The following is a 57,671-nucleotide window of genomic DNA, read 5'->3' on the forward strand; positions in this document are numbered from 1 at the left end:
TTGAAAGAAAAACAATTTTGGAATCGTATCTTAGAATTTGCGCAAGAAAGACTAACTCGATCCATGTATGATTTCTATGCTATTCAAGCTGAACTCATCAAGGTAGAAGAAAATGTTGCTACTATATTTTTACCACGATCTGAAATGGAAATGGTCTGGGAAAAACAACTAAAAGATATCATTGTAGTAGCTGGTTTTGAGATTTATGATGCTGAAATAACTCCCCACTATATTTTCACAAAACCTCAAGATACGACTATCTCACAAGTTGAAGAAGCTACAAATTCAACTTTATATGACTATAGTCCAAAGTTATCATCTATTCCTTATTCGGATACTGGATTAAAAGAGAAGTATACCTTTGATAATTTTATCCAAGGGGATGGAAATGTTTGGGCTGTATCAGCTGCTTTAGCTGTCTCTGAAGATTTGGCTCTGACCTATAACCCTCTTTTTATCTATGGAGGACCGGGACTTGGTAAGACTCACTTATTAAACGCTATTGGAAATGAAATTCTAAAAAATATTCCGAATGCGCGTGTCAAATATATCCCTGCTGAAAGCTTTATTAATGACTTTCTGGATCACCTAAGGCTTGGGGAAATGGAAAAGTTTAAAAAGACCTATCGTAGTCTTGATCTTTTGTTAATCGATGATATCCAGTCACTCAGCGGAAAAAAAGTCGCAACTCAGGAAGAATTTTTCAATACCTTTAACGCCCTTCATGACAAGCAAAAACAGATTGTCCTAACGAGTGATCGAAGTCCAAAACATCTAGAAGGGCTCGAGGAGAGGCTTGTCACGCGCTTTAGTTGGGGATTGACACAAACTATCACCCCCCCTGACTTTGAAACACGTATTGCTATTTTACAAAGTAAAACAGAACATTTAGGCTACAATTTTCAAAGTGATACTCTAGAATATCTAGCTGGGCAATTTGATTCAAATGTTCGAGATCTTGAGGGAGCCATCAACGACATCACTTTAATTGCCAGAGTAAAAAAAATCAAGGATATCACTATTGATATTGCTGCAGAAGCTATTAGAGCTCGCAAACAAGATGTTAGCCAAATGCTCGTCATCCCAATTGACAAAATCCAAAATGAAGTTGGTAACTTTTATGGTGTTAGTGTCAAAGAAATGAAGGGAAGCAGACGCCTTCAAAATATTGTTTTGGCCCGTCAAGTAGCCATGTATTTATCTAGAGAACTAACTGATAATAGTCTTCCAAAAATTGGGAAGGAATTTGGTGGAAAAGATCATACAACAGTCATTCATGCCCATGCAAAAATTAAATCTTTGATTGATGAAGACGATAATTTACGTTTAGAAATTGAATCAATCAAAAAGAAAATAAAATAACTTGTGGATAACTTTCGCTTTTTTATCTTTTTTATCCACATTTTTTAAACAAGCCCAAAAACTTGATATGACTTACTTCAAGTCTGTTTTCCACAGATTTCACAGACTCTATTATTACTATTATCTTTCTAATACTAAAAATAAATAAAGGAGAATCCATGATTCATTTTTCAATTAATAAAAATTTATTTCTACAAGCATTGAATACAACTAAGAGAGCTATTAGTTCTAAAAATGCCATTCCTATCTTATCAACCGTAAAAATTGACGTGACTAATGAAGGTGTTACTTTAATTGGTTCAAATGGTCAAATTTCAATTGAAAATTTTATTTCTCAAAAAAATGAAGATGCTGGTTTGTTAATTACTTCTTTAGGTTCGATCCTTCTTGAAGCCTCTTTCTTCATCAATGTGGTATCTAGTCTACCTGATGTGACTCTTGATTTTAAAGAAATTGAACAAAATCAAATTGTTTTAACAAGTGGCAAATCAGAAATTACTCTAAAAGGAAAAGATAGCGAGCAATATCCACGAATCCAAGAAATTTCAGCAAGCACTCCTTTGGTTCTTGAAACAAAATTACTCAAGAAAATTATCAATGAAACAGCTTTTGCTGCAAGTACACAAGAAAGTCGTCCAATTTTGACAGGTGTTCATTTTGTCTTGAGCAACCACAAAGAATTAAAAACAGTTGCAACAGACTCTCATCGTTTAAGTCAGAAAAAATTGACTCTTGAAAAAAATAGTGATGATTTTGATGTTGTAATTCCGAGTCGTTCTCTACGCGAATTTTCAGCGGTATTTACAGATGATATTGAAACTGTAGAGATTTTCTTTGCTAACAATCAAATCCTCTTTAGAAGCGAAAATATTAGCTTCTATACTCGTTTGTTAGAAGGTAACTATCCTGATACAGATCGTTTGATTCCAACAGACTTTAACACTACAATTACTTTTGATGTGGTAAACTTACGTCAGTCAATGGAACGCGCTCGCCTTTTATCAAGTGCGACTCAAAATGGTACTGTGAAGCTTGAAATTAAAGGTGGAGTTGTTAGAGCCCATGTTCACTCTCCAGAAGTTGGTAAAGTAAACGAGGAAATCGATACTGATCAGGTGACTGGTGATGATTTGACTATTAGTTTCAACCCAACTTACTTGATTGATTCCCTTAAAGCTTTAAATAGCGAAAAGGTGACCATTAGCTTTATCTCAGCTGTTCGTCCATTTACTCTTGTACCAGCAGATACTGACGAGGACTTCATGCAGCTCATTACACCAGTCCGTACAAATTAAGTGAAAGAGGTTGAGCCTAGCTCGCCTCTTTTATGATATAATCGAAAAAGAAAAGGAGAGTAGTATGTATCAAGTTGGAAATTTTGTTGAAATGAAAAAACCACACGCTTGTATCATCAAGTCGACTGGTAAAAAGGCTAATCGTTGGGAAATTACACGTGTAGGAGCAGATATCAAAATCAAATGTAGTAATTGTGACCATGTTGTCATGATGGGGCGCTATGATTTTGATCGAAAAATGAATAAAATTATTGACTAAGAAGCCTTAGTTAGAGGGTTAGCAAGTTTTCCCTTTTTGTGTTATAATATTAGGGATTGAAATGAAAACGGAGAATGAAAAAATATGGCTTTAACAGCAGGTATCGTTGGTTTGCCAAATGTTGGTAAATCAACACTATTTAATGCAATTACAAAAGCAGGAGCAGAGGCAGCAAACTACCCATTTGCGACTATTGATCCAAACGTTGGAATGGTGGAAGTTCCAGATGAACGCCTACAAAAATTGACTGAAATGATTACTCCTAAAAAGACAGTGCCAACAACATTTGAATTTACAGATATTGCAGGGATTGTAAAAGGAGCTTCAAAAGGAGAAGGGCTAGGAAATAAATTCTTGGCCAATATTCGTGAAGTAGACGCGATTGTTCATGTAGTTCGTGCTTTTGATGATGAAAATGTGATGCGCGAGCAAGGACGTGAAGATGCCTTTGTGGATCCACTTGCAGATATTGATACCATTAATCTAGAGTTGATTCTTGCTGACTTAGAATCAGTTAATAAGCGCTATGCGCGTGTAGAAAAGATGGCACGTACGCAAAAAGATAAAGAATCAGTAGCAGAATTCAATGTTCTTCAAAAGATTAAACCAGTTCTTGAAGATGGGAAATCAGCTCGTACAATCGAATTTACAGATGAAGAACAAAAGGTTGTCAAAGGTCTCTTCCTTTTGACAACTAAACCAGTTCTTTATGTAGCGAATGTAGATGAGGATGTAGTTTCAGATCCAGATTCTATCGACTATGTCAAACAAATTCGTGAATTTGCAGCGACAGAAAATGCTGAAGTAGTCGTTATTTCTGCGCGTGCTGAGGAAGAAATTTCTGAGTTAGACGATGAAGACAAGCAAGAATTTCTTGAAGCACTTGGATTGACAGAATCAGGTGTTGACAAGTTGACTCGTGCAGCTTACCACTTACTTGGACTTGGAACTTACTTCACAGCTGGTGAAAAAGAAGTTCGCGCTTGGACCTTCAAACGTGGTATGAAGGCTCCTCAAGCAGCTGGTATTATTCACTCAGACTTTGAAAAAGGCTTTATCCGTGCAGTGACCATGTCATATGAGGATCTAGTAAAATACGGATCTGAAAAGGCAGTAAAAGAAGCTGGACGTTTGCGTGAAGAAGGAAAAGAATATATCGTCCAAGACGGCGATATCATGGAATTCCGCTTTAATGTCTAAAAAATTTAATGAATAGTGTCAATTAGGTTGGAAAAAAATTCCAGCCCTTTTGGCTTTTGAAAGGAAAAATAAATGACCAAATTACTTGTAGGCTTGGGAAATCCAGGTGATAAATATTTTGAAACAAAACATAATGTTGGTTTTATGTTGATTGACCAACTAGCGAAGAAACAGAATGTCACTTTTACACACGATAAGATATTTCAAGCTGATCTAGCATCTTTTTTTCTTAATGGAGAAAAAATTTATCTTGTTAAACCAACGACCTTTATGAATGAAAGTGGAAAAGCGATTCATGCTTTATTGACTTACTATGGTTTGGATATTGAAGATTTACTCATCATTTACGACGATCTTGACATGGAAGTTGGGAAAATTCGTTTAAGAGCAAAAGGATCAGCAGGTGGTCATAATGGTATCAAGTCTATTATTCAACATATTGGAACCCAGGTCTTTAATCGTGTTAAGATTGGAATTGGAAGACCCCAAAACGGCATGTCAGTTGTTAATCATGTTTTAAGTAAGTTTGACAAGGATGATTATATCGGTATTTTACAGTCTATTGACAAGGTTGACGAATCTGTAAATTATTATTTACAAGAGAAAAATTTTGAGAAAACAATGCAGAGGTATAACGGATAAATGGTGACCTTATTAGATTTATTCTCAGAAAATGATCAGATTAAAAAATGGCATCAAAGTTTAACAAATAAGAAAAGACAACTAATACTAGGTTTATCAATGTCTACTAAGGCTCTTGCAATTGCAAGCAGTTTAGAAAAAGAAGATAAGATTGTTTTATTGACATCAACTTATGGAGAAGCGGAAGGGCTTATTAGTGATCTTATTTCTATCTTGGGTGAGGAATTTGTCTATCCATTTTTAGTAGATGATTCCCCTATGGTCGAGTTTTTAATGTCTTCACAAGAAAAAATTATCTCACGGGTTGAAGCATTGCGTTTTTTGAGTGATCCGTCTAAGAAAGGGATCTTAGTTTGTAATATTGCAGCAAGTCGGTTGATTTTACCCTCTTCAACTGTATTTAAAGAAAGTATTATAAAAATTGCAGTTGGTGAAGAATATGATCAACATGTGCTTATCCATCAGCTAAAGGAAATTGGTTATCGAAAGGTTACACAAGTACAAACTCAAGGAGAATTTAGTCTTCGAGGAGATATTTTAGATATTTTTGAAATATCTCAGTTAGAACCTTACCGAATCGAGTTTTTTGGTGATGAAGTTGATGGCATTCGTACTTTTGAAGTCGAGACACAATTATCGAAAGAAAATCAGTCAGAACTCATTATCTTTCCAGCTAGCGATATTCTTATAAGAGAAGAAGATTATCAACGAGGTAAGTTGACTTTAGAAAAACAAATTTTGAAGACTCTATCACCGATTCTGAAATCCTATCTAGAAGAAATTCTTTCAAGTTTTCACCAAAAACAAAGTCATGCAGATTCTCGGAAGTTTTTATCCTTGTGCTATGAAAAGACATGGACTGTCTTTGATTATATTGAAAAAGACATACCAATATTCTTTGATGATTATCAAAAATTGATGAATCAGTATGAAGTCTTTGAAAGAGAATTAGCGCAATACTTTACAGAAGAGTTACAGAATAGTAAATCATTTTCTGATATGAAGTATTTTGCAGACACTGAGAAAATCTATAAAAAACAAAGCCCAGTGACCTTTTTTTCTAATCTGCAAAAGGGTTTAGGAAATCTCAAGTTTGACAAAATTTATCAATTTAATCAATACCCTATGCAAGAATTTTTCAATCAATTTTCTTTTCTTAAAGAAGAAATTGAGCGATACAAAAAAATGGACTACACCATTGTTTTGCAGTCTAGCAATTCAATGGGAAGTAAAACATTGGAGGATGTTTTAGAGGAATACCAGATCAAATTGGATTCTAGAAATAAGTCAAGTATCTGTAAAGAATCTGTAAACTTAATCGAGGGGAATCTCAGACATGGTTTTCATTTTGTAGATGAAAAGATTTTATTGATAACTGAACATGAGATTTTTCAAAAGAAATTGAAACGTCGTTTTCGAAGACAACATGTTTCAAACGCAGAGAGATTAAAAGATTACAATGAACTTGAAAAAGGAGATTACGTTGTTCACCATATTCATGGGATTGGCCAATATCTAGGAATTGAAACCATTGAAATCAAGGGAATTCATCGCGATTATGTCAGTGTCCAGTATCAAAATGGGGATCAAATTTCCATCCCAGTAGAACAGATTCATCTGCTGTCCAAATATGTTTCAAGTGATGGGAAAGCACCTAAACTAAATAAATTAAATGATGGTCATTTCAAAAAAGCAAAGCAAAAAGTTAAGAACCAGGTAGAGGATATAGCTGACGATTTAATTAAACTTTATTCTGAACGCAGCCAGTTGAAGGGTTTTGCTTTCTCAGCTGATGATGAGGATCAACACGCTTTTGATGATGCCTTTCCTTATGTTGAAACGGATGATCAACTTCGTAGTGTTGAGGAAATCAAGAGAGATATGCAGGCTTCTCAACCAATGGATCGACTTTTAGTTGGGGATGTTGGTTTTGGAAAGACTGAAGTTGCTATGCGTGCAGCCTTTAAGGCAGTCAATGATCACAAACAAGTTGTCGTTCTAGTTCCGACGACGGTTTTAGCGCAACAGCACTATACGAATTTTAAGGAACGATTCCAAAATTTTGCAGTTAATATTGATGTGTTGAGTCGCTTTAGAAGTAAAAAAGAGCAGACTGAAACACTTGAAAAATTGAAAAACGGTCAAGTTGATATTTTGATTGGAACACATCGTGTTTTGTCAAAAGATGTTGTGTTTGCTGATTTGGGCTTGATGATTATTGATGAGGAACAGCGATTTGGTGTCAAGCATAAGGAAACTTTGAAAGAATTGAAGAAACAAGTGGATGTTCTAACTTTGACAGCTACGCCAATCCCTCGTACCCTCCATATGTCTATGTTGGGAATCAGAGATTTGTCTGTTATTGAAACTCCGCCGACTAATCGCTATCCTGTTCAGACCTATGTTTTGGAAAAAAATGATAGTGTCATTCGTGATGCTGTTTTGCGTGAAATGGAGCGTGGAGGTCAAGTTTACTATCTTTACAATAAAGTTGACACGATTGACCAGAAGGTCTCAGAATTACAGGAGTTAATTCCAGAGGCTTCGATTGGGTATGTTCACGGACAAATGAGTGAAATCCAGTTGGAAAATACTCTATTAGACTTTATTGAGGGACAATACGATATTTTAGTGACGACTACTATTATTGAGACAGGGGTGGACATTCCAAATGCCAATACCTTGTTTATTGAAAATGCGGACCATATGGGCCTGTCAACCTTGTATCAGTTAAGAGGAAGAGTTGGACGTAGTAATCGTATTGCTTATGCTTATCTCATGTATCGTCCAGAAAAATCAATTAGTGAAGTCTCTGAAAAGAGATTAGAAGCAATCAAAGGATTTACAGAATTGGGCTCAGGATTTAAGATTGCGATGCGAGATCTTTCGATTCGTGGAGCAGGAAATCTCCTAGGAAAATCTCAGTCTGGTTTCATTGATTCTGTTGGTTTTGAACTGTATTCGCAGTTATTGGAGGAAGCTATTGCTAAACGAAACGGTAATGCTAACACAAGAACCAAAGGGAATGCTGAGTTGATTTTGCAAATTGATGCCTATCTTCCTGATACTTATATTTCTGATCAACGACATAAGATTGAAATTTACAAGAAAATTCGTCAAATTGACAACCGTGTCAATTATGAAGAGTTACAAGAAGAGTTGATGGACCGCTTTGGAGAATACCCAGATGTAGTAGCCTATCTTTTAGAGATTGGTTTGATCAAGTCATATTTGGACAAGGTCTTTGTTCAACGTGTGGAAAGAAAAGAAAATAAGATTACAGTTCAATTTGAAAAATTCACCCAACGACTGTTTTTAGCTCAAGATTATTTTAAAGCTTTATCCGCAACTAACTTAAAAGCAGCCATAGCTGATAATGAAGGAGCAATGGAGCTTGTATTTGATGTCCGAAATAAGAAAGATTATGAAATTTTAGAAGGTCTGATAATTTTTGGAGAAAGTTTATTAGAGATAAAAGAGTCGAAGGAAGAAAATGCCATTTGATATTTTTCTTCTATAAAATAGATAAAAATGGTACAATAATAAGTTGAGGTAATAAAGATGAGATTAGACAAATATTTAAAAGTATCACGAATTATCAAGCGTCGTACAGTAGCAAAGGAAGTAGCAGATAAAGGCAGAATCAAGGTGAATGGGATCTTGGCCAAAAGTTCAACGGATTTGAAAGTTAATGACCAAGTTGAAATTCGCTTTGGCAATAAGTTGCTACTTGTAAAAGTACTAGAGATGAAAGATAGTACAAAAAAAGAAGATGCAGCAGGCATGTATGAAATTATCAGTGAAACACGGGTAGAAGAAAATGTCTAAGAATATTGTACAATTAAACAATTCTTTTATCCAAAATGAATACCAACGTCGTCGCTACCTGATGAAAGAACGACAAAAACGGAATCGTTTTATGGGGTGGGTATTGATTTTGATTATGCTGTTATTTATTTTGCCAACTTTTAATTTAGCGCAGAGCTATCAGCAATTACTCCAAAGACGTCAGCAATTAGCAGACTTGCAAACTCAGTATCAAACTTTGAGTGATGAAAAGGATAAGGAGACAGCATTTGCTACCAAGTTGAAAGACGAGGATTATGCTGCCAAATATACACGAGCGAAGTACTATTATTCTAAGAATCGGGAAGCTGTTTATACGATTCCTGACTTGCTTCAAAGGTGATAAAATGGAAAATTTATTAGATGTAATAGAGCAATTTTTGAGTTTATCAGATGAAAAACTGGAAGAGCTAGCTGATAAAAATCAATTATTGCGTTTACAAGAAGAAAAGGAAAGGAAGAATGCGTAAATTCTTAATTATTTTGTTGCTACCAAGTTTTTTGACCATTTCAAAAGTTGTTAGCACAGAAAAAGAAGTAGTATATACTTCGAAAGAAATTTATTACCTTTCACAATCTGACTTTGGTATTTATTTTAGAGAAAAGCTAACTTCTCCTATGGTTTATGGAGAAGTTCCTGTCTATGCGAATGAAGATTTAGTTGTTGAATCTGGAAAATTAAGTCCAAAAATAAGTTTCCAAATAACCGAGTGGCGTTTAAATAAACAAGGGATTCCGGTATTTAAGTTATCCAACCATCAATTTATAGCTGCAGACAAACGATTTTTATATGATCAGTCAGAGGTAACTCCAATAATAAAAAAAGTATGGTTAGAATCTGATTTTAAACTGTACAATAGTCCTTATGATTTAAAAGAAGTTAAATCATCCTTATCAGCTTATTCGCAGGTATCAATCGACAATACCATGTTTGTAGAAGGAAGAGAATTTCTACATATTGATCAGGTTGGATGGGTAGATAAGGAATCAACTTCTGAAGAAGATAATCGGATGAGTAAAGTCCAAGAAATGTTATCAGAAAAATATCAGAAAGATTCTTTCTCTATTTATGTTAAGCAACTGACTACTGGAAAAGAAGCTGGTATCAATCAAGATGAAAAGATGTATGCAGCTAGTGTTTTGAAACTACCTTATCTCTATTATGCGCAAGAAAAAATAAATGAGGGTCTTTATCAGTTAGATACGACTGTAAAATACGTATCTGTAGTCAATGATTTTCCAGGTTCTTATAAACCAGAGGGAAGTGGCAGTCTTCCTAAAAAAGAGGATAATAAAGAATATTCTCTAAAAGATTTAATTACGAAAGTATCAAAAGAATCGGATAATGTAGCTCATAACATATTAGGATATTACCTTTCAAACCAATCAGATGCAACATTTAAGTCCAAGATGTCTGCCATTATGGGAGATGATTGGGATTCAAAAGAAAAATTAATTTCTTCTAAAATGGCTGGGAAGGTCATGGAAGCTATTTATAATCAAAATGGATTTGTGCTAGAGTCTTTGACTAAAACAGATTTTGATAATCAGCGAATTACCAAAGGTGTTTCTGTGAAGGTAGCTCATAAAATTGGAGATGCGGACGAATTTAAGCATGATACGGGTGTTGTCTATGCAGATTCTCCATTCATTCTTTCTATTTTCACTAAGGATTCCGATTATGATACGATTTCTCAGATAGCCAAGGATGTTTATGAGGTTCTAAAATGAGGGAACAAGATTTTTTAAATCATTTTCTCAGGAAGGGATATTTCAAAAAGCATGCTAAAGTGGTGCTAGCTCTTTCTGGTGGATTAGATTCTATGTTTCTATTTAAGGTATTGTCTACTTATAAAAAAGAGTTAGAAATTGAATTGATTTTAGCTCATGTGAATCATAAGCAGAGAGTAGAATCAGATTGGGAAGAAAAGGAATTAAGGAAGTTAGCTGTTGAAGCTGGACTTCCTATTTATGTCAGCAATTTTTCAGGAGAATTTTCAGAAGTGCGTGCTCGAAATTTTCGTTATGATTTTTTTCAAGAGGTCATGAAAAAGACAGGTGCGACAGCCTTAGTCACTGCCCACCATGCGGATGACCAGGTGGAAACGATTTTGATGCGTTTGATTCGAGGCACTCGTTTGCGCTATCTATCAGGAATTAAGGAGAAGCAAGTAGTCGGAGAGATAGAAATCATTCGTCCCTTCTTGCATTTCCATAAAAAAGACTTTCCACCAATTTTTCACTTTGAAGATACATCAAATAAGGAAAATTATTATTTTCGCAATCGTATTCGAAACTCTTATTTACCAGAATTAGAAAAAGAAAATCCTCGATTTAGAGATGCAATCTTAAGCATCGGCAATGAAATTTTAGATTATGACTTAGCCATAGATGAATTATCTAACAATATTGATGTGGAAGATTTACAGCAGTTATTTTCTTATTCTGAGTCTACACAAAGAGTTTTACTCCAAACTTATCTGAATCGTTTTCCAGATTTGAATCTCACAAAAGCTCAGTTTGATGAAGTTCGGCAGATTTTAAAATCTAAAAGCCAGTATCGTCATCCGCTTAAAAATGGCTATGAATTAATAAAAGAGTACCAACAGTTTCAGATTTGTAAAATCAGTCCGCAGGCTGATGAAAAGGAAGATGAACTTATGTTACACTATCAAAATCAGGTATCTTATAAAGGATATTTATTTTCCTTTGGACTTCCATTAGAAGGTGAATCAATTCAGCGAATACCTGTTTCACGCGAAACATCCATACACATTCGTCATCGAAAACAAGGAGATGTTTTGATTCAAAATGGGCATAGAAAAAAACTCAGACGTCTATTTATTGATTTGAAAATCCCTATGGAAAAGAGAAAATCTGCTCTGATTATTGAGCAATTTGGTGAAATTGTTTCAATTTTGGGAATTGCGACCAGTAATTTGAGTAAAAACACGAAAAATGATATAATGAACACTGTACTTTATATAGAAAAAATAGATAGGTAAAAAAATGTTAGAAAACGATATTAAAAAAATCCTCGTTTCACACGATGAAATTACAGAAGCTGCTAAAAAATTAGGTGCTCAATTAACCAAAGACTATGCAGGAAAAAATCCAATTTTAGTCGGGATTTTAAAAGGATCTATTCCTTTTATGGCTGAATTAGTCAAACATATCGACACACATATTGAAATGGACTTTATGATGGTTTCTAGCTACCATGGTGGAACAGCAAGTAGCGGTGTGATCAATATTAAACAAGATGTGACTCAAGATATCAAAGGAAGAGATGTTTTATTTGTAGAAGATATCATCGATACAGGTCAAACTTTGAAGAATTTACGAGATATGTTTATTGAAAGAGAAGCTTCTTCTGTTAAAATTGCTACCTTGTTGGATAAACCAGAGGGACGTGTTGTAGAAATTGAGGCAGACTATACCTGCTTTACTATTCCAAATGAGTTTGTAGTAGGTTATGGTTTAGATTACAAAGAAAATTATCGTAACCTTCCTTATGTTGGAGTATTGAAAGAAGAAGTGTATTCAAATTAGAAGGAACAATTTTTAATGAAAAAACAAAATAATGGTTTAATTAAAAATCCTTTTCTATGGTTATTACTTATTTTTCTGCTAGTTACAGGTTACCAGTATTTTAGCACAGGTAGTGTTGCAGGGAAAAGTGAGCAAATTAATTATACAGAATTGGTAAAAGAAATTACCGATGACAATGTAAAAGAATTAACTTACCAACCAAATGGTAGTGTTATCGAAGTTTCGGGTGTTTATAAAAATCCTAAAACAAGTAAAGAAGAAACAGGTATCCAGTTCTTTTCTCCTTCTGCTACAACAGTAGAGAAATTTTCAAGTATTATTCTTCCTTCAGATACTACCGTATCAGAATTGCAAAAACTTGCTTCTGACCATAAAGCGGAAGTAACTGTTAAGCATGAAAGTTCAAGTGGTATGTGGATTAATATTCTTGTATCCATTGTGCCATTCGGTATTCTCTTCTTCTTCCTATTCTCCATGATGGGAAATATGGGAGGAAATAATAGCCGTAACCCAATGAGTTTTGGACGTAGCAAGGCTAAAGCTGCAAATAAAGAAGATATTAAAGTAAGATTTTCAGATGTTGCTGGAGCTGAGGAAGAAAAACAAGAACTAGTTGAAGTTGTTGAATTCTTAAAAGATCCAAAACGATTTACAAAACTTGGAGCCCGTATTCCAGCAGGTGTTCTTTTGGAGGGACCTCCAGGAACAGGTAAAACTTTGCTTGCTAAGGCAGTAGCCGGAGAAGCAGGTGTTCCATTCTTTAGTATCTCAGGTTCTGACTTTGTAGAAATGTTTGTCGGAGTTGGAGCTAGTCGTGTTCGTTCTCTTTTTGAAGATGCCAAAAAAGCAGCACCAGCTATTATTTTTATCGATGAAATTGATGCTGTCGGACGTCAACGTGGAGTTGGGCTAGGCGGAGGTAATGACGAACGTGAACAAACCTTGAACCAACTCTTGATTGAGATGGATGGTTTTGAGGGAAATGAAGGAATTATCGTCATCGCTGCTACAAACCGTTCAGATGTACTTGACCCTGCCCTTTTGCGTCCAGGACGTTTTGATAGAAAAGTATTGGTTGGTCGTCCGGATGTTAAAGGTCGCGAAGCAATCTTGAAAGTTCACGCTAAGAACAAACCTTTAGCAGAAGATGTTGATTTGAAATTAGTGGCTCAACAAACTCCAGGTTTTGTTGGAGCAGATTTAGAGAATGTCTTGAATGAAGCGGCTTTAGTTGCTGCTCGTCGCAATAAATCGATAATTGATGCTTCAGATATTGATGAAGCAGAAGATAGAGTTATTGCTGGTCCTTCTAAGAAAGATAAGACTGTTTCACAAAAAGAACGTGAATTGGTTGCCTACCATGAGGCAGGTCATACCATTGTTGGTTTAGTTTTGTCAAATGCCCGTGTTGTTCATAAAGTTACTATCGTACCACGCGGCCGTGCAGGCGGTTATATGATTGCACTTCCTAAGGAAGACCAAATGCTTCTATCTAAAGAAGATATGAAAGAGCAGTTGGCTGGCTTAATGGGTGGACGTGTAGCTGAAGAAATTATCTTTAATGTCCAAACTACAGGAGCTTCAAACGACTTTGAACAAGCGACACAAATGGCGCGTGCAATGGTTACAGAGTACGGTATGAGTGAAAAACTGGGTCCAGTACAGTATGAGGGAAATCATGCTATGTTTGGAGCACAAAGCCCTCAAAAATCAATTTCAGAACAAACAGCTTATGAAATTGACGAAGAAGTTCGTTCATTACTGAATGAAGCACGAAATAAAGCTGCTGAAATTATTCAGTCAAATCGTGAAACTCACAAGTTGATTGCAGAAGCATTATTGAAATACGAAACATTGGATAGTACACAAATTAAATCTCTTTACGAAATAGGAAAGATGCCTGAAACAGTAGAAGAGGAATCTCATGCACTATCTTATGATGAAGTAAAATCAAAAATGAATGACGAGAAATAACCCAAAGAGAGGCAAGACCTCTCTTTTTTGTGCAGTTGAGGCGGTAAAGGGTGCAGAATGGATGAAATGAATCCAATTAGCTTCTTGATTTGTTAGACTGTAAACAGAAAGGGGAATAGAATGCTTAAAAAATTGTATGAAGAAGTCCAGGGCATTGTATATAAGTGTAGAAAGGAATATTATCTTCATTTATGGGAGTTATCGGATTGGGATCAAGAGGGAATGATATGCCTACATGAATTGATCAGTAGAGAAGAAGAACTGGTAGAAGATATACCTCGTTTAAGGAAATATTTCAAAACCAAGTTCCGAAATCGAATTTTAGATTATCTCCGTAAGCAAGAAAGCCAGAAGCGAAGATATGATAAAGAAGCATATGAAGAAGTAGGTGAGATTAGCCATCGTATAAGTGAGGGCGGTCTCTGGCTGGATGATTACTATCTCTTTCATGAAACACTAAGAGGTTATAGAAGTAAACAAACTAAAGAGCAACAAGAAGAGTTAGAACGCGTCTTAAGACATGAACGATTCCGAGGTCGTCAAAGCGTGTTAAGGGAGCTACGTATTGTGTTTAAAGAGTTTGATATCCGAACCCGGTAGGAAGCTATGCAAAAAAAATAAAAAAGTTTAAAAAAGTAGTTGACAAAAAATAAAAAGGCTGTATAATAGTAAGAGTTGAAAATAACAACTCAGGTCCGTTGGTCAAGGGGTTAAGACACCGCCTTTTCACGGCGGTAACACGGGTTCGAATCCCGTACGGACTATGGTATTTTGCAGATGGCACACTTGATGAAAAAAAGTTTTAAAAAAACTTAAAAAAGTTTCAAAAAAGTGTTGACAAGCGAAAGCGACTGTGATATACTAATATAGTTGTCACTTGAGAGAAGTGAGTGACAAAGACCTTTGAAAACTGAACAAGACGAACCAATGTGCAGGGCACTACAACTAAGGTTGTAGTACTGAACAATGAAAAACAATAAATCTGTCAGTGACAGAAATGAGTGAGAACTCAAACTTTTAATGAGAGTTTGATCCTGGCTCAGGACGAACGCTGGCGGCGTGCCTAATACATGCAAGTAGAACGCTGAAGGGAGAGCTTGCTCTTCTGGATGAGTTGCGAACGGGTGAGTAACGCGTAGGTAACCTGCCTGGTAGCGGGGGATAACTATTGGAAACGATAGCTAATACCGCATAATAGTAGATGTTGCATGACATTTGCTTGAAAGGTGCAATTGCATCACTACCAGATGGACCTGCGTTGTATTAGCTAGTTGGTGGGGTAACGGCTCACCAAGGCGACGATACATAGCCGACCTGAGAGGGTGATCGGCCACACTGGGACTGAGACACGGCCCAGACTCCTACGGGAGGCAGCAGTAGGGAATCTTCGGCAATGGACGGAAGTCTGACCGAGCAACGCCGCGTGAGTGAAGAAGGTTTTCGGATCGTAAAGCTCTGTTGTAAGAGAAGAACGAGTGTGAGAGTGGAAAGTTCACACTGTGACGGTATCTTACCAGAAAGGGACGGCTAACTACGTGCCAGCAGCCGCGGTAATACGTAGGTCCCGAGCGTTGTCCGGATTTATTGGGCGTAAAGCGAGCGCAGGCGGTTAGATAAGTCTGAAGTTAAAGGCTGTGGCTTAACCATAGTACGCTTTGGAAACTGTTTAACTTGAGTGCAAGAGGGGAGAGTGGAATTCCATGTGTAGCGGTGAAATGCGTAGATATATGGAGGAACACCGGTGGCGAAAGCGGCTCTCTGGCTTGTAACTGACGCTGAGGCTCGAAAGCGTGGGGAGCAAACAGGATTAGATACCCTGGTAGTCCACGCCGTAAACGATGAGTGCTAGGTGTTAGACCCTTTCCGGGGTTTAGTGCCGCAGCTAACGCATTAAGCACTCCGCCTGGGGAGTACGACCGCAAGGTTGAAACTCAAAGGAATTGACGGGGGCCCGCACAAGCGGTGGAGCATGTGGTTTAATTCGAAGCAACGCGAAGAACCTTACCAGGTCTTGACATCCCTCTGACCGCTCTAGAGATAGAGTTTTCCTTCGGGACAGAGGTGACAGGTGGTGCATGGTTGTCGTCAGCTCGTGTCGTGAGATGTTGGGTTAAGTCCCGCAACGAGCGCAACCCCTATTGTTAGTTGCCATCATTTAGTTGGGCACTCTAGCGAGACTGCCGGTAATAAACCGGAGGAAGGTGGGGATGACGTCAAATCATCATGCCCCTTATGACCTGGGCTACACACGTGCTACAATGGCTGGTACAACGAGTCGCAAGCCGGTGACGGCAAGCTAATCTCTTAAAGCCAGTCTCAGTTCGGATTGTAGGCTGCAACTCGCCTACATGAAGTCGGAATCGCTAGTAATCGCGGATCAGCACGCCGCGGTGAATACGTTCCCGGGCCTTGTACACACCGCCCGTCACACCACGAGAGTTTGTAACACCCGAAGTCGGTGAGGTAACCGTAAGGAGCCAGCCGCCTAAGGTGGGATAGATGATTGGGGTGAAGTCGTAACAAGGTAGCCGTATCGGAAGGTGCGGCTGGATCACCTCCTTTCTAAGGATAAGGAACTGCGCATTGGTCTTGTTTAGTCTTGAGAGGTCTTGTGGGGCCTTAGCTCAGCTGGGAGAGCGCCTGCTTTGCACGCAGGAGGTCAGCGGTTCGATCCCGCTAGGCTCCATTGGTGAGAGATCACCAAGTAATGCACATTGAAAATTGAATATCTATATCAAATAGTAACAAGAAAATAAACCGAAAACGCTGTAGTATTAATAAGAGTTTATGACTGAAAGGTCAGAAAATAAGGTTAAGTTAATAAGGGCGCACGGTGGATGCCTTGGCACTAGGAGCCGAAGAAGGACGTGACAAACGACGATATGCCTTGGGTAGCTGTAAGTAAGCGATGATCCAGGGATTTCCGAATGGGGGAACCCAACAGGTACTACCTGTTACCCATATCTGTTAAGGATATGAGGAGGAAGACGCAGTGAACTGAAACATCTAAGTAGCTGCAGGAAGAGAAAGCAAAAGCGATTGCCTTAGTAGCGGCGAGCGAAACGGCAGAAGGGCAAACCGAAGAGTTTACTCTTCGGGGTTGTAGGACTGCAATGTGGACTCAAAGATTATAGAAGAATGATTTGGGAAGATCAGCCAAAGAGAGTAATAGGCTCGTATTTAAAATAGTCTTTGTACCTAGCAGTATCCTGAGTACGGCGGGACACGTGAAATCCCGTCGGAATCTGGGAGGACCATCTCCCAACCCTAAATACTCCCTAGTGACCGATAGTGAACCAGTACCGTGAGGGAAAGGTGAAAAGCACCCCGGGAGGGGAGTGAAATAGAACCTGAAACCGTGTGCCTACAACAAGTTCGAGCCCGTTAATGGGTGAGAGCGTGCCTTTTGTAGAATGAACCGGCGAGTTACGTTATGATGCGAGGTTAAGTTGAAGAGACGGAGCCGTAGGGAAACCGAGTCTGAATAGGGCGAATTAGTATCATGACGTAGACCCGAAACCATGTGACCTACCCATGAGCAGGTTGAAGGTGCGGTAAGACGCACTGGAGGACCGAACCAGGGCACGTTGAAAAGTGCTTGGATGACTTGTGGGTAGCGGAGAAATTCCAAACGAACTTGGAGATAGCTGGTTCTCTCCGAAATAGCTTTAGGGCTAGCGTCGACATTAAGATTCTTGGAGGTAGAGCACTGTTTGGGTGAGGGGTCCATCCCGGATTACCAATCTCAGATAAACTCCGAATGCCAATGAATTATGGTCGGCAGTCAGACTGCGAGTGCTAAGATCCGTAGTCGAAAGGGAAACAGCCCAGACCACCAGCTAAGGTCCCAAAATAATTGTTAAGTGGAAAAGGATGTGGGGTTGCACAGACAACTAGGATGTTAGCTTAGAAGCAGCTATTCATTCAAAGAGTGCGTAATAGCTCACTAGTCGAGTGACCCTGCGCCGAAAATGTACCGGGGCTAAAACAATTTACCGAAGCTGTGGATACCTTTATAGGTATGGTAGGAGAGCGTTCTATGTGTGAAGAAGGTGTACCGTGAGGAGTGCTGGAACGCATAGAAGTGAGAATGCCGGTATGAGTAGCGAAAGACAGGTGAGAATCCTGTCCACCGTAAGACTAAGGTTTCCAGGGGAAGGCTCGTCCGCCCTGGGTTAGTCGGGACCTAAGGAGAGACCGAAAGGTGTATCCGATGGACAACAGGTTGATATTCCTGTACTAGAGTATGTAGTGATGGAGGGACGCAGTAGGCTAACTAAAGCAGACGATTGGAAGTGTCTGTCTAAGCAGTGAGGTGTGATATGAGTCAAATGCTTATATCTGTAACATTGAGCTGTGATGGGGAGCGAAGTTTAGTAGCGAAGTTAGTGACGTCACACTGCCAAGAAAAGCTTCTAGCGTTTAAACATACTCTACCCGTACCGCAAACCGACACAGGTAGTCGAGGCGAGTAGCCTCAGGTGAGCGAGAGAACTCTCGTTAAGGAACTCGGCAAAATGACCCCGTAACTTCGGGAGAAGGGGTGCTGACTTTACGTCAGCCGCAGTGAATAGGCCCAAGCAACTGTTTATCAAAAACACAGCTCTCTGCTAAATCGTAAGATGATGTATAGGGGGTGACGCCTGCCCGGTGCTGGAAGGTTAAGAGGAGTGCTTAGCGTAAGCGAAGGTATGAATTGAAGCCCCAGTAAACGGCGGCCGTAACTATAACGGTCCTAAGGTAGCGAAATTCCTTGTCGGGTAAGTTCCGACCCGCACGAAAGGCGTAATGATTTGGGCACTGTCTCAACGAGAGACTCGGTGAAATTTTAGTACCTGTGAAGATGCAGGTTACCCGCGACAGGACGGAAAGACCCCATGGAGCTTTACTGCAGTTTGATATTGAGTGTCTGTACCACATGTACAGGATAGGTAGGAGTCTATGAGATCGGGACGCCAGTTTCGAAGGAGACGTTGTTGGGATACTACCCTTGTGTTATGGCCACTCTAACCCGGATAGGTGATCCCTATCGGAGACAGTGTCTGACGGGCAGTTTGACTGGGGCGGTCGCCTCCTAAAAGGTAACGGAGGCGCCCAAAGGTTCCCTCAGAATGGTTGGAAATCATTCGCAGAGTGTAAAGGTATAAGGGAGCTTGACTGCGAGAGCTACAACTCGAGCAGGGACGAAAGTCGGGCTTAGTGATCCGGTGGTTCCGTATGGAAGGGCCATCGCTCAACGGATAAAAGCTACCCTGGGGATAACAGGCTTATCTCCCCCAAGAGTTCACATCGACGGGGAGGTTTGGCACCTCGATGTCGGCTCGTCGCATCCTGGGGCTGTAGTCGGTCCCAAGGGTTGGGCTGTTCGCCCATTAAAGCGGCACGCGAGCTGGGTTCAGAACGTCGTGAGACAGTTCGGTCCCTATCCGTCGCGGGCGTAGGAAATTTGAGAGGATCTGCTCCTAGTACGAGAGGACCAGAGTGGACTTACCGCTGGTGTACCAGTTGTCTTGCCAAAGGCATCGCTGGGTAGCTATGTAGGGAAGGGATAAACGCTGAAAGCATCTAAGTGTGAAACCCACCTCAAGATGAGATTTCCCATGATTTTATATCAGTAAGAGCCCTGAGAGATGATCAGGTAGATAGGTTAGAAGTGGAAGTGTGGCGACACATGTAGCGGACTAATACTAATAGCTCGAGGACTTATCCAAAGTAACTGAGAATATGAAAGCGCAAGGTTTTCTTGATTTGAATAGATATTCAATTTTGAGTAGGTATTACTCAGAGTTAAGTGACGATAGCCTAGGAGATACACCTGTACCCATGCCGAACACAGAAGTTAAGCCCTAGAACGCCGGAAGTAGTTGGGGGTTGCCCCCTGTGAGATATGGAAGTCGCTTAGCTTTATTCCGCCATAGCTCAGTTGGTAGTAGCGCATGACTGTTAATCATGATGTCGTAGGTTCGAGTCCTACTGGCGGAGTAGTTAATTAAAGGAGGTCTTGACCTCTTTTTTGTTATGTAATTAATAATCTATCTCGCACCTAATGACGCGAGATATTTCAGATTTTTATCATTTGTCAACTGTAGTCGGTTGAAGAAAAGCTAAGAACGAGAAAGGACACATTTCGTCCTTTCTTTTTTGATATTTAGAGCGATGAAAATCCATTTTTTGAAGTTTTCAAAGTTCCCAAATCCAAAGGCATTTCGCTTGATAAGTTTAATGAGATTATTAGTCGCTTCTAATTTGGAGTTAGAATAGGGTAGTTGAAGGGCACTGTTTCAGCCTGAGCCTAGAAATTCGACAGTTGAAGTGGAAATGGAAAGCTGATGAGTAATGTCGGTCATAGAAGTCTTTTCAATCAACTTCTGAGCAATCTTTTGGTTGATAATACGAGGAATTTGATGATTTTTCTTGACGATAGAAGTTTCAGACACCATCATTTTCGGACACTGATAGTACTTAAAACGACGCTTTCTAAGTAGAATTCTGGTAGGCATACTAGTTGTTTCAAGGTAAGGAATTTTCGACGGTTTTTGAAAATCATATTTCTTCATTTAACTTCCGCAATCAGGGCAAGATGGGGCGTCGTAGTCCAGTTTATAGATGATTTCCTTATCTGTACCCCTATTATGATATCCATAATTTAGAAATTAGGTATGGAATTTTTTCTACAATAAAATAGGCTCCATAAGATCCATATGGGATTTACCGACTACAAATACTATAGTTACTTTTCTTTTTAATAATTATTAAGTGCTTCATTTCTATTCAATCACTTCATAGTTCTGACTCAAGTTCGTTGAAGAACTCTGGAGAAATATTTATTACTATTGAAATAAAACAGGATAATTTATTCAATCATTTATAGGAAATTTTTTATTTTTAGGGATTTAATAGTTTGTTTTTGATGTAAGATATTTATCTCTATTCTGTCAACTTTTCCTATTTTTTATCTTGTTGAGGCTGGTATTTTAACAATTCAGGAATTGACACTTAATGTTTTAAATTTTTTGTTAGAATAAGTTCATAAAAAAGAAAAGGAGTATATAATTATGTTACAAAAAATTTATGAGCAGATGACGGATTTTTATAGAAATATCGAAGAAGAGTATGGTACTGTATTTGGTGATAATTTTGATTGGGAACATTTTCATTTTAAATTTTTGATTTATTATTTAGTGAGATATGGTATTGGGTGTCGTAGGGATTTTATCGTTTACCATTATCGTGTTGCTTATCGTTTGTATCTTGAAAAGATGATAATGAATCGAGGTTTTATTTCTTGTTGATTCAGCACGAGTGAATTCCCGAACGAATTTACTCTTTTACGGAACAATTATGATAAATAGCTGTTAAGTTTTCTATAATATTTTTTAATAGTTGGAAATAGCAAATCTTTCTATTGTTTCTTCTTGATAAAAAGGCGATTTTTTCTTATAATAAATTGTAAGATATAATTGCGGGTGAGATTCCTGCCATGTATGTGAGAAAGGAAGAGCCTTAGGGCTCAGACAAGATTATGACTTCAGTTGTTGTTGTAGGTACCCAGTGGGGTGATGAAGGTAAAGGGAAGATTACAGACTTCCTTTCAGCGAATGCAGAAGTGATTGCACGTTACCAAGGTGGTGATAATGCTGGTCACACGATTGTGATTGATGGTAAGAAGTTTAAATTGCACTTGATTCCATCTGGGATTTTCTTCCCTGAAAAAATCTCTGTTATTGGGAACGGTATGGTTGTAAATCCTAAATCTCTTGTAAAAGAGTTGAGCTATCTTCATGAGGAAGGTGTAACAACTGATAACTTACGTATTTCGGATCGTGCGCATGTTATTTTGCCATACCATATCGAGTTAGACCGTTTGCAAGAAGAAGCTAAAGGCGACAATAAGATTGGTACTACAATTAAGGGAATTGGTCCAGCTTATATGGACAAGGCTGCTCGTGTGGGAATTCGTATTGCAGATCTTTTGGATAAAGACATTTTCCGTGAGCGTTTAGAACGTAACCTTGCTGAAAAGAATCGTCTCTTTGAAAAATTGTATGACAGTAAAGCGATTGCTTTCGATGATATTTTTGAAGAGTATTACGAATATGGTCAACAAATCAAGAAATATGTGACCGATACATCTGTTATTTTGAATGATGCGCTTGATAATGGTAAACGTGTGCTTTTTGAAGGTGCACAAGGTGTTATGCTAGATATCGACCAAGGTACCTATCCATTTGTTACGTCTTCAAACCCTGTGGCTGGTGGTGTGACAATTGGTTCTGGTGTTGGGCCAAGTAAGATTGACAAGGTTGTAGGTGTATGTAAAGCCTATACCAGTCGTGTAGGAGACGGTCCTTTCCCAACTGAGTTGTTTGATGAAGTGGGAGAACGTATTCGTGAAGTCGGTCATGAATATGGTACTACAACTGGTCGTCCACGTCGTGTGGGTTGGTTTGACTCAGTTGTGATGCGTCACAGTCGTCGTGTTTCTGGTATCACTAACCTTTCATTGAACTCTATCGATGTTTTGAGTGGTTTGGATACAGTGAAAATCTGTGTGGCTTATGATCTTGATGGTCAACGTATTGACTACTATCCAGCTAGTCTTGAGCAATTGAAACGTTGCAAGCCTATCTATGAAGAGTTGCCAGGTTGGTCAGAAGATATCACTGGAGTTCGTAATTTGGAAGAGCTTCCTGAGAATGCGCGTAACTATGTTCGTCGTGTGAGCGAATTGGTTGGCGTTCGTATCTCTACTTTCTCAGTAGGTCCTGGTCGTGAACAAACAAATATTTTAGAAAGTGTTTGGTCGTAAGAGATTTTTAAGATTTGTTTAAGATAGGTCGGGTATACTATAGACAGTTACAAGAAGACCTCCTAACTTGTTGTAACAAATATCCTAAACTTTTCTTTTTCATAATAATCTCCCTTAACTCCACCCAATCAGGTGGAGTTTTTTGGCTCTATTTCAGGCTTTTGGGGACTATTCTAAAAATTATTTTTCGATATTTTTCGGTATTTTTCGGATTTTGGTCGGGGAATTGGCGGGGACTTTTTGAGATTTTGGCGGGGATTTTTTAGCGAATATGACTAAGAAATAGGTCTGTTGTCGCTTCAGCAAGTTCGTCCTCTACTTGATTGTAACGATCGGTCATATAGACTTTTGTATGGCCCAGCGCCTGGCTTAATTGTTCAAGCGGAACTCCTGCAATAATGCTTTGAGTTGTGAAGAAGTGGCGCATCATGTGAGGTGTTACATGCAATCCTGTCGCTTCATTCACTAGATTGAAGTTTCTATTCAACTGGTTTGGATTGATGAGACCACCTTTTTCGTTCAGGGTGATATAATCTTTTTGTTGTTCCTTGATAATCCCTAACTTTCGCTTAATCTTAGAAGCTTCAGCTATCAGATAATAGATCAGGTCTGTTCCGATATCATCAAGGCAGACATATCGCTCTGAATCCTTCGTTTTAAGCCCTCCTTTCCCTTTCAAGGTCTGATTGCTTCGACTATCTCTAAGATGCAGTATAGCCCGTCCGCTGTCGTTCTGAGTGATGTCCATTGGACGCAATCCAAAGACTTCCCCTCTTCTCAATCCAAAAATGGTAAGATAGGTCAGAGCGTAGAATTGTTTTGGCATAATCTCTTCTGCCTTTGCTATCCAGGTCTTGAACTCTTTGAGAGTCACTTTCTTGTTAGCAGCAGGGATATCACTCCGGCCAATAAAAACACCTTTCAAGCGATTTGAGAGCAGATTCCCATTTTTTACGGCATCATTCAGCAATGCCATGAAGCTGGAGTTGAGAGTTTGAACAGTGTATCTGGTATGGTTCTGCAACTTTTCAGCTATAAAGAGTTCATACTCATTTCTATCTAGGTTTTTAAGCAAGACAGAACCAAACTTTGGCTTGATATGGTTCTTATAGAGATTGTCATTGAGGTAGTAGGAAGTGTCATTCCAGCGCCCTGTTGACAATCTCTTTTCAGAATAGATATCCCAATACTGATCGAGTGTCAGATTCGTATTGATACCTAATTCTTGTTCTTGGATTTGTTGCTCAAGCTCTACCAAGGCTGCACGAGCTTGAGGGAGAGTTGTGAAACCACTTTTACTTTTTTCCCTTTTTTTACCTCGGAAGAAAAAAGAACGTCTGACATAATAACGCTTTCCTTTAGCAGTCTCATAGTAATAGATATTTGGGTATTTTGTTTTATTATATTTCATTGTATTCTCCTTGTTTATCGGCTTCTGGACAAGGTCTAAACATTGAGAATATTGACATCACCCCTTTCATGGTGTAAAATAGGATATAGAAAAGAGGCCTTTTTAATGGCTGATTTTTTATAAGGGTAAGCTTCACAATCAAACTTTGGCGAGGGAGATTGTGGGGCTTTTTTGTTTTTAATTCAACAAAAAACGGTAACTAAATTTATAGTTACCGTTTCTGCGTGGCAGCTTGTGCCAACCAGATTATTTGCACTAAGATTTCTCCTAGGTTAGTAACTATATATTATCAAATATATTTCATTTTGTCAAATAAGATAGCGCGCTTTAATTTCATCGCTTAAAATTTTCATCTGTGGTTCAAGTATTTGTGCAACACCAATTCCGTCTAAAGGATTGATTTTCTTAAAAATCTTCACTTTGTCAATAGTTGTAATTGAATCTAATTTCGCATAGGTAGTTTTATCTAGGTCAGATACATATTTTTCAAGACGTTGACCAGCCAATGAAACGTTATCTGTAAGTTTTTGAACAAGGTTTATTGCACGTTCTTTCTCGTCTAATCGACCTTCTTTCTCCAATTTTGAGATAAGTTCATCAAAATCATCATATTCTCCAAAATGTGATACCAGTTCATTTTCAACCTTATCTTCAGCCGCTTTGATGAGTTGTGTAGTTAGTAACCCAAGTCCTTCAGCTAGGTTAAACTCTAGTGGTAAATTATCATATCCAGGCTTAGATGTTAGAGGAATAACCGTGATAGTATTTCTATTCTTTTTGTCTTCTTTGGTAAGCGTAATCGCATAATGTGGCGCAGAGAATTCTGATCCAAAGTTTATGCCAAAATCAACATAGACAAGTGTGCCGTAAGGGAACACTCTATTTCTACGACGCTTTCCTTGTATTTCACGCTCTAATTGATTGCTATAGTTGGTCATACTTTGACCGAGTCTAGAGGTTTTGAAGTGATTTGGATTCTCAACAGTCAGTTGTTTCATTTTATCTGTCGAAACTGTCAATTTATCAAGATTATTTTTTTCTAGTTTGTTCATCTAGTCCCTAAGTAACTCCTTTCTTATCATCTTTTCCATTGCTTGTTAGATGGAAAGTTGAATCCTCACAATCAAACTTTGGCGAGGGCGATTGTGGGGCTTTTTTTAAATATCTTTTCGTTTATTCTTTTCGTGTTTCAATGTTAAATAACTAATAATGTAACTTATAAAACCTGTAATGAACAAGAAGAAGCCGAGAGGAGGAAATAAAAATAAGAAAATAGCACCTATGACTATTAGTACAATACCAGCTTCTTTATAATTTTTTGCTGTGTATTTTTTTGTAGATTTGGTGGACGTTTGATTTTTTGTTGTTTTCTTCTTTCTCTTTTTAGACGGTGTAAACAAGTCTGAAAGACCAAACGTTGTCTTATGATAGACCTTGTTGTATAGAGCTTTCTTAGGATTCTTTATCCACCCAACACCTTTTTGTCCATATCCAGGAATAAGGGCTTTTTTAGCCTGTCTTTTCCATTTACTAGTGGTTCTAGCTTTTAAACTTCTGGTTAGACTTGGTTTTCTCATCCCTATTTTCATAGTTTTCTCCTTTATCCAATTAGCGACTTATATTCTTCCTTAATCATGACTTCATTTGTCATGGTTTTTAGATTGTAATAAGACATGAATTTGAGGTAATCAAACTCTGTGGGGTCGTCTAAGCTTTCTAGTGCGTCTTTTACGAGATGATGGATCATATTCCTATCAGCTTCGTTTTCACAGCGTAGGCGAGCGTTCTGGTACTCTGAGCGTGTGTGGTCTTTGTGTCCGAGTTCATGCAGTAGTACCTTAACTCTCTCTTTTTTGCTGAGTTTATTAGACAAGAAAGCTGTATTGGTTTCTTTTTCGTAAAATCCAAGTTCGTCAGGCATCAAATCGCCATCAAAATCCATAATACGAATCTGAAAATGACTTATAATTTCTTTTTCAGTCACTAAGCAATACCTCTAATCACCAGCTTCTTTTAGATAACCTTCAATGATAGACTGGATGATTTTCTTCTTTTCGTCTGTTAATTCTCGACCGCCGAACATCATGACATTAGATGCCATCTCTTCAACATTTAGTGCCTTCCCTTGCCAAGTGTACTCTTTTGAATTACCAGCGATGGCAGGATTATCCGTGCGACCAAGCAAATAATCTAAAGATACATTTAAATAATCAGCGATTTCTTGCATTCTTTCCGTACTAGCTTTTTGTTTTTTCAAGGAGTAGAGTGTATTTCTACTATATCCAAGCTTTTCTTCTAATGCATTTATTGAAAGTCCTTGTTTATTTGCAAGTTCTTTTATTCTTTCAAATGTCAGAAACATTGTTTTATCAACCTTTCTAAGCATTACGAAAAAATAATTAAATTATTTAATTAAAACTGTTGACAAAATTAAATAAATAATTTAGAATTATATTCGTAAGCTAAAGAGTTAGCGAACAAGACAACTAAAAAATAAAGCCTAATGAAACTGATTGGCGTCCGTTTTTCTAGGTATAACCTTACTTTTAGTAGGTCTTTTCTCTATGTTTTGATTTTAAATCATTTATTTAAAAATGTCAAGAAGTTCGCTAACTTTTTAGGTAATTTTTTTAAAAAGGAGGTCAGGAATGAGCCAACAACATAAAAAATGGATTCGGTTAGTTAAGGATAAACTGAATTCAGAAAGAATGACACAAACACACCTTGCTCGTGCTTGTGGAGTGAAGAAATCTACCATTTCAGAATTATTGAAATACGGTAAAGGTAGCGACAAATTAAAGAACCGAGTTTGCGACGTTTTAAGAATTGACGAAACTTGGGTTGAGTTAGGAGAGTAGGATATGAACGAAATTTTTAATTTTCACGGACAGGAAGTCCGTACTTTGACAATTGATAACGAGTCTTGGTTCGTCGGGAAAGATGTCGCAGACATCCTAGGATATAGTAAGGCTAGAAATGCGATTGCTCTTCATGTTGATGAAGAGGACGCCCTAAAACAGGGCATCCCTACTAGTGGTGGAACACAGGATATGTTGATCATCAATGAATCTGGTCTCTACTCTCTCATTTTATCCAGCAAATTGCCTCAAGCAAAAGAGTTCAAGCGTTGGGTGACATCAGAGGTCTTGCCAGCTATTAGAAAACAAGGCGGATTTATCCGAGAGGACTTGGATGAAGATGCTTTCATCGCTCTGTTTACTGGACAGAAAAAGTTGCGTGAGCAACAAGCGACCATGCTGGAAGATATTGACTACCTCAAGAGTGAGCAACCGATTCACCCAAGCTATGCTCAGTCGTTACTGAAGAAGCGCAAGGCTCGGGTCGTGGCTTGCCTTGGCGGTATTGATAGTCCAGCTTATGCTGATAAAATCTTCGCTCAATCTGTCTTCAGGCAAGCAGAGATTGATTTCAAAGATCATTTCAATATCAGTCGCTATGACTTGCTACCGAAGAAGTTTGCAGAAGCTGCTCTTGCTTACTGGATGACGTGGGAGCCCAGCACCAATACAAAGATGAAAATCATGAAATTGAACTCATTTGACGAAGGGTAGGAGGGGAAGAAGATGGACAATGTTCTACTTTCACTATCTGAATGGATTAAATCCATTATCAAGGACACAATCACTAGATTGGTTGAAATCGAAAAAGATAGTGACCACTATCCAGAGTTGATGGATGTGAACACTACCTGTGATTTTCTAGGAATTAAGTATGCCACATTTTCAGATAATTATCGTTACTTAAAGGGATTTCCAAAGGAATTACCTGGTAAGAAATGGTCAAAAAGAGCCATCAAAGAATGGCTCTCTAATCAAATATAATAACTTTACTAAAAGGCTTCTGGACAAGGTCTTAGCAAAATTATTTGACTATATTATAGCACAAAAAGAGGATAAAAAACATGAACAATTTACAAATTATCGCAGTAGGCACAGTAGTATCAGTAGTCTTGATTGAATCGCTGATGATGAATATCAAGCTAAAAATGGCAATGAGACAGAAAAAGAAGATTCAATTTCAAGCGCCACAAGTTGAAAAAGGGTTTATCGACTTTAAAACAGGCCGACGTGTGGATATTGATCCCGTGACACGAAAAGAAACATTTGTGGATTAAAACGGAGGGTATCAATGGTAGTTAAAAACAAGCGATACTACTGGATTCAACTAGCTCAGGATTTTTTCAAGTCTAAAGAAATGAAATTGCTTCGTAAAATTGCAGGGGGCGACACGCATACCATTATCTATCTCAAAATGATGTTGATTAGCTTAGAGGATGGAGGGCACATCTACTATGATGGACTTGCTGACAATCTAGCTGAAGAAATCGCTCTTGTCATCGATGAGAATGTTGAAGATATTAAAATCACTTTGATTTTCTTGGAGAGTAAGGGCTTGCTGACTAGAAGAAATGATAGAGATTATTTCTTAGAACAGGTTCCTGAGATGGTTGGGAGCGAAACGGCGAGCACTCGTAGAAGTCGCAAACATAGAGAGTTGAGGGGGTTGCATTGCAACACCATTGCAACAACTTGCAACGGAGATATAGATATAGAGAAAGATATAGATACAGAGATAGAGAAAGAAAATAATAAGACGATAGTTAGTTCCAGCTTATCTGAAAATTTGAAACATAGCGGTATTCGGATAAACAATAAACAACATCAACAGCTGCTTGAATATGTAGGACTTGATGGAATGAGTTTTGATATGTTAAACCGTGCAATTGAGATAACTTCGGAGGTTTATCAACCTAGTTTCAAGTATCTGAGAGGGATTCTTGAAAATTGGAAAAAGAAAGGTTTTACAACTATTGAACAGGTAGATGATAATGACCAAAAATATAAAGATAGCAAGAACTCCCATCTTCAAGGAAGACAACAAAATGAAAAAAAATCAGAACAGGGGGCTAAGGATGAATGGGGATTTTAGAACTTATTGAGCAATTTGAAGATGACTTTTATCCGATCAGCGACGAAAAGAAATCTTTGCTTATAAAACAACCTCTTTCTACCGTTACTGCTTGCTTGTCAGATATGGCTAGCTGGAAAGCTTGTGGGGGTAAGGTATCATGGTAACTGATGCACTCGAGGAGATGGCCTTATCTTACCATAGAAATACTGAACAGCAGGCTGAAATTTGTGAAAAGCATGGGATTCCCTTGATCAAAATCCTCCGGACAAATGATGTCCTTTGTCGCTTATGTGAATCGGAACGGATCCATGCAGAGAATCAAATAAAGGTCAATGAGTTGGCTGATGCCGAGCATGAACGAGAGCGGAAGTTCTATCTTGAGAGATTCTCTCTCTATGATGATGTACTGAAAAATGCTACTCTTGACAACTTTGACACACCGACTGAAAAAGAAGCTGAAAAGTTGAAGTTTGCCAAAAAAATTTGTAGAGAGTGGGCAGGTGGAGCGAGAAACAATGTTGTTTTTCAAGGCGAAGCTGGAACGGGTAAAAGCCATCTTGCTTTTGGCATTATGAAAGCCTTATCAGAAACTACAAAAGAAATTGCTATTTTTATCAATGTCACTGACTTGTTAATGAAAATCAAGGCGGACTTTAGTCAGGAAGAGTTCCTGGTCAATAAAATCTCTAGTGCTAAGTTCTTGGTTTTGGATGATCTTGGTATGGAGAAGGACAGTGAGTGGTCCTTTAGTATTCTTTACAATATTCTCAACAAAAGGGCTAATACGGTTATCACGACTAATCTGACTGCACAAGAAATTCAGAAACGCTACGGTCGGCCGTTTATGAGTCGGTTGATGAAAGGTGTAGACAATGATCATCTGATGGTATTTAATGACTTGAAAAACAAAAGGAAAGATTATTTCTAGAAAGGCGGTGTCTCTTGTTATTAAAACTCTATTTCATCTACAATGGGCACCGCAAGTTTTTCCTTGGAAGTTTTAACAATGTGGATGAACTTATCGAACGGATGAAAGACCATCAATGGACTTTCTCAGGTATTACCAGACCAAAATTCAAAAAATATATCGGAAAAGATGATGTACGTTTTGATTATGGTGCTGTAGATTGCTATTACTTAGCGACAAAATCAACGTGCCGAGAACCACGTTAAAAGCGAGCTAGAATATGCGTCAATCGGTCGTGTGACCTGGACGAGCGACTGCCCGTATTTAGCCAAACTCACACAAAGGCAGTCGCATTTTTTGGATAAACAGATGAAATTTTTGGATTTATTCGCTGGCATTGGTGGATTCCGTTTAGGAATGGAATCGGCAGGGCATGAATGTATAGGTTTTTGTGAGATTGATAAATTCGCAAGAGCCAGTTATAAAGCTATACACGACACGAAGGGAGAAATTGAATTACATGACATTACAAGAGTCACAGATGAGTCTATTCGAAGAATCGGACGTGTGGACGCTATCTGTGGAGGATTTCCGTGCCAGGCTTTCTCAATTGCAGGAAAAAGACGAGGTTTTGAAGATACACGAGGAACTTTGTTCTTTGAAATTGCTAGGTTCGCATCTATTCTCAGACCTCAATATCTATTCCTTGAGAATGTCAAAGGACTCCTCAATCACGAAAACGGAATTACATTCGAGACCATTATCTCAACCTTGGATGAGCTGGGGTACGATGTGGAATGGCAAGTGCTTAACAGCAAGGATTTTGGAGTCCCCCAAAATCGCGAACGTGTGTTCATTATCGGACATTTTAGAGGAGAATGTACCAGAAGAATTTTTCCTCTCAGTGGACAAAGTCAGTCAATTAGTAACAAATCAGTCGTGAAAATTGGCAATGTAAACCCATCTGGCAACGGGATGAATGGGGAAGTCTATCAAGCTGACGGACTAGCTCCTACACTAACCACAAACAAGGGAGAGGGGCAAAAGATAGCTATAAAAAGTAATACTATAAAACAATTTGGAGTATTGCAGCCAAATTTTAATCAATGCGGTGTGGTTTATGAAACAGACGGTATCGCACCAACAATCAGAGCATATCAAGGTGGAGGTCTTGAACCTAAAATCATTCAGCGTGGTCATGGATATAATCAAGGTGGAGTGCATGAAATAGCTCCTACTCTGACAAGTAATAGCTATCACGAAAATAACCATTTATCTTTTGGCTATCGTATTCGCAAGCTAACACCTCGTGAGTGTTGGAGATTACAAGGCTTTCCTGACTGGGCATTTGACAAAGCTCAAGAAGTAAATAGCAATAGTCAATTATACAAACAAGCAGGAAATAGCGTGACAGTCAATGTTATCGCTGCAATAGCAAAGGAGCTACAATGAACACTTTAGAAAATGTAAAACAATGGTTTATTGACCGTGACCTTGAAAACGGTGGACGGCTAGACAAGCAGTCTTTGAAACTCAGTGAAGAGTTCGGCGAGCTATGTGCAGGCTATCTCAAGAAGAATGAGCAATTAACCAAGGACAGCATTGGTGATTGTGCAGTTGTGATTGTAGGGTTGGCCTTGTTGATTAAGGTAGATGTGCAGGAGATTTTTGATGCAGTTTTTAGCGATGGATGCCATGTTATAGAATGTCTGGTCTTTTTGAATAGGACAATCAGCAATATTCAGTTATCAAATGGATTCACGGATAAAGATCTATATATAGTCGATTTAACTCGTTCAATTTATTGGTTAAAATCAATCAGCGATATTCTCGGTTATAGCTTCGATGAATGTTTTGAACTGGCATACCAAGAAATCAAAGACCGCAAGGGTCGTTGGATTGATGGCTCGTTTGTGAAAGAGGAGGATTTGCCAGATGATTCCAAAATTTAGAGGGTTATCCATTGACGAAAATAGCAAAGGAGAATGGCAATACGGACATTTAATTGAAGATAGAGGAAGAGCATTTATTATCAACGAAGTGGTAGAAGCTAACGAACAATACATTACTATAGGTTCTTGGTGTCCTGTAAATATAGAATCAGTAGGACGTTTCACAGGGATGTTTGACAAAAATTTACGGGAGATATACGAGAAAGATGTTCTTGGTACAAAAGATGGATTGTTGAATGGTGTAGTCGAATACAGATCTGATTTAGGGATGTGGACGAATAGTTTGATTAGTTACAACAATTTTGAGCGATTGTGTAACGTGGCTGGCAATAGAGAAATCATCGGCAACATCTACGAGAACCAAGAGATTTTAAAGGAGAAGGAATGAGATATTTTAAAATCCTATGTGTTGTTTTATTCGCATCCTTTCTCGTAGCATGTCACGAGATTTCGAGCGGAACGGTTGTAGACAAATACATTGATGAACCTCACACAACTTTCATACCTGTTACAACAGGAAAAAGTTCGGTGCTTGTGCCAACCAGAACCAAAAGAAAATACATTCTGGTCGTTTCAGGTCGTGCAGGTAATAAGCAAGTTGAAGAAACGTTTGAAGTGACAGCTGAGGAATACAAGCACTATGAAATTGGTAATACTTTCATACAAGATGCCGCTTTAGAAAATGAAGAAGGAGATAGAGAATGAACATTCAAGGACTAATTGAACGATACGAAAAATTTAAAGCTAGCAAGAAGAAATTGACATCGGTTGATTTGGTTTTGAAAGACTTACGGTCTTTAGATGAACCAGAACCGTTGCCATTCAAGTTAAAAGATGTCGTTCGTCGAATCAGAGGGTTTGATCCGACGACACAGACTAGATGGCTTAATGACATCCTTAAAGAATTAGGGGACGACTACGGTTCGATGAAATACCGTAGTGGCTACGAGCAAGGCAAACTTGAGGGAGCATGGGTTGGCAATCAATTGAAGGATGCTGATAAGATTCGGCAAGAATTGAATAAAGTGCTTCTACCTAATTTTATGGATGACTGGATTTTCGAGTGCCAACTTTTAAAAAATTTTAGTTTGCGTGATGCACTAGATAGTAACACAATCCATCTCTACGCTAAAAAAAGCGAATTCGTGAAGAAATGGCTTAATGACAAAAACAACCAAGAACTTTTCGCTCGAGCGTGGTTGACTGACTATGAGGCCGAGAAAGAGCCAAAATACAAAGTCAAGTTAAAAAATACAGATGATTATCTAAATCAAACAGAAACTGGATTCCACTTTTTTAACAATGGGAAAAACAACGAAAAATTTACACGAAAGGAACTGGAATATTCTGGTTTTGGTGAAGTGTTTAATAGTCCACTATTTGAAGTGGAGGAGGTTGAGCGATGAATAATGAAGTCTTTGAAGAATTGAAAAAGCTTATGAGTTATTTTCCTGACTCATTTATAAACAGACAATTAGAACTTATTCTCATCCCAAAAACAAACACATACTTTTCTTTAAGAGATTGTTTGACAAAGAATGATGTCATTTCAAAGGTACTAATGTGGTGTACTAGAGATATAGATAAAGGTGAGCCTTACCAACAACGAAAACGAAATATCGACTTTTATGTGGATAATCGCGATCGTTTGAGAAAATATTTAGGTTCAGATATCAATGTGCATGTGGTTTATAATCACTTAGGAAATGGAATTAACAAAGAACTCACACACAGATTTATCGAGAGTGGTTTTGATATGGATTTACTTTATAAGGAGCTCAAAGAATGAAACGTTTTATCGCAATATGGATTTTATTGTCTGCCGGATTAAATATTTGGCAGAGTATCCACATTAAAAAACTAGAAGCAAAGCGTCCGATTGTCGTTTATAAAGCTGACAATCAAGGAGCAGAAATCAAAGGCAGAATCTTACAAAAGGAGAAAATTGGCGACATGTACACTATCACAGTACAAAATTACGGAGTGTTCGTAGTTAATAAAACAAACTATGAATCTCTCAAAATAGGAGATGAGGTAAGATTGTAATGACAAAATACAAGAAACCAACTTACATCATTATTCAGGAAGCGATGGCAGAGCGCATTAGATTTCTGGAAGATGAACTGTATGAAAGGGCCTATAAGGATATTGAGAAACTAGAAGCTCAAAATGATTTCTTAAAAGGTCTTTGTAACAATCAAATTGAAATCATCATGGATTACGAATGGAAGCAGATGCAAGAGCAGGCTGCATTCATAAAAGCTAATACCAGGAAATGGAGAGCAAGATGCAACTAAGATTGAAAGAACTTAGAGAGGATCTATGTCTATCTGTAGGACAGATGGCGAAAGAGACAGGTGTTTCACAAAATACAATCCATTTGTATGAGCGAGGCGGATATCCGTCCATTAAGCAAATTGAAATGATTGCTAAAACCTATGATGTAAACCCTGCGTGGCTTGTTGGGTGGATAGATGATGAAATGATGCCTGGAGTCCAGGTCGTTGAGAAAGTTGTCTATAAAGAAAGTCCAACAGCAAGATTGCCAGATTATTTTAATAATAATAACGAAGGTAAGATTATCAAGTGGAAGCAATCACGAAGATATTGACGGAAGAATTACTCGAGATAGAAACGAGGTGAGCAATGCCCTTCTTTCCTGATATAAATGAAGCCAAAACAAAAGAAAATGCCAAGAAAATTTTAAAAGGATATCCTCGATGGCGTCGTGTGGCCAATGACACTGAAGGTCAGAGAGTAACGACAACCTACTCATTCATGCCTAGAAACCCGTCAAGTGGAAGAAATAGTCAAGTTGAGAAGTTAGCTATAAGGAAAGTTGATGCAGAACTTGAGCTGGATGCAATTGAACAAGCAGTTAGTAACTTACACGATCCTCTATATCGTAGGATACTTTTTGAAAAGTATCTTCAATGGGATTGCAAGAAAGATGAAGTAATTTCTAGGGATTTAGCAATTTCAGAAAGTTCATACTATGATATTTTGGAGAAAGCTTTGATGGCATTTGCAGAGTTATACCGCAATGGTGAACAGGTTGAGATTTTGGAGTAAATTCGGAGTTTTTTTGGAGTAAATTCGGAGTAAGTTCGGAGTGGATATATGATTTTATGTGCTAAAATTATATTATGAAATAATTGTAAAGGCAGGCACACCCTGTCTTTTTCTTTGAGTTTGGAGGTGATATCGTGAAAAAAGTAGAACCTATTCGTGAACTTGATGACATTGAACGGATGAAAGACTTTTTAAAATCAAAGAGTGAGCGAAACTATGTCCTAATCATGTGCGGTCTGTATTCTGGAATGCGCATCAGCGATATTATACCTCTCCAAGTGAAACAAGTGACAGGCGATAGAATCGAGGTTACTGAAAAGAAAACTGGTAAGGTCAAGCGATTTGCTATCAACCCTGAATTAAGAAAAGCTTTAAGTCACTACATTAAAACAAATGACCTTAAAGGTTATGATTACCTATTTCCAAGTAAGAAAAAAGTCAGGACAGACGGAGTAAGAATCGTTCATATTGGAAGAGTTGCAGCTTATCAAATATTAAAGCAAGCAGCTGAACATGTTGGCCTTAAAAACATTGGGACTCACTCAATGAGAAAATCATTTGGTTATCATCATTACAGAAAAAATCAAAATGTAGCGATCTTGATGGAATTATTTAATCATTCATCTCCAGATATCACACTTGATTATATAGGTATTAAGCAGGATGAATTGGATGATTCAATGATGAATTTTAGCTATTAAATGACTATTTATTTTACATATTGAGAAAAAGTAAATCAGTTTTTAATGAAACAGATGTAAGCACTTGCTACAGTTGACTTTTAAGAATGTTAGTTTTATTTAACAGAATATAAGATATGTTAAATATACGAGGGTGTGAGAAGCTAAAAAACTCCCCCCCTACATCATAAAAATTTACCCCCCTACCTCAAAAAAGAAAGGCCTCCCTCCGAAGATGAATACCCCCCAAGAAAGACCGGACCGGAGTGGTCCTCACCGAGTCGCTTTTGAAAAAAATAAAAAGATTATTCTAAAAACCAGAAATACTTGTGGGATTTGTGGTCTACCAGTGGACAAGTCTTTGAAGTATCCGCATCCTTTGTCACCGGTCATAGACCACATTATTCCAATCAATCGAAATGGTCATCCATCAGACATCAATAACCTACAACTCGCTCACTGGCAATGCAATAGGCAGAAGTCTGACAAGCTGTATGCTGATGATAAATCAGCAAGTACAACTGTTGTTGGGAACAGGAACTTGCCACAGTCAAGAGACTGGACAAAATACAGATCTTAAAATAAAAAAATAAAATAAAATTATTTTTAATAAAAATAGGAATTACCGTGCTATCAAACTTCGAGAAAAAAATAGAAATGTATGAGGAAGACCTAGCTGAGGATAGGGGGGTATCCCCCTCCCACTAGGCGCTCGAGGACTTCACGCCGTCACTGTACATTTTTTCTCGCGCCAAATCATCATTATGGAAGGAGAACGGTTTGGAATTAAGAGGAATTGACTATCTCAGGAGGAAGTTGAATCTCTATCAGAGCAGAGTTAATCTGAGATACAAGCATTATGCGATGCAACACTATGAAGCACCGACAGGAATCACAATTCCTGCACATATCAGGGTAAAGTATCAAGCTGTCCTTGGTTGGGCTGCAAAGGGAGTTGATAGTCTTGCAGATCGTTTGATTTTCAGGGCATTTGCTAACGATGATTTTAATGTTACAGAAATCTTTAATCGGAACAATCCTGATATCTTCTTTGATAGTGCCATTTTAGCTGCGCTGATTGGTTCGTGTAGTTTTGTCTACATTTCGAAGGGTGAGGATGATGAGGTGAGGTTGCAAGTCATTGAATCAAGTAATGCAACTGGTGTCATTGATCCTATCACTGGGTTGCTTGTGGAAGGTTATGCGGTGTTGGCTCGTGATGATTACAATCGTCCAACACTTGAAGCCTACTTCGAGCCTAATGCTACTCACTTCATTCCGAAAGATGGTAGACCATACTCGGTTGTGAATGAAACTGGTATCCCTTTGTTGGTTCCGGTTATTCATCGTCCTGATGCGGTCCGTCCTTTTGGTCGGTCTCGTATTACCAGGGCAGGAATGTATTATCAGAAATACGCTAAGCGAACTTTAGAGCGAGCTGATATTACAGCAGAGTTCTATTCGTGGCCACAGAAATACATTCTTGGGCTTGATCCTGATGCAGAGCCTATGGAGAAATGGAAAGCTACTGTATCAAGCTTGTTGACGATTTCTTCTAGTGACAAAGGAGAGAAGCCGAGCGTTGGGCAATTTACTACTGCTAGCATGTCACCGTTTACTGAACAGCTGAGAACTTCTGCTGCTGGATTTGCTGGGGAAATGGGCTTGACATTGGATGACCTTGGTTTCGTTTCAGATAATCCATCATCTGTGGAAGCTATCAAGGCTAGTCATGAGAATCTTCGTCTTGCTGGTCGAAAGGCTCAGCGTTCACTAGGTGCTGGGTTGCTAAATGTCGCTTATGTTGCAGCTTGTTTGCGTGATGAGTTTCGCTATGCTAGAAGCCAATTTGTAAGAACCACAGTCAAGTGGGAACCATTGTTTGAAGCGGATGCGAATACGATGACCATGATTGGGGACGGTGTTGTGAAATTGAATCAAGCCTTACCTGGCTACATCAATGCGGAGACAATTCGTGATCTTACTGGTATCGCTGGAGACATGTCAGCCAAACCAGTGGTAAGCGAGGGTGATTCAAATGGAGAATGATGTTTTACCTAGTATCTTGCAAGAGGTTCAGGAGAGGTTTGAGAGAGATTTCGGTAAGAGTGAGATTGTCAAAAATGCTTTTGCTGCGTTGAAGGCAAAAAAGGCCACTTACAAAACTGCAAATGAGTTTGCGATTGAAATTGGCGATATTCTCTCGAAGGCTCTAGGAGCGTCCCTGAGCACCGATAAATTACCAGACGGAAAAATGTATTACAATATCGCTCAGCGTTTGCTGACGGACGTGCTAGGACGAAATCACGAGCTTGTAAGTGGTTACACTAGTGATGTTCAGAAGAATTTGAACGATAAAGCGAAAATCGGTCTGAAAGTTCAAGTTCCTGAATTAAATCTGGATCGAATAGCTGGCATTGTCAATCGCTTTTCGTCTGAGGAAAATTTTGAGGATGTCAGTTGGTTGCTCGGTGAACCTATTGTGAACTTTACCCAGTCTATTATTGATGATAGTATCCAGAAAAATGCGGAGTTTCATCATCAGTCTGGTTTACAACCAGAGATTGTTAGAAAATCTTATTTTCATTGTTGTGAATGGTGCCAAGAAGTTCAGGGGAGTTATAAATATCCAAGAGTTCCAAAGGACGTTTATAGAAGGCATCAGCATTGTCGTTGTATTGTAGACTATGATCCGAAAAGCGGAAAAGTTCAGGATGTTTGGAAGAAAATTTGGCGAAAAAAAGATGAAAGTGATAAAATTGAAGCAAGGAAGGATATAAATAACAATTCTCAAATGAGCGAAGTGAGAAAGCTAGCGCTACAGAACGGAATTTCTTCAAATCCTATCAAAAAAAGCCGTAAAAAATTGACTGAGAAACAAATAATCGAAGCTGTTAGTGGTGGAGACAAGACAAGAGGATCTTGTTCGTCAGCAGCATTTGCTTATATTGGGAACAAAGGTGGCTATACTGTCTTAGATTTTAGAGGAGGAAAGAGTTGTGATTTCTTTTCTCGAGATAGTAGAATTAAAATGATTGGGAGCCTTCCAGGAGTTGAAATGCATGTTGCTAAACATACAAATGATTTTACTGCAGTAAAAGAATTGTTGGAGAAAGTAGAAAGTGGGAATGAGTACTACTTAGCAACAGGTAGACATGCAGCAATCATAAGGAAAAACGAAGGTCGTTTTGAGTACTTGGAACTTCAATCAAGAACATTAAATGGTTTTAAGCCGTTTAACAACATTGTCCTAAAAGAGAGATTCAAAGGTCAGAAGTCTCACAGTGCAGCTGGGAGAAGATATGATGCAAATAGCTATCTTATTGATGTGAACTCATTGAAAGATAACCCTGAATTTCACAAGATATTGAGTTTTATCAATACAGCAGATTCTAAACAAATGAAGGGGGCTGAGGGACGTGAAAGATGATTATGAAGAAGTGAATTGGTCCGAATATTGCTATAAAGAAAATGATGGTGATAAAGTTTGGTGGGTTGATACAGCCTGGTTCGCTAGAGGGTTGATGTTAATTACATTTGATAAAAAGAAGTTCTATAATCTTTTTGAAGATTATCCTCATAATATGAGCTCAGAAGAGATTGAAATCTTTGATAAAGAGAATCCATTTTGGGCTGATTTCTTTTCGGACCGAAAATAAGAAATTTGAAGCACTCGTAAGGGTGCTTTTATTGTGCTTTTGTTTAGGAGGTGATCTGATATCTCCCAGCGATAGGGTTATCATGCGATGACGATTGAAAGGAAAGTAGAATGGCGAGGAAGAAACTTGGCAATCAGAATCCTACTCAATCGGTGATTTTAAAATACGTCAAGAAAAATTCAAAAGCTAAAGAAGCGATTGAACTTTACGAACGGACTGGTCTTTCTTGCTATGCTTGGCAGAAGAATCTTTTATTACCCATGATGGCTGTTGACAAGAACGGTCTTTGGGTGCATCAGAAGTTTGGTTACTCTATTCCTCGTCGTAATGGGAAATCTGAAATCCTTTATATTCTTGAAATTTGGGGCTTGCATAAGGGATTGAATATCCTGCACACGGCTCACCGAATTTCTACATCTCATTCCTCTTTTGAGAAGGTGAAACGATACCTTGAGAAAATGGGGTATGTGGATGGTGAGGATTTCAATTCCATTCGAGCGAAGGGGCAGGAGCGGATTGAACTTTATTCAACAGGTGGTGTTATCCAATTTCGTACTAGGACATCAAATGGTGGTCTTGGTGAAGGTTTTGATATGCTAATCATTGACGAGGCTCAAGAGTACACAACCGAGCAAGAATCTGCTTTGAAATATACGGTTACGGATAGTGAAAATCCTATCACAATCATGTGTGGAACACCTCCGACACCAGTATCAAGTGGAACGGTCTTTACTAAGTATCGTGAGACTTGTCTTTTCGGGAAAGGGAAGTATTCTGGCTGGGCTGAGTGGTCGGTTTCCGATGAAAAGGAAATCGACGATGTGGAAGCTTGGTATAATTCTAATCCGTCTATGGGATACCACTTAAATGAGCGTAAGATTGAAGCTGAGCTTGGTGAGGATAAGCTGGACCATAATATCCAACGTTTGGGATTTTGGCCAACTTACAACCAGAAATCTGCTATTTCTGAAACGGAGTGGAATGAGCTCAAGGTGGATGACATACCAGAATTATCTGGCAAGCTGTCTGTTGGTATCAAGTATGGCCAAGATGGAACGAACGTGGCTTTGAGCATTGCTGCACGTACCAAGGATGGCCGTTTCTTTGTGGAAACAGTCGATTGTCAATCCGTTCGTAATGGGAATGAGTGGATGGTTGCTTTCTTGCGTCAATCCGACGTGGCTCAAATTGTCATCGATGGCGCAAGTGGGCAAAAGATCCTGGACGAAGAGTTGAAGGACTATAGAATCAAGAACGTGATTCTGCCGACGGTGAAAGAAATCATTGTGGCCAATGCTCTTTGGGAACAGGGAATTTATCAGAAAACCATCTGTCATGCTGGTCAACCATCGCTGTCTAAAGTAGCCACTAACTGCGACAAGCGGAATATTGGGTCAAATGGTGGATTTGGTTATCGATCGCACTTTGACGATATGGATATTTCTTTGATGGATAGCGCTTTGCTTGCGCACTGGGCTTGTTCTACGACTAAACCTAAGAAAAAGCAAAAAATCAGTTATTAAAATAAGCGGTCTTGTGACTGCTTTTTTTGATGCCCAAAATTACCGAACTGCCGGGGAAGCAGGAGAAAGGAGACATGAGAATGTCAGAATTTAAACCAATCACTACACAAGAAGAATTTGATGCTGCTATTAAGGAGCGTTTATCTCGTGAGAAAGCGAAGTACAGCGACTATGACCAGCTCAAATCTCGAGTTACAGAATTGGAAACAGAAAATGTTGGCTTGAAGTCAACAATCGAAGCTAACAATCAAAGTAAGGCAGATGCCGATAAGCAACTTGAAGAGATGCAGAGTCAAATCGCTGGTTATGAGACGGCGAGTCTGCGAACTCGTGTGGCTTTGCAATATGGATTGCCTTACGACCTTGCAGACCGTTTGCAGGGAACTGATGAAGAGAGCTTCAAAGCAGATGCGGAGCGCTTGGCTGGGTTTATGAAGAAATCTCAACAAGTTTACCCGCTTGGAACAAAGGAGCCTAGCTCAATTGATGACAAAGATGCAGCATTGAAAGGAATGTTGCATAAAATGAGAGGAGAATAATTTATGGCAACACTACAAACAGGGGATCTTTTCCCAGTCGAAACAGTACAAGATATTTTTAGTAAGGTAAAGGGGCATTCCACTCTTGCAAAACTTACTACTCAAGAACCGATTCCGTTTTCGGGGACGGAAACATTTGTATTCAATCTCGAAGGAAATGCTGAAATTGTAGGTGAAGGTAATCCTTCAAATGCTGGAAATGCAACTATGAAACCGAAAGTAATCAAACCTATTTTGATTACTTATCAAGCACGGGTATCTGAGGAATTTGTACATTGTTCAGAAGAAAAACAATTATCTTACCTAAAATCTTTTATTGATGGCTTGGCTAAAAAAGTTGCACAAGCAATTGATATCGCTTCATTTCATGGCCTTGAACCAAAATCAATGACAGATGCTTCTTTCAAAGCCACAAACTCATTTGATGGTTTGATTACAGGAAATGTGGTTACCTATGAAGCAGATAAAATTGATGAAAACATTGATGCTGCTGTTGCAACTGTCACAGCAAATGATTGCGAAGTGAATGGGATCGCATTGTCTCCGGCTGCAGGGGCTGCACTTGGAAAAATTAAGGTAAACGGGGTAGTCCAATATCCTGAATACCGTTTTGGTCAAAACCCAGATTCATTTTATGGAATGAAGTCAGATGTCAATAAAACATTGACAACTGTTGCAAACTCAGCTAAAAAAGACCATGTTATCGTTGGTGATTTTGAAAATGCTGTAAAATGGGGATATGCAGATGAAATTCCTCTTGAAATCATTAAATACGGTGATCCGGACGGTGCTGGCCGTGACTTGAAACGCTATCGCGAAGTTTGCTTGCGTACAGAAGTGTATGTAGGTTGGGGAATTCTTGACGAGCAGGCATTTGCTCGTGTGGAGGCTTAATATGGAATATATTAACAAAGAAACCTTAGTAACAATTGAAACAGACAGTGAATTGGCAGGTGACTGGGTTCCTATTAGTGAATTCAAGGACGAATATCGCCTTACTGTTCCAGAAATTAAGGCGAAACTTGATGAATTGGGTGTTGAGTATGATAGCAAGGCAAATAAATCTACTCTGCTTGATTTACTAATCGCAAATGAAGGGTGATTGAGATGGAAAACTTTGCAACAGTCGAAGATTTGAAAAAATTGTGGCGAGCGTTGAAATTCGATGAGGAAAAACGAGCCGAGGCGCTGTTGGAAGTTGTTTCTCATTCTCTTCGTGTTGAAGCTAAAAAAGTTGGCAAGGATTTAGATGGGTTGGTGGCTACTGACCCATCTTTTGCTATGGTCGTTAAGTCCGTCACGGTTGATGTGGTAGCTCGCACGTTGATGACCTCAACTGATCAGGAACCAATGACTCAGGTGGCTGAGTCTGCTTTAGGTTATTCCTTCAGTGGTTCTTATCTAGTTCCTGGCGGTGGTCTCTTTATCAAGGATTCAGAATTGAAACGTCTGGGTCTCAAAAAGCAAAGATATGGGGTGATTGATATCTATGGGACGGATTAAAGGAATTACTGTAACATTGATTGGAAAAGCCAAGAATGGAAAGGATGACTTTGGCCATCCTATCTATGAGAATAAAGAAATTCAAGTAGAAAATGTCCTGGTTGTTCCGTCTTCGACAGAAGATGTCACCAATCAGCTTAATTTGACTGGAAAGAAGGCTGCTTATACGCTGGGTATCCCAAAAGGCGATCAGAACGAGTGGAAAGACCGTGAGGTTCGTTTCTTTGGGCGCAAATGGCGCACGATTGGCATTCCCTTAGAAGGCATTGAAGCCATGATGCCTCTGGAATGGAATAAGAAAGTGATGGTTGAAGCGTATGAGTAATACAAAAGTCAAGCTTATCGGTGCGGGTGTAGGATCTCTTTTGAAATCCAAAGAGATTCAGGATATTCTGAACAAAGAAGCAACGGTCATTAAAAAAAGATGTGGTCCTGGCTATGAACAAGATAGCCACGTTGGTAAGACAAGGGTCAATGCTATGATTTATCCAGCTACGCGAAAAGCGAAGAGGGATAATTTGAAAAATAACACTTTGTTGAAGGCGGTGCATTAGATGATTGAAATTATTATCAAGAAATATCTTGACGGTCATTTAGATGTACCGTCATTTTTTGAGCACGAAGCTGAAGCTCCCGATAGCTTTGTCATTATTCAAAAAACTGGTGGTAAGGAGCGGAATCATTCTGGTAGTGCGACCTTTGCTTTCCAAAGTTATGGCCCAACTATGCAGAAGGCTGCAGAGCTTAATGTGAAAGTGAAAAAAGCTGTAAAAGGGTTGATTGAATTAGATTCAATCTGTGGTGTCCACCTGAACAGTGATTACAATTTTACGGACACTGAAACAAAACAATATCGATATCAAGCCGTATTTGATATTAATTACTTTTAAAAAGGAGAAAATAAATGGCAACAGAAGCAAATGTAACGACTGCAAAACCTAAAATTGGCGGTGCGGTTTTTTCCGCTCCAATAGGGACTCCATTACCTACAGATGCAACAACAAAACTAGATGTTGCGTTTAAATCACTGGGGTATATTTCAGAAGACGGTATGACTAATAGCAACTCTCCAGAATCTGAAAATATCAAAGCTTGGGGTGGTGTCGTTGTTAGTTCCGTTCAAAAGGAGAAGGTGGATACGTTCAAATATATGCTGATTGAGGCGTTGAATGTGGATGTTTTGAAGGAAGTTTATGGTTCAGATAATGTATCTGGGGATTTGTCAACAGGGATTAAGATTAAGGCAAATTCAAAAGAATTGCCACATCATTGCCTTGTAATCGAAACGGTTCTAAAAGGTGGTGTACTTAAACGTATTGTTATCCCTTCAGGAAAAGTAACTGCCATCGATGAAATCACTTATAACGATGGAAGTGTTCTCGGATATGGTACGACAGTAACTGCCTTCCCTAACGCTGCTGACGACACACACTATGAATACATCAAAGGAGCTTAACTATGTCAAGACGAAATCGTAAGAAAAAAAATAACGGAGCAACTCCACAGATTAAAACAATCCGTGGTGTGACTTCAACCGGATTTGCTTTTGAAATCACAAAAGAGCGCTTGGAAAACTATGAGTTACTTGAAGTTATTGCAGAAGTAGATACAAATCCGGCAGTTTTACCAAAAGTAGTCAAACTTATGCTTGGTGACAAATCAGAAGATTTGAAAAACCATGTGCGGACTGCGGATGGCATTGTTCCTTTGGATAAAATGGGAGCAGAAATTAGTGAGATTTTCACAAGTCAGAACCAGTTAAAAAAATAGCGATCCTTGCTAGAATGATTCAAACAGATGAAGATGCTCTTATTTGTGATTTAGCTGAAACATATGGGATTTTTGATTACAGACAGTTACCTGCTGACCAGGTAGCTATTTTTGCTTTTGGTTTGAGAGATGATTCAAGGATCAAACTAGCAATGACCAATAGCAAAGTTCCTTTTGAAACCTTTTTACTTGCAGGCGTGCTTGATAGGCTTTCTGCTCTTGTGTGGTTTAAAACAACAGACGGTCAGAAAGGAATCAACAAACCATTAATGGTTGCAGAGGAGCTGACAGGTAAAACTAAAGCTAAAGAAAGTAAGGAGATGATCTTTGATTCTGGTGAGGACTTTGAAGAATATCGTCAGCAAATTCTAGAAAAGATAGGAGGTGAGGATTAGTGGCGACAGAAATAGCACAAGCTTATGTACAATTGATACCATCAGCTAGAGGCATTACTGGTAAAATCCAATCAATCCTCAATCCTGAAGCGAGTGCAGCAGGACAAAGTGCTGGACAGTCATTAGGTTCTAGTCTTGTTGGTGTTATGACGAAAGTTATTGCAGCGGCAGGGATTGGCAAGGCATTTTCGTCAGCTATCAGTGAAGGAGCAGCGCTTCAGCAATCGCTCGGAGGTATTGAAACTCTTTTCAAGGGTTCTGCTGACAAGGTAAAGGGATATGCTAATGAGGCCTACAAAACAACAGGTTTGTCAGCTAATGCCTACATGGAAAATGTGACAGGCTTCTCAGCTAGCCTCTTGCAATCTCTTGGTGGAGACACTAATAAAGCTGCTGAAACAGCAAACATGGCCATGATTGATATGTCAGATAATGCTAATAAGATGGGAACATCGATGGAGAGTATTCAGATGGCTTATCAAGGGTTTGCAAAGCAGAATTATACGATGCTGGACAACCTGAAGCTTGGTTATGGTGGTACAAAACAAGAAATGGAGCGTCTTTTGAATGACGCTCAGAAGTTGACGGGTGTTAAGTACGACATTAACAACCTCTCAGATGTTTATAGTGCCATCCATGCTATCCAAGAAAATCTAGACATCACTGGTACAACTGCGAAAGAGGCGGCATCTACTTTTAGTGGTTCTTTTGAATCCATGAAAGCAGCCGCTCAGAATGTACTTGGAAAGTTAGCGCTAGGAGAGAATATCCTACCTTCTCTACATGCTTTGCTTAAAACAACATCTACCTTTCTCTTTGATAATTTTTTACCAATGGTTGGAAATATTTTTTCTGGCCTTGGCTTGGTTTTGACTGAAGGGATTAGCGAGATTGCTTCTCAGCTTTTTGGGGATGCTTTTGGAAGTGCAGTCTATAGTCAACTATCGAGAGTGACAGGTATCTTTCAAACCTTCTTTGATATGATCTTTGGATCATTGAGCAAGCAAGATAACATTGATATCCTGACCATGCTTGGATTTAGCGAGGGTGCTGCTAATCAAATTGTCAACATCGCAGACAATATTAGAGTTACTTTTGAGAACATTGGGGTTGTTGCTGGCAATGTAGCAAGCATTGTTGTTGATTTCGTTGGAGATCTGTTAGGGATTAAAGACGGAGAGCAGGGAGTGAATTTGCTAGGCATTGCCTTTGAAAGTATCACAGGTTTTATCAGAGATGCCTCTGAAAGTCTTAGCAAATTTACCTCTTGGTTAAAAGATTCACCTCTTGCATTAGATGCCTTAAAATCGGCTGTTGTTGGTATTACGAGTGCATGGGCAGGATATAAAGCTGTCTTAGCAGTAACAAAAGGAATTGAAACAATCAGGAATGCAACTCTAGCTATTACGAATGGCTTAATGCTAGCTCAGTTCGTAAGAACCGGTGCACTCACTACCGCAGAGGCAGCGAATGCGGCTGCAACCATGGGAGCAAGTGGAGCGTTTGGTATCTTTAATGCGGTTTTATCTGCAAATCCGATTGGCCTAATCGTAACGGCAGTCGCAGCATTGACTGCAGGTCTTGTATGGTTCTTCACACAAACAGAAACTGGTCAGCAAATTTGGTCATCTTTTGTGGATTGGATCAAGCAGGCTTGGCAGGGGATTGCTGATTTCTTTGTCGGTCTTTGGTCTGGTATCTCTGAGGGTGCTAGCACATTGTGGGATGGAGTTGTTACAACATGGAATGCTTATGTTGAGTCTTTAAAGGCGATGTGGAATGCTGTTGTAACATTCTTTTCTGATTTATGGGTAAGTATTCAAGAAGCTGCATCTGTGGCATGGACAGCTATCACAACAGCAGTGATGGTTATTGTTCAACCGTTCATTGATGGATTCATGAATATTTGGAACAATATTTCCGATGGTCTTACTCAAATTTGGGAAGGGATTAAGATGATTTTCCAAGGCGCTTGGGAATTCATCAAGTCTATTTTCTTGGGTGCTATTCTCATCATCATCGACCTTGTGACAGGGAATTTCAACCAGCTGGGGGCTGATCTTTCTCTAATCTGGGAAGGTATTAAAAATAGTATCTCTATGATTTGGGAAGGTATTAAAACCTACTTTTCTGGAGTCGTAGATGTTATCGTAGGGTATGGTATTGCTGTTTTTGAAAACTTTTCGGCTGCCTTATCTGCGATTTGGGAATTTATCAAGTCGGCTGCTTCATCGACTTGGGAATGGATAAAATCTACTGTAATAAGTCTAATCACAGGTTTGGTGCAGGAAGCTCAAAATATCTGGGATGGCTTTATGAACTTCCTATCAAGTTTGTGGGAAGGTATTAAGTCAACGGCAAGCAATGCTTGGAGTTCTCTAGCGTCTAGTGTTCTAAGTATTATCAATGGTCTTGTGTCTGGAGCACAGAACGCATGGAACACTATGTCTAATGCGGTATCTAGTCTTGTAAGTAATGTAACTGGATTCTTCAATCAATTGTGGAATATTGATTTGTATAGTGCAGGACAAGCAATCTTACAAGGTTTCTTGAATGGTTTGCAGTCTATGTGGTCCTCTGTCACAAATTTTGTTGGTGGCATTGCTAGCTGGATTCGTGACCACAAAGGACCGATCGAATATGACCGTAAACTTTTGATTCCTGCTGGTACTGCAATCATGAAAGGGTTAGACCAAGGATTGCAAGACCAATTTAAGGAGGTCAAACAAACGGTCGGAGGCATGGCTGGAGAAATATCTGACGTATTTTCAGGAGATCATCTGGATCTGAATTCCTCTGCGTCCGTGACTAAAAGTCTTGAGGCTCAGTTGGCTATGCCATCAGCTCAATTTGAAGCACATGAAAATAAAACCGTGTCTGAGATAGCGATTCTGAGAGCAAGTATGGAGAAGATCCTTACTGCTATCCTTGAAAAATCGTCAGACGTTTATCTGGACAATGACATTATCTCAATCAAAACCTATGAACAACACGGTGCTATTTATGCGAGGGGAGGAATTTAATGGATTATATGATCATCAACGGTTTTAATACATCCAGCCTTCCTGGTTGTGATGTGACAGATTTTGGGAAGGTGGAGGCTGCTAAGCCGAAGGGAGAGAAGGCTGACCTTTATGGAGTCAATGGCAGTTATCGTGTATTAGACGGTTCTTTCGACAGTTACGAAAGGACCTTCATTCTATACGTTAAAAAAATGGTTGAGATTTCAAGTATTCTTGATAAGTTTCAATCGAATGATAACGTTTTGGAATTTAGCTATCAGCTTGGCTCATTGTTTTATGCTAACTTTGTGACTGCTAGTTTTGAACCTTTTGGGAATCATGCTTGGAAGTTAGAAATCAAGTTAGAAATGCAACCATTCAGATATCAGAAGAGCGTAGAACCTGTGGTTCTGACTGCATCTGGTACAATCACTAATCTTGGGACGATTTATTCTGAACCAATCATTGAGGTTGAGGGAGATGGTGACATCTCTCTTACAATTGGCCGTAAGACCATGTATCTTACGATTAAGACCAAGGCTACAATCGACTGTAGACAAGGCAAGCAAAACATCTATAACGCAACCGGAGCAGTTCAGAACACACTTCGTAAGCGTGGAGGTTTTCTCGAAATCCCAACTGGTAAGACTGGTGTTTCATTTACTGGAACCGTCCGAAAAATTACTATTCGACCAAATTGGAGGTATAAGATTTGATTTTTTTAACAAATGGGAATATGCCTCTGAATGCTGCCTATTCTGATGAAATTGTTCAAGAGGATAATAGCACCTACCAATTGAGCTTCCGATTTCCGACATCCGATCCATTGTGGGAGAAGTTGAAGGAAGAGACTTTTCTAACGGCTGATGATCTTCACGGTGAACAGGATTTTGTGATTTTTGAGGTTGAGAAGAAGCACGGCTATATTCAAGTCTATGCGAACCAAGTATTCACTCTCTTGAATAACTATGTGGTCAATACAATCTCTTTGGATAGGCAGACTGGCTCAACTGCTCTCAGTCGTTTTGCTGGCGCGATTACTCGTGACAATCCGTTCTCATTCTTCTCTGATATTGAAGATAGACATACCTTCAATATAGGTTCTAAGAATGCTATGGAAGCCTTCGCGAAAGATAAGCATTCAATCATCGGTCAATGGGGTGGTGACCTTGTGCGACATGGCTATCAGGTTCGTTTATTAAAAAATGGCGGTTCAGAAAATGAATCGCTTTTTATGTATAAGAAAAACCTGTCTAGCTATCAGCACAAGACCTCTACCAAGTCTTTGAAGACTCGAATTACTTTCACGACGACTGTCAAGGGTGAGGGAGAGAAAGCTCCTGATCGCACCTTCACAGTTACTATTGATAGTCCACTCATTAACAAGTACAGTCAAATCTACGAAGATGTGATTGAGGTAAACGACCAGGATGTGAAGGATGAAGCAAGCCTTCGAAAATACGGTGAGCAGTATTATCGAACATCGCTCTGTGACATGATGGAAGATAGTCTTGAAATTGAGGTTGTCGGCCAGAGTGACGTTCCTGTTCAGATGTTCGATGTCGTGAGTATCTTTCATGAGCAATATAACCTTGACGTGCGCAAGAAGATTACTAAGTATACCTACTCACCAATGGGCAAAAAATTGAAGACAATTGGTTTTGGGCAGTTCAAGTCAGGTCTTGCGAATGCGATAGGTAACGCGGTGAGTGATGCCGTCAAGGGTGAAGCTCAACAACTTCAAGATGATTTTGAAAGGCAGTTAGCCAGAGAACTCAAGAATGCTGACCTTGCATTTGACCGTAAAACTGAAGAACTGAAGAACGAGTTCGAAGATGGGTTGAATGCTACTAGAGCTAAAGCTGAAGAAGTCAAGCAAGAACTCTCTGACAATATCAACCAGCGCTTCAATAGTTTTAACAGTGGCCCTCTACAAGAAGCCAAACGCAGGGCTGAAGAAGCCTTGCGAAACGCTGGCGCAAGTACCCTGCTTGCACAGGAAGCCAAGCGGATTGGGTTGGACTCTATCGCTAAACTTGAAGCGTTCAAGTCTCAGGCTACGAGCGCTCAGACGACTTTGTCAGGCGCTATAGATGCCCTGAAACAGACTATCGCGAACGATATTCGACCGAAGCAGGCACAGGCTGAAGCTGAGATTGCCAAGCAAGTTGAAGCACTTGTTCAGACAAAAAAAGAACTGGCTGGTGTGAAGTCAGCGCAAGCGACGTATGAGGAGACGACGACTCGCAGACTGTCAGAACTGACAAACTTAGCTAATGGTAAAGCCAGCAAATCTGAGCTTGTGCAGACAGCTGAGGAGCTGGCTAGTCGGATAGCGAGTGTGAGGGTCGGTGGTAGAAACTATTATCGAGATTCTGAGAAGGTTCGAACAAGTACGCGTTTCTTCCCGTTTCCTTTACATCCATACCTTACCCAAGAAAATGTCGGGGAGACTTGGACTTTATCGTTTGATCTAAAAATAAATGAAGGGGGCGAGATTCGTCCTCTACATTTTTATCACTATCAAACAAATCGCTTCGGTCTGAAAGCTAGTGCTGACATCACTCCAAGCAGGGAATGGCAGCGATTTACGTTCACAGGTCCAGTTGTTTTTCCAAACGATGACCCTCGTTATTCGAGGGGAGAGATGGCCTTGTATGACTACGGTGGAAATAATAACTATTCCGTTCGTAGAATTAAACTTGAGAAAGGCACTCTAGCTACTGACTGGAGCCCAGCAATCGAAGACACTGATGGTCAGATTTCAGCCGTCGAATCCAACTTCAAACAGCGCGCTGATGCGCTTGATGCTGGAGTGAGGCGTTTGACTGAAGGATTGAGAACCAAAGCGGATATCAGCGCACTCAACGTGACTGCTGAGAATATCCGGCAGTCTGTGAAGAGTCTTGAGACAAACATGCAGAACAAGCTGGATCAGACATTGAGTATGGCTGAATTTGAGGTGCGAGCTGGTTCTATTCGTCAGGAAATCCTGAACTCAACCAAGGACAAGGCAGATAAGACCTTAGTTGTGGCCGAAGCTGGGAAATTGCGAGAAGAATTTTCAAACTTACGGGTTGGAGGTCGGAATTATTATCGAGACTCCGAGAAGATTCGAACAAGTACACGTTTCTTCTCCATTCCCTTACATCCATACCTTACTCAAGAAAATGTAGGTGAAACATGGACTTTATCGTTTGATTTAAAAATTAATGAAGGTGGCGAAATTCGCCCTCTACTTTTTTATCACTATCAAAATAACCGCTTCGGTCTGAAAGCTAGTGCAAATATCACTCCAAGCAAAGAATGGCAACGGTTCACGTTCACAGGTCCAGTTATCTTTTCGAACGACGACCCTCGTTATTCGAGGGGAGAAATGGCTTTATACGATTACGCTGGAAACAATAACTATTCTGTGCGTAGGATTAAATTTGAAAAAGGCACTCTAGCAACAGACTGGAGCCCAGCAATCGAAGACACTGATGGTCTCATCACAGAAGCTAAGGCTACCTTTGAGCGGACAGCTCAGGGGTTGCGAACTGATTTATCAGCTATTCAGGAATATGTCAATAAAGACGGTCAGCGACAGGAATCTCTACAGCGTTACACTCGCGAAGAGAGTGCTAAACAAGCGACAGCAGTCCGTGAGCTGGTCAATCGTGATTTTGTCGGTAAATCAACCTATCAGGAAGATGTGAGAGGTCTTGAGCGTAGGTTTGAAGCGATTATCAACCCACAAAATGGATCAATTGCCACTCAGATTGCCAACTACAAAACAGCAGTAGATGGCAGGTTCACAGATATATCATCTCTACTTTCTGGGAAGGCGAATCAATCCGATTTCCAGCGTGTGAAGGAAACCAGTCAGCTATATGAGCGTATTCTGGGCAATACTGAAAATGGAATTGCAGATAAGGTTGCTCGTATGGCTATGACCAATCAGCTGTTCCAGGTTGAGGTATCTAAGAATGAAGGTCTAAAAACAGTCCAAAGGCAGCTTGCTGACTCATGGTCGGTTCAAAACATCAACAGTGCAGGTGATTTGATTTCAGGAATTAATCTTGGCGCCAATGGACATAACCGCTTCGTTGGTAAGTTGACTCATATAACTGGTGAGACTCTGATTGATAAAGCAGTTATCAAGTCGGCTATGGTTGACAAGCTGAAAACGGCCAATTTTGAAGCTGGTTCGGTGACTACGATTGTATTAGATGCTGAAGCTGTCACAGCTGAAAAACTGAAGGTTGACCAGGCTTTCTTCAATAAGCTTGTCGCAAACGAGGCTTACTTGAGCCAACTCTTTGCTAAGCAAGCATTCATTAACCGTGTTCAGAGTGTTGCGATTGATGCAAGTCAAGTCCGCTCAGGTATTTTAAGCGGTGATAGGATTTACGGTGGGACCATTAGAGGGGCCAGCATTTATGGTGGAACCTTAACAGGTCATACCCAAATTCAACTAGGCTCTTATGGCTCATTTGATACAGTGAATGGTGGTTTACAGATTAACGTTCCACGAAACTATAATGCAAAAGATGGATTGGGTGTCCAGTTCATTGGCTCTTATGGTCGTGGCGAGAATGTCCCTTACGGTCTTTTTGTCTATAAAGATTCTGATTTTACAAGAGGAAATACCGCAACTCCAACAACTGAATTTCTTTTAACAGTTGAAGGTTATATTAAAGCGAATGGAATTGGTTGGATGAGGACTGGGAAAGGGAGCATCAACGGGGGAACAACAGCTACTATTGGTTTTTGGAATTCAAACAATGTCTCTCTTGATTTTGGTGGCTCAGGAAATGATATTTATTATAGTTATAACGGTAAAGCGTACAGTTTGTGGACTATAGTCAATAAGCATTTCTCGGATAGACGTCTGAAAGAGAATATTGTGAATTGCAAGCACAAGGCTCTTGACTATATCCATCAATTCCAATTCAAGGAATACGATTGGAAGAAGCAAGAGGATAGACAGAAACAAGCACACACGAAGATTGGTTTGATTGCCCAAGAGGTCAAAGCAGTGGATCCTACGCTTGTTTACGAGAACGGAGACACGTTGAATCTGGACAATCTCAGACTAACAAACATCGCACTTAAAGCTATTCAGGAGCTTGCTCTTGAAAATAAAATATTAACACAAAGATTGGAGAACTTAGAAAATGAACGCAGAACAGCTTAACCAAGCCTTACAAATGACAATTAGTGAAATGTCAACAGCCTCAACAAATTCAATGATTACAAGTAATCTCTTGAGTATCCAGTTGAATGAGCAAGTTGCAGAGAATCAAAGACTTCAAGCACTAGTGGATGAGCTGGAAGCTCTGCTTGATGAACAAACTAAACCAGCAGAAGGAGAATAGACATGGCAATCAATGGCTATAATTTATCAACAAGACCGTACTTAAGAATTTCTGGCTCAAACGTTGAGACCGTTGTAGAAATTCAACTATCAGAAGGCAACCGCTACAGCACTAACTCACGATCATTCCCCGGAGACCGTACAAATGAATCAGAAGATGTCTTGATTCAAGCGGTGCTTGATATCCTAAAAGCTGAACTAGATCCGGGCAGTGCCATCGTCAAAACACAGGCACAGCTTGAACAAGCTGAGCAGCAGATTGTGCACAACAAGAGCGAGCAGGACAGACTTGCTCAAGTCATCAAGCAAACTGAAGAGAATGAAAAGGTGAACCAAAAGGTCATCCATGTTCTTGTTTTGAACTCTGTCATGAGCAAGAATATTGAGTATGGAACGACTTACAAAGATCTGGTTGAGTTGATTCCACTAGCTGAAGTTGGTAAGACTTACTTACCACACGATCTAATCACCATTGAAGACCCTGAGCACGTTGAAGTGAATGGTGAAGGCAAGCGCATCTTGGTTCAGCTTAACAAGGAATTTACTTACAACGGCGAACCTGTCAGCGAATTTGTGACGAATGGTACTCTGGAACAAAACGGAACTGGTGTTGCTTGGAAATTTGAAGGGAAGGAATAGGAGGTGTATATGCCAGGATATGAACGATTTCTCGTACAGATCTTCATCACCCTTATCCCTGTGATTGGTCTTTATTTTTCGATGAAAGATAAAGCAACCAAACAAGAGAATCGTCTTACGATTTTAGAGAAAGATATCGAAAATCTGAACGAATTCAAGACATCAGCCAACAAGCGGCTCGATAACCACGATGAACAGAATAAGGCTATCTTAGTACTAGCTGAGCAAGTGAAATCGCTTGGTGAAGACGTAAGAGAGCTTAAAAATTTAATTCAAAACAAACAATAAAAGGAGAAATGCACATGATTAACTGGAAAGTACGATTCAACTTAAAAAATAAAACATTCTTATTGCGAGTGGCATTCGCACTAGCTTTGCCAATTCTCGCATATTTTAATCTCAAACTAGAAGATTTGGTCAGTTGGGGAGTCATTTTAGACTTGCTTGGCAAATTCTTTGCGAACCCTTACCTTGTAGGATTAACGATTGTAAACATCTTAAATATCATTCCAGATCCGACAACTAAAGGTCTGACTGACAGCAAGCAAGCACTTGAGTATGAGAATCCAAAGGAGGATTAAACGATGGATATTGATACAAGTAGACTAAGAACTGACTTACCACAAGTGGGGGAGCAACCATATCGTCAGATTCATGCTCATTCAACTGGTAATCCAAACTCAACAGCTCAAAATGAAGCAGACTACCACATGCGCCGTCCTGTTGATTCAGGTTTCTTCTCCCACGTTGTTGGGAACGGCCGTGTAATGCAGACCTGGTATACAGACATGGGAGCCTATGACGTAGGAGGTGGCTGGAACGTTGAAGGATACGGACAAGTTGAACTGATTGAAAGTCATAGCACAAAAGAAGAATTCATGCGCGATTACAAGCTCTATGTTGAGCTTCTGCGGAACCTTGCCGATGAAGCAGGGATTCCGAAAACGCTGGATTCTGATAGCTTGGCTGGAATTAAGACGCACCAATACTGTACGTATAACCAGCCGCGAAATGCAAGCGATCATGTGGATCCATACCCTTATCTGGCCAAATGGGGTATCAGTCGTGAGCAGTTCAAGAAAGACATCGAAGGTGGCCTATCTGAAGCTGGCTGGAAACGCAACAGCACAGGATGGTGGTGGGAGGAGTCAGATGGTTCTTATCCTACGAACTCATGGAAGCAAATCAACAACGAATGGTTCTACTTCGATGAACGTGGATACTGCCTAATCAACCGTTGGTTCAACGATGGTAAAGACTGGTTCTATCTTGATAAACGTGGCGCTATGGTCACAGGCTGGATGTTCCTTAACCATCGCTGGTATTTCTTCAAGTCAGACGGTCGTATGGCCACTGGATGGGTAAAATACCGAGAAACTTGGTATTTTATGGAAGAAAAGGATGGTTATATGCTATCTAAACAGTTCATTAAGTCAGGCGATGGCTGGTACTATTTGAAGGCGAACGGTGAACTTCACACAGACCCAGCCTTCAAAACCGAACCAGACGGGCTTATCACTATAGTTGATAAACCAAAAGAAGAAAAATAAAAACAGAAAGACTTTCAAATTAGATTACACCAACCGCAGGCAATAGCTTGCGGTTTTTTGTTTGCTCAAAATAGAAAAAACAGTGATGGCACTCACTGTTTTTCTTGTAGTGTATGGGCGTAAGAAGTCATGCTGATAGCGTGTTTTAAACGCATGTTCATAATATCTGATACACCGTTTTTATACTTATCTACGGCCTGAATAGATACGCCACAGTTTTTGCTGATAGCATAGGCTGTGGCGTTGTCTAAAAGCCAGCGGATAGCTTTAATATCTACTGACATATATTACCTCATAAAATACCAAACTGCAAATAGGAGTAGAAGAAGTCCAATAATAAATTCAACTTTTTCACGCTTGGTGGTTTTTCTAATTTTTAGATTTACTTTCATTGTTTTTCCTGTTATAATTTAAGTACACCCCCGAAGGGGTGGATAGTGATTTCTCACTATCCAATTTCTAAGTGCCATTCAAAGCTGATTATAAATAAGTTTATTTTGACTACTAGCTTATTTGTTTTTACTTTGAGTGGCTTCTTTTTGAACTTAAACATTTTGTTTTCCTTTCTACTAGTTTCCTTGTCTAAGGTTTCCTCCTTAACCTTATGTATCCATTATACAACTAAAGTTGTATAATGTCAATGGTTTTGATGAAGTTTTTTTAAAATTTTTTCAAAAAAATAGACCTTGTCCAGAGGTCGGGGAATTGGCGGGGACACCCTCCAAGAGCGTTGATTTAATAAGATTTTATTTTACCTTTTTCATAATAATCTCCCTATAGAGTCACCGCATTCGGTGGCTTTTTTTGTGTTGGGATTCATGATATAATAATAAAATCGATAAGTAGGAAAAGAGAAAAGAGATGGATTATACGCTTGAAGAAAAAGAAATCTTTATGAGGGAGGCTTTGAGAGAGGCTGAGATTGCCTTAGAACACGATGAAATTCCAATTGGTTGTGTGATTGTCAAAGATGGGGAAATCATTGGTCGTGGGCATAATGCGCGTGAGGAATTGCAGCGAGCGGTTATGCATGCGGAGATTATGGCAATAGAGAATGCGAACTTGAATGAGGAGAGCTGGCGCTTGCTGGATTGCACGCTTTTTGTGACCATTGAGCCTTGTGTCATGTGTAGTGGGGCGATTGGACTCGCCCGTATTCCAAACGTGGTCTATGGGGCTAAAAACCAGAAATTTGGCGCTGCTGGAAGTTTGTACGATATCTTGACAGATGAGCGTCTCAACCATCGTGTGGAGGTTGAAATAGGAATTTTGGAAGATGAATGCGCAGCTATTATGCAGGACTTTTTTAGAAATAGACGGAAAAAATAATTTTGCTTTTAAAATGAATAGGAATGTGATATAATAAATAGTGGAGCAACAGTTCTGCGTGAAGCGGGTCAGGGGAGGAATCCAGCAGCCCTAAGCGATTTGAATTGTGTGCTCTTTTTTTCGTGCTTTTTCCGAATAAATAAGATAGAATAATCTAGAATAAATGATAGTAGAAAAGAGAAAATTATGAAAATTCGTGGTTTTGAATTGGTTTCGACTTTTACAGATGAAAATTTATTGCCAAAGCGTGAGACAGCGCATGCGGCTGGTTACGATTTAAAGGTTGCAGTGCGCACAGTTATTGCGCCAGGAGAGATTGTCTTGGTTCCGACAGGGGTTAAGGCTTATATGCAGCCGACTGAGGTTCTCTACCTCTATGATCGTTCTTCAAACCCTCGTAAGAAGGGTTTGGTTTTAATTAATTCAGTTGGGGTCATTGATGGGGATTATTATGGAAATCCTGGGAATGAGGGGCATATTTTTGCGCAGATGAAGAATATCACAGATCAA

Annotated in this window: 65 protein-coding genes, 3 tRNA genes, 3 rRNA genes, 1 other RNA gene and 1 pseudogene (1 of these 73 running past the window's edge); 66 read left to right on the forward strand and 7 right to left on the reverse strand. The window is 39.3% G+C overall.

The features are described from left to right. The 20 genes from AXK38_00005 to AXK38_00100 all read left to right on the forward strand — a co-directional run bounded on the left by AXK38_00005 (position 1) and on the right by AXK38_00100 (position 20,112). Positions 1–1,362 (forward strand): chromosomal replication initiation protein DnaA, encoded by a 1,362-nt coding sequence (locus AXK38_00005; GenBank protein ID AMH87789.1) that lies wholly within the window; start codon positions 1–3, stop codon positions 1,360–1,362. 158 nt (positions 1,363–1,520) lie between these two features. Continuing rightward, on the forward strand, positions 1,521–2,657 hold the full coding sequence (locus tag AXK38_00010) for a DNA polymerase III subunit beta (GenBank protein AMH87790.1): 1,137 nt from the start codon (positions 1,521–1,523) through the stop codon (positions 2,655–2,657). Between the two features lie 64 nt (positions 2,658–2,721). Further along, on the forward strand, positions 2,722–2,916 hold the full coding sequence (locus AXK38_00015) for a hypothetical protein (protein AMH87791.1): 195 nt from the start codon (positions 2,722–2,724) through the stop codon (positions 2,914–2,916). Positions 2,917–3,000: 84 nt separating this feature from the next. Next, positions 3,001–4,116 carry a GTP-binding protein gene (locus tag AXK38_00020; GenBank protein ID AMH87792.1) on the forward strand — a complete coding sequence of 372 codons (1,116 nt, stop codon included), beginning with the start codon at positions 3,001–3,003 and terminating at the stop codon, positions 4,114–4,116. 72 nt (positions 4,117–4,188) lie between these two features. Next, positions 4,189–4,758: a peptidyl-tRNA hydrolase gene (locus AXK38_00025; GenBank protein ID AMH87793.1), complete on the forward strand. Its 570-nt coding sequence runs from the start codon at positions 4,189–4,191 to the stop codon at positions 4,756–4,758. Beyond that, complete coding sequence (locus tag AXK38_00030; protein AMH87794.1) at positions 4,759–8,262, forward strand: transcription-repair coupling factor; 3,504 nt, start codon at positions 4,759–4,761, stop codon at positions 8,260–8,262. Between the two features lie 57 nt (positions 8,263–8,319). Next, positions 8,320–8,586 carry a hypothetical protein gene (locus tag AXK38_00035; protein AMH87795.1) on the forward strand — a complete coding sequence of 89 codons (267 nt, stop codon included), beginning with the start codon at positions 8,320–8,322 and terminating at the stop codon, positions 8,584–8,586. Then, positions 8,579–8,947 carry a septum formation initiation protein gene (locus tag AXK38_00040; GenBank protein AMH87796.1) on the forward strand — a complete coding sequence of 123 codons (369 nt, stop codon included), beginning with the start codon at positions 8,579–8,581 and terminating at the stop codon, positions 8,945–8,947. Before AXK38_00035 ends, AXK38_00040 begins: the two co-directional genes overlap by 8 nt. 4 nt (positions 8,948–8,951) lie before the next feature. Then, positions 8,952–9,074: a hypothetical protein gene (locus tag AXK38_00045; GenBank protein AMH87797.1), complete on the forward strand. Its 123-nt coding sequence runs from the start codon at positions 8,952–8,954 to the stop codon at positions 9,072–9,074. Next, a complete protein-coding gene (locus tag AXK38_00050) occupies positions 9,067–10,335 on the forward strand; it encodes a serine hydrolase (protein AMH87798.1) in 1,269 nt (422 codons plus the stop codon). The genes AXK38_00045 and AXK38_00050 overlap by 8 nt, the downstream gene beginning before the upstream one ends. Next, positions 10,332–11,609, forward strand: a complete 1,278-nt coding sequence (locus AXK38_00055) for a tRNA(Ile)-lysidine synthetase (protein ID AMH87799.1) — start codon at positions 10,332–10,334, stop codon at positions 11,607–11,609. Before AXK38_00050 ends, AXK38_00055 begins: the two co-directional genes overlap by 4 nt. 4 nt (positions 11,610–11,613) lie before the next feature. Further along, on the forward strand, positions 11,614–12,156 hold the full coding sequence (locus AXK38_00060; protein AMH87800.1) for a hypoxanthine phosphoribosyltransferase: 543 nt from the start codon (positions 11,614–11,616) through the stop codon (positions 12,154–12,156). Between the two features lie 15 nt (positions 12,157–12,171). Continuing rightward, a complete protein-coding gene (locus tag AXK38_00065) occupies positions 12,172–14,130 on the forward strand; it encodes a cell division protein FtsH (GenBank protein ID AMH87801.1) in 1,959 nt (652 codons plus the stop codon). Between the two features lie 120 nt (positions 14,131–14,250). Then, a complete protein-coding gene (locus AXK38_00070; GenBank protein ID AMH87802.1) occupies positions 14,251–14,730 on the forward strand; it encodes a transcriptional regulator in 480 nt (159 codons plus the stop codon). 92 nt (positions 14,731–14,822) lie between these two features. Beyond that, positions 14,823–14,894, forward strand: a tRNA-Glu gene (locus AXK38_00075). Between the two features lie 251 nt (positions 14,895–15,145). Beyond that, positions 15,146–16,699, forward strand: a 16S ribosomal RNA gene (locus AXK38_00080). Between the two features lie 44 nt (positions 16,700–16,743). Next, positions 16,744–16,816, forward strand: a tRNA-Ala gene (locus tag AXK38_00085). A gap of 123 nt (positions 16,817–16,939) precedes the next feature. After that, positions 16,940–19,842: ribosomal RNA gene (locus tag AXK38_00090) — 23S ribosomal RNA — on the forward strand. A gap of 75 nt (positions 19,843–19,917) precedes the next feature. After that, positions 19,918–20,033, forward strand: a 5S ribosomal RNA gene (gene rrf, locus AXK38_00095). Together the 16S, 23S and 5S rRNA genes with 3 tRNA genes alongside form the textbook arrangement of a ribosomal RNA operon. Before the next feature lie 5 nt (positions 20,034–20,038). Further along, a tRNA-Asn gene (locus tag AXK38_00100) sits at positions 20,039–20,112 on the forward strand. Between the two features lie 299 nt (positions 20,113–20,411). On the opposite strand, the gene AXK38_00105 is transcribed toward AXK38_00100, so the two are convergent. Continuing rightward, positions 20,412–20,687: a hypothetical protein gene (locus AXK38_00105; protein ID AMH87803.1), complete on the reverse strand. Its 276-nt coding sequence runs from the start codon at positions 20,685–20,687 to the stop codon at positions 20,412–20,414. 498 nt (positions 20,688–21,185) lie between these two features. Here AXK38_00105 and AXK38_00110 point away from each other — a divergent pair, with 498 nt between their 5' ends. Beyond that, entirely contained in the window at positions 21,186–21,422 is a 237-nt protein-coding gene (locus tag AXK38_00110; protein ID AMH87804.1) for a recombinase RecX, read from the forward strand. Positions 21,423–21,652: 230 nt separating this feature from the next. Next, the gene (locus AXK38_00115) at positions 21,653–22,939 is read left to right on the forward strand and encodes an adenylosuccinate synthetase (protein AMH87805.1); all 1,287 of its coding nucleotides are present in this window, start codon (positions 21,653–21,655) and stop codon (positions 22,937–22,939) included. 262 nt (positions 22,940–23,201) lie between these two features. Here AXK38_00115 and AXK38_00120 read toward each other — a convergent pair whose 3' ends face one another. From AXK38_00120 to AXK38_00140, 5 genes are all read right to left on the reverse strand, one after another. Beyond that, positions 23,202–24,350, reverse strand: coding sequence for an integrase (locus tag AXK38_00120; GenBank protein AMH87806.1), 1,149 nt, complete (start codon positions 24,348–24,350; stop codon positions 23,202–23,204). 308 nt (positions 24,351–24,658) lie between these two features. Continuing rightward, a complete protein-coding gene (locus tag AXK38_00125; GenBank protein AMH87807.1) occupies positions 24,659–25,402 on the reverse strand; it encodes a hypothetical protein in 744 nt (247 codons plus the stop codon). A gap of 105 nt (positions 25,403–25,507) precedes the next feature. Continuing rightward, positions 25,508–25,939 carry a hypothetical protein gene (locus AXK38_00130; GenBank protein AMH87808.1) on the reverse strand — a complete coding sequence of 144 codons (432 nt, stop codon included), beginning with the start codon at positions 25,937–25,939 and terminating at the stop codon, positions 25,508–25,510. Positions 25,940–25,950: 11 nt separating this feature from the next. Continuing rightward, complete coding sequence (locus AXK38_00135) at positions 25,951–26,334, reverse strand: peptidase (GenBank protein ID AMH87809.1); 384 nt, start codon at positions 26,332–26,334, stop codon at positions 25,951–25,953. A gap of 12 nt (positions 26,335–26,346) precedes the next feature. Continuing rightward, entirely contained in the window at positions 26,347–26,712 is a 366-nt protein-coding gene (locus AXK38_00140; protein AMH87810.1) for a transcriptional regulator, read from the reverse strand. A 286-nt stretch (positions 26,713–26,998) separates the two neighbouring features. Here AXK38_00140 and AXK38_00145 point away from each other — a divergent pair, with 286 nt between their 5' ends. From AXK38_00145 to AXK38_00345, 41 genes and pseudogenes are all read left to right on the forward strand, one after another. Beyond that, positions 26,999–27,208 (forward strand): DNA-binding protein, encoded by a 210-nt coding sequence (locus AXK38_00145; protein AMH87811.1) that lies wholly within the window; start codon positions 26,999–27,001, stop codon positions 27,206–27,208. Between the two features lie 3 nt (positions 27,209–27,211). Further along, positions 27,212–27,922 (forward strand): antirepressor, encoded by a 711-nt coding sequence (locus AXK38_00150; GenBank protein AMH87812.1) that lies wholly within the window; start codon positions 27,212–27,214, stop codon positions 27,920–27,922. Positions 27,923–27,934: 12 nt separating this feature from the next. After that, entirely contained in the window at positions 27,935–28,192 is a 258-nt protein-coding gene (locus tag AXK38_00155; protein ID AMH87813.1) for a hypothetical protein, read from the forward strand. A gap of 80 nt (positions 28,193–28,272) precedes the next feature. Next, on the forward strand, positions 28,273–28,485 hold the full coding sequence (locus tag AXK38_00160) for a hypothetical protein (GenBank protein AMH87814.1): 213 nt from the start codon (positions 28,273–28,275) through the stop codon (positions 28,483–28,485). Between the two features lie 14 nt (positions 28,486–28,499). Beyond that, positions 28,500–29,300, forward strand: coding sequence for a DnaD domain protein (locus tag AXK38_00165; GenBank protein ID AMH87815.1), 801 nt, complete (start codon positions 28,500–28,502; stop codon positions 29,298–29,300). Positions 29,301–29,439: 139 nt separating this feature from the next. Next, entirely contained in the window at positions 29,440–30,210 is a 771-nt protein-coding gene (locus AXK38_00170) for a DNA replication protein DnaC (GenBank protein AMH87816.1), read from the forward strand. A gap of 14 nt (positions 30,211–30,224) precedes the next feature. Next, on the forward strand, positions 30,225–30,455 hold the full coding sequence (locus tag AXK38_00175; GenBank protein ID AMH87817.1) for a hypothetical protein: 231 nt from the start codon (positions 30,225–30,227) through the stop codon (positions 30,453–30,455). Positions 30,456–30,558: 103 nt separating this feature from the next. Next, positions 30,559–31,641, forward strand: a complete 1,083-nt coding sequence (locus tag AXK38_00180) for a DNA cytosine methyltransferase (protein ID AMH87818.1) — start codon at positions 30,559–30,561, stop codon at positions 31,639–31,641. After that, on the forward strand, positions 31,638–32,141 hold the full coding sequence (locus AXK38_00185; GenBank protein ID AMH87819.1) for a DNA-binding protein: 504 nt from the start codon (positions 31,638–31,640) through the stop codon (positions 32,139–32,141). The genes AXK38_00180 and AXK38_00185 overlap by 4 nt, the downstream gene beginning before the upstream one ends. Then, entirely contained in the window at positions 32,125–32,529 is a 405-nt protein-coding gene (locus tag AXK38_00190; GenBank protein ID AMH87820.1) for a hypothetical protein, read from the forward strand. The genes AXK38_00185 and AXK38_00190 overlap by 17 nt, the downstream gene beginning before the upstream one ends. After that, positions 32,526–32,846 carry a 3-dehydroquinate synthase gene (locus tag AXK38_00195; protein AMH87821.1) on the forward strand — a complete coding sequence of 107 codons (321 nt, stop codon included), beginning with the start codon at positions 32,526–32,528 and terminating at the stop codon, positions 32,844–32,846. The genes AXK38_00190 and AXK38_00195 overlap by 4 nt, the downstream gene beginning before the upstream one ends. Further along, complete coding sequence (locus tag AXK38_00200; protein AMH87822.1) at positions 32,843–33,547, forward strand: hypothetical protein; 705 nt, start codon at positions 32,843–32,845, stop codon at positions 33,545–33,547. Before AXK38_00195 ends, AXK38_00200 begins: the two co-directional genes overlap by 4 nt. Continuing rightward, on the forward strand, positions 33,544–33,930 hold the full coding sequence (locus AXK38_00205) for a hypothetical protein (protein AMH87823.1): 387 nt from the start codon (positions 33,544–33,546) through the stop codon (positions 33,928–33,930). The genes AXK38_00200 and AXK38_00205 overlap by 4 nt, the downstream gene beginning before the upstream one ends. Then, on the forward strand, positions 33,927–34,187 hold the full coding sequence (locus AXK38_00210; GenBank protein ID AMH87824.1) for a hypothetical protein: 261 nt from the start codon (positions 33,927–33,929) through the stop codon (positions 34,185–34,187). The genes AXK38_00205 and AXK38_00210 overlap by 4 nt, the downstream gene beginning before the upstream one ends. Continuing rightward, positions 34,187–34,438: a hypothetical protein gene (locus AXK38_00215; protein ID AMH87825.1), complete on the forward strand. Its 252-nt coding sequence runs from the start codon at positions 34,187–34,189 to the stop codon at positions 34,436–34,438. The genes AXK38_00210 and AXK38_00215 overlap by 1 nt, the downstream gene beginning before the upstream one ends. Next, positions 34,429–34,752, forward strand: a complete 324-nt coding sequence (locus AXK38_00220) for a Cro/Cl family transcriptional regulator (protein ID AMH87826.1) — start codon at positions 34,429–34,431, stop codon at positions 34,750–34,752. The genes AXK38_00215 and AXK38_00220 overlap by 10 nt, the downstream gene beginning before the upstream one ends. Before the next feature lie 35 nt (positions 34,753–34,787). Continuing rightward, on the forward strand, positions 34,788–35,213 hold the full coding sequence (locus AXK38_00225) for an ArpU family transcriptional regulator (GenBank protein AMH87827.1): 426 nt from the start codon (positions 34,788–34,790) through the stop codon (positions 35,211–35,213). A gap of 134 nt (positions 35,214–35,347) precedes the next feature. Then, positions 35,348–35,914 carry an integrase gene (locus AXK38_00230; GenBank protein ID AMH87828.1) on the forward strand — a complete coding sequence of 189 codons (567 nt, stop codon included), beginning with the start codon at positions 35,348–35,350 and terminating at the stop codon, positions 35,912–35,914. 214 nt (positions 35,915–36,128) lie between these two features. After that, entirely contained in the window at positions 36,129–36,473 is a 345-nt protein-coding gene (locus tag AXK38_00235) for an HNH endonuclease (GenBank protein ID AMH87829.1), read from the forward strand. Positions 36,474–36,673: 200 nt separating this feature from the next. After that, a complete protein-coding gene (locus tag AXK38_00240; GenBank protein ID AMH87830.1) occupies positions 36,674–37,942 on the forward strand; it encodes a hypothetical protein in 1,269 nt (422 codons plus the stop codon). After that, positions 37,932–39,323 carry a hypothetical protein gene (locus AXK38_00245; GenBank protein AMH89583.1) on the forward strand — a complete coding sequence of 464 codons (1,392 nt, stop codon included), beginning with the start codon at positions 37,932–37,934 and terminating at the stop codon, positions 39,321–39,323. The genes AXK38_00240 and AXK38_00245 overlap by 11 nt, the downstream gene beginning before the upstream one ends. Then, positions 39,313–39,552: a hypothetical protein gene (locus AXK38_00250; protein ID AMH87831.1), complete on the forward strand. Its 240-nt coding sequence runs from the start codon at positions 39,313–39,315 to the stop codon at positions 39,550–39,552. The genes AXK38_00245 and AXK38_00250 overlap by 11 nt, the downstream gene beginning before the upstream one ends. Positions 39,553–39,662: 110 nt before the next feature. After that, entirely contained in the window at positions 39,663–41,075 is a 1,413-nt protein-coding gene (locus AXK38_00255) for a terminase (GenBank protein ID AMH87832.1), read from the forward strand. Between the two features lie 80 nt (positions 41,076–41,155). Next, positions 41,156–41,614, forward strand: a complete 459-nt coding sequence (locus tag AXK38_00260) for a phage scaffold protein (GenBank protein ID AMH87833.1) — start codon at positions 41,156–41,158, stop codon at positions 41,612–41,614. A gap of 3 nt (positions 41,615–41,617) precedes the next feature. Beyond that, positions 41,618–42,508 carry a phage capsid protein gene (locus AXK38_00265; GenBank protein AMH87834.1) on the forward strand — a complete coding sequence of 297 codons (891 nt, stop codon included), beginning with the start codon at positions 41,618–41,620 and terminating at the stop codon, positions 42,506–42,508. A 1-nt stretch (position 42,509) separates the two neighbouring features. Next, the gene (locus AXK38_00270) at positions 42,510–42,716 is read left to right on the forward strand and encodes a hypothetical protein (protein ID AMH87835.1); all 207 of its coding nucleotides are present in this window, start codon (positions 42,510–42,512) and stop codon (positions 42,714–42,716) included. A gap of 5 nt (positions 42,717–42,721) precedes the next feature. Beyond that, positions 42,722–43,117 (forward strand): hypothetical protein, encoded by a 396-nt coding sequence (locus AXK38_00275; GenBank protein AMH87836.1) that lies wholly within the window; start codon positions 42,722–42,724, stop codon positions 43,115–43,117. After that, the gene (locus AXK38_00280; protein ID AMH87837.1) at positions 43,104–43,442 is read left to right on the forward strand and encodes a hypothetical protein; all 339 of its coding nucleotides are present in this window, start codon (positions 43,104–43,106) and stop codon (positions 43,440–43,442) included. The genes AXK38_00275 and AXK38_00280 overlap by 14 nt, the downstream gene beginning before the upstream one ends. Further along, a complete protein-coding gene (locus AXK38_00285; GenBank protein AMH87838.1) occupies positions 43,435–43,671 on the forward strand; it encodes a hypothetical protein in 237 nt (78 codons plus the stop codon). The genes AXK38_00280 and AXK38_00285 overlap by 8 nt, the downstream gene beginning before the upstream one ends. Next, on the forward strand, positions 43,672–44,007 hold the full coding sequence (locus AXK38_00290) for a hypothetical protein (GenBank protein AMH87839.1): 336 nt from the start codon (positions 43,672–43,674) through the stop codon (positions 44,005–44,007). It abuts the gene before it with no gap. A 14-nt stretch (positions 44,008–44,021) separates the two neighbouring features. Continuing rightward, a complete protein-coding gene (locus AXK38_00295; GenBank protein AMH87840.1) occupies positions 44,022–44,573 on the forward strand; it encodes a phage tail protein in 552 nt (183 codons plus the stop codon). Between the two features lie 2 nt (positions 44,574–44,575). After that, positions 44,576–44,887 carry a hypothetical protein gene (locus AXK38_00300; protein ID AMH87841.1) on the forward strand — a complete coding sequence of 104 codons (312 nt, stop codon included), beginning with the start codon at positions 44,576–44,578 and terminating at the stop codon, positions 44,885–44,887. A gap of 14 nt (positions 44,888–44,901) precedes the next feature. After that, positions 44,902–45,282, forward strand: coding sequence for a hypothetical protein (locus AXK38_00305; protein ID AMH87842.1), 381 nt, complete (start codon positions 44,902–44,904; stop codon positions 45,280–45,282). Continuing rightward, complete coding sequence (locus AXK38_00310; GenBank protein ID AMH87843.1) at positions 45,282–48,305, forward strand: PblA; 3,024 nt, start codon at positions 45,282–45,284, stop codon at positions 48,303–48,305. Before AXK38_00305 ends, AXK38_00310 begins: the two co-directional genes overlap by 1 nt. Beyond that, positions 48,305–49,000 carry a phage tail protein gene (locus AXK38_00315; GenBank protein AMH87844.1) on the forward strand — a complete coding sequence of 232 codons (696 nt, stop codon included), beginning with the start codon at positions 48,305–48,307 and terminating at the stop codon, positions 48,998–49,000. The genes AXK38_00310 and AXK38_00315 overlap by 1 nt, the downstream gene beginning before the upstream one ends. Further along, positions 48,997–50,478, forward strand: a pseudogene (locus AXK38_00320) (hypothetical protein). The gene AXK38_00315 and the pseudogene AXK38_00320 overlap by 4 nt, the downstream one beginning before the upstream one ends. Positions 50,479–53,443: 2,965 nt before the next feature. Then, entirely contained in the window at positions 53,444–53,644 is a 201-nt protein-coding gene (locus AXK38_00325; protein ID AMH87845.1) for a hypothetical protein, read from the forward strand. 2 nt (positions 53,645–53,646) lie between these two features. Further along, positions 53,647–54,282, forward strand: a complete 636-nt coding sequence (locus AXK38_00330; protein ID AMH87846.1) for a hypothetical protein — start codon at positions 53,647–53,649, stop codon at positions 54,280–54,282. A 9-nt stretch (positions 54,283–54,291) separates the two neighbouring features. After that, a complete protein-coding gene (locus AXK38_00335) occupies positions 54,292–54,570 on the forward strand; it encodes a hypothetical protein (GenBank protein ID AMH87847.1) in 279 nt (92 codons plus the stop codon). Positions 54,571–54,584: 14 nt separating this feature from the next. Next, positions 54,585–54,863: a holin gene (locus tag AXK38_00340; GenBank protein ID AMH87848.1), complete on the forward strand. Its 279-nt coding sequence runs from the start codon at positions 54,585–54,587 to the stop codon at positions 54,861–54,863. Between the two features lie 3 nt (positions 54,864–54,866). Then, positions 54,867–55,832 carry an autolysin gene (locus tag AXK38_00345; GenBank protein AMH87849.1) on the forward strand — a complete coding sequence of 322 codons (966 nt, stop codon included), beginning with the start codon at positions 54,867–54,869 and terminating at the stop codon, positions 55,830–55,832. Positions 55,833–55,924: 92 nt separating this feature from the next. Here the strand turns inward: AXK38_00345 and AXK38_00350 are convergent, their stop codons facing one another. Beyond that, positions 55,925–56,116, reverse strand: coding sequence for a hypothetical protein (locus AXK38_00350; GenBank protein AMH87850.1), 192 nt, complete (start codon positions 56,114–56,116; stop codon positions 55,925–55,927). Between the two features lie 577 nt (positions 56,117–56,693). Here AXK38_00350 and AXK38_00355 point away from each other — a divergent pair. The 3 genes from AXK38_00355 to AXK38_00365 all read left to right on the forward strand — a co-directional run. Beyond that, the gene (locus AXK38_00355) at positions 56,694–57,161 is read left to right on the forward strand and encodes a deaminase (protein AMH87851.1); all 468 of its coding nucleotides are present in this window, start codon (positions 56,694–56,696) and stop codon (positions 57,159–57,161) included. A 32-nt stretch (positions 57,162–57,193) separates the two neighbouring features. Further along, positions 57,194–57,291, forward strand: an RNA gene (ffs, locus tag AXK38_00360) — signal recognition particle sRNA small type. A gap of 56 nt (positions 57,292–57,347) precedes the next feature. Then, positions 57,348–57,671: the 5' portion of a deoxyuridine 5'-triphosphate nucleotidohydrolase gene (locus tag AXK38_00365; GenBank protein ID AMH87852.1), read on the forward strand. Its footprint extends 120 nt past the window's final position; the window shows 324 of its 444 coding nt (coding positions 1–324); it begins with the start codon at positions 57,348–57,350; the stop codon falls past the right edge of the window.

The organism is Streptococcus mitis (assembly GCA_001560895.1).
Classification (GTDB): Bacteria; Bacillota; Bacilli; order Lactobacillales; family Streptococcaceae; genus Streptococcus; species Streptococcus mitis_Q.

Coding starts and splice junctions, on each gene's coding strand:
- AXK38_00070 (AMH87802.1), top strand. CDS start 14,251: ATGCTTAAAAAATTGTATGAAGAAGTCCAGGGCATTGTATATAAGTGT.
- AXK38_00270 (AMH87835.1), top strand. CDS start 42,510: ATGGAATATATTAACAAAGAAACCTTAGTAACAATTGAAACAGACAGT.
- AXK38_00335 (AMH87847.1), top strand. CDS start 54,292: ATGCCAGGATATGAACGATTTCTCGTACAGATCTTCATCACCCTTATC.
- AXK38_00045 (AMH87797.1), top strand. CDS start 8,952: ATGGAAAATTTATTAGATGTAATAGAGCAATTTTTGAGTTTATCAGAT.
- AXK38_00190 (AMH87820.1), top strand. CDS start 32,125: ATGATTCCAAAATTTAGAGGGTTATCCATTGACGAAAATAGCAAAGGA.
- AXK38_00105 (AMH87803.1), bottom strand. CDS start 20,687: ATGAAGAAATATGATTTTCAAAAACCGTCGAAAATTCCTTACCTTGAA.
- AXK38_00340 (AMH87848.1), top strand. CDS start 54,585: ATGATTAACTGGAAAGTACGATTCAACTTAAAAAATAAAACATTCTTA.
- AXK38_00290 (AMH87839.1), top strand. CDS start 43,672: ATGATTGAAATTATTATCAAGAAATATCTTGACGGTCATTTAGATGTA.
- AXK38_00285 (AMH87838.1), top strand. CDS start 43,435: ATGAGTAATACAAAAGTCAAGCTTATCGGTGCGGGTGTAGGATCTCTT.
- AXK38_00255 (AMH87832.1), top strand. CDS start 39,663: ATGGCGAGGAAGAAACTTGGCAATCAGAATCCTACTCAATCGGTGATT.
- AXK38_00055 (AMH87799.1), top strand. CDS start 10,332: ATGAGGGAACAAGATTTTTTAAATCATTTTCTCAGGAAGGGATATTTC.
- AXK38_00295 (AMH87840.1), top strand. CDS start 44,022: ATGGCAACAGAAGCAAATGTAACGACTGCAAAACCTAAAATTGGCGGT.
- AXK38_00185 (AMH87819.1), top strand. CDS start 31,638: ATGAACACTTTAGAAAATGTAAAACAATGGTTTATTGACCGTGACCTT.
- AXK38_00225 (AMH87827.1), top strand. CDS start 34,788: ATGCCCTTCTTTCCTGATATAAATGAAGCCAAAACAAAAGAAAATGCC.
- AXK38_00010 (AMH87790.1), top strand. CDS start 1,521: ATGATTCATTTTTCAATTAATAAAAATTTATTTCTACAAGCATTGAAT.
- AXK38_00260 (AMH87833.1), top strand. CDS start 41,156: ATGTCAGAATTTAAACCAATCACTACACAAGAAGAATTTGATGCTGCT.
- AXK38_00165 (AMH87815.1), top strand. CDS start 28,500: ATGGTAGTTAAAAACAAGCGATACTACTGGATTCAACTAGCTCAGGAT.
- AXK38_00330 (AMH87846.1), top strand. CDS start 53,647: ATGGCAATCAATGGCTATAATTTATCAACAAGACCGTACTTAAGAATT.
- AXK38_00130 (AMH87808.1), bottom strand. CDS start 25,939: ATGAAAATAGGGATGAGAAAACCAAGTCTAACCAGAAGTTTAAAAGCT.
- AXK38_00060 (AMH87800.1), top strand. CDS start 11,614: ATGTTAGAAAACGATATTAAAAAAATCCTCGTTTCACACGATGAAATT.
- AXK38_00020 (AMH87792.1), top strand. CDS start 3,001: ATGGCTTTAACAGCAGGTATCGTTGGTTTGCCAAATGTTGGTAAATCA.
- AXK38_00125 (AMH87807.1), bottom strand. CDS start 25,402: ATGAACAAACTAGAAAAAAATAATCTTGATAAATTGACAGTTTCGACA.
- AXK38_00210 (AMH87824.1), top strand. CDS start 33,927: ATGAAACGTTTTATCGCAATATGGATTTTATTGTCTGCCGGATTAAAT.
- AXK38_00110 (AMH87804.1), top strand. CDS start 21,186: ATGTTACAAAAAATTTATGAGCAGATGACGGATTTTTATAGAAATATC.
- AXK38_00200 (AMH87822.1), top strand. CDS start 32,843: ATGAACATTCAAGGACTAATTGAACGATACGAAAAATTTAAAGCTAGC.
- AXK38_00205 (AMH87823.1), top strand. CDS start 33,544: ATGAATAATGAAGTCTTTGAAGAATTGAAAAAGCTTATGAGTTATTTT.
- AXK38_00220 (AMH87826.1), top strand. CDS start 34,429: ATGCAACTAAGATTGAAAGAACTTAGAGAGGATCTATGTCTATCTGTA.
- AXK38_00140 (AMH87810.1), bottom strand. CDS start 26,712: ATGTTTCTGACATTTGAAAGAATAAAAGAACTTGCAAATAAACAAGGA.
- AXK38_00160 (AMH87814.1), top strand. CDS start 28,273: ATGAACAATTTACAAATTATCGCAGTAGGCACAGTAGTATCAGTAGTC.
- AXK38_00345 (AMH87849.1), top strand. CDS start 54,867: ATGGATATTGATACAAGTAGACTAAGAACTGACTTACCACAAGTGGGG.
- AXK38_00350 (AMH87850.1), bottom strand. CDS start 56,116: ATGTCAGTAGATATTAAAGCTATCCGCTGGCTTTTAGACAACGCCACA.
- AXK38_00040 (AMH87796.1), top strand. CDS start 8,579: ATGTCTAAGAATATTGTACAATTAAACAATTCTTTTATCCAAAATGAA.
- AXK38_00215 (AMH87825.1), top strand. CDS start 34,187: ATGACAAAATACAAGAAACCAACTTACATCATTATTCAGGAAGCGATG.
- AXK38_00115 (AMH87805.1), top strand. CDS start 21,653: ATGACTTCAGTTGTTGTTGTAGGTACCCAGTGGGGTGATGAAGGTAAA.
- AXK38_00355 (AMH87851.1), top strand. CDS start 56,694: ATGGATTATACGCTTGAAGAAAAAGAAATCTTTATGAGGGAGGCTTTG.
- AXK38_00275 (AMH87836.1), top strand. CDS start 42,722: ATGGAAAACTTTGCAACAGTCGAAGATTTGAAAAAATTGTGGCGAGCG.
- AXK38_00035 (AMH87795.1), top strand. CDS start 8,320: ATGAGATTAGACAAATATTTAAAAGTATCACGAATTATCAAGCGTCGT.
- AXK38_00065 (AMH87801.1), top strand. CDS start 12,172: ATGAAAAAACAAAATAATGGTTTAATTAAAAATCCTTTTCTATGGTTA.
- AXK38_00265 (AMH87834.1), top strand. CDS start 41,618: ATGGCAACACTACAAACAGGGGATCTTTTCCCAGTCGAAACAGTACAA.
- AXK38_00150 (AMH87812.1), top strand. CDS start 27,212: ATGAACGAAATTTTTAATTTTCACGGACAGGAAGTCCGTACTTTGACA.
- AXK38_00305 (AMH87842.1), top strand. CDS start 44,902: ATGATTCAAACAGATGAAGATGCTCTTATTTGTGATTTAGCTGAAACA.
- AXK38_00245 (AMH89583.1), top strand. CDS start 37,932: ATGGAGAATGATGTTTTACCTAGTATCTTGCAAGAGGTTCAGGAGAGG.
- AXK38_00315 (AMH87844.1), top strand. CDS start 48,305: ATGGATTATATGATCATCAACGGTTTTAATACATCCAGCCTTCCTGGT.
- AXK38_00300 (AMH87841.1), top strand. CDS start 44,576: ATGTCAAGACGAAATCGTAAGAAAAAAAATAACGGAGCAACTCCACAG.
- AXK38_00025 (AMH87793.1), top strand. CDS start 4,189: ATGACCAAATTACTTGTAGGCTTGGGAAATCCAGGTGATAAATATTTT.
- AXK38_00235 (AMH87829.1), top strand. CDS start 36,129: ATGAATACCCCCCAAGAAAGACCGGACCGGAGTGGTCCTCACCGAGTC.
- AXK38_00170 (AMH87816.1), top strand. CDS start 29,440: ATGGTAACTGATGCACTCGAGGAGATGGCCTTATCTTACCATAGAAAT.
- AXK38_00325 (AMH87845.1), top strand. CDS start 53,444: ATGAACGCAGAACAGCTTAACCAAGCCTTACAAATGACAATTAGTGAA.
- AXK38_00180 (AMH87818.1), top strand. CDS start 30,559: ATGAAATTTTTGGATTTATTCGCTGGCATTGGTGGATTCCGTTTAGGA.
- AXK38_00195 (AMH87821.1), top strand. CDS start 32,526: ATGAGATATTTTAAAATCCTATGTGTTGTTTTATTCGCATCCTTTCTC.
- AXK38_00145 (AMH87811.1), top strand. CDS start 26,999: ATGAGCCAACAACATAAAAAATGGATTCGGTTAGTTAAGGATAAACTG.
- AXK38_00030 (AMH87794.1), top strand. CDS start 4,759: ATGGTGACCTTATTAGATTTATTCTCAGAAAATGATCAGATTAAAAAA.
- AXK38_00120 (AMH87806.1), bottom strand. CDS start 24,350: ATGAAATATAATAAAACAAAATACCCAAATATCTATTACTATGAGACT.
- AXK38_00280 (AMH87837.1), top strand. CDS start 43,104: ATGGGACGGATTAAAGGAATTACTGTAACATTGATTGGAAAAGCCAAG.
- AXK38_00155 (AMH87813.1), top strand. CDS start 27,935: ATGGACAATGTTCTACTTTCACTATCTGAATGGATTAAATCCATTATC.
- AXK38_00015 (AMH87791.1), top strand. CDS start 2,722: ATGTATCAAGTTGGAAATTTTGTTGAAATGAAAAAACCACACGCTTGT.
- AXK38_00050 (AMH87798.1), top strand. CDS start 9,067: ATGCGTAAATTCTTAATTATTTTGTTGCTACCAAGTTTTTTGACCATT.